Consider the following 51,516-nt stretch of genomic DNA (forward strand, 5'->3'; position numbering starts at 1 on the left):
TGGGGGTGTGGGGGGGCCTCCCACTGGCACAATTAAAACTGTTGCGGGGTGGGGGGCACAGCTGTGGGTGGTTACCCGGGGGCGGGTTACCGCACCCTTCGCCGTCGGATTCCGGGCGGGGGATCAGACCTGGCCGGCCTTCTCCAGGGCCGTGCAGCAGGTGTCGACGAGCAGCCGCGTCACGACGTACGGGTCGACGTTGGCGTTCGGGCGGCGGTCCTCGATGTAGCCCTTCTGCTCCACCTCGACCTGCCACGGGATGCGGACCGAGGCGCCGCGGTCGGAGACGCCGTACTTGTACTCGTCCCAGGGGGCGGTCTCGTGCAGGCCGGTCAGGCGGTCGTCGATGCCCGCGCCGTAGTTCTTGACGTGGTCCAGCGGCTTCGAGCCCTCGCCGAGCGCCTCGCAGGCGGTGAGGATCGGGGCGTAGCCCTCGCGCATCGCCCTGGTGGAGAAGTTGGTGTGCGCGCCCGCGCCGTTCCAGTCGCCCTTGACCGGCTTGGGGTCGAGCGTGGCGGAGACCTTGAAGTCCTCGGCGGTGCGGTAGAGCAGCCAGCGGGCGATCCACAGCTGGTCGGAGACCTCCAGCGGGGCCAGCGGGCCGACCTGGAACTCCCACTGCCCGGGCATGACCTCGGCGTTGATGCCGGAGATGCCGAGACCCGCCTTGAGGCAGTTCTCCAGGTGCGCCTCGACGACGTCACGGCCGAAGATCTCGTCCGAGCCGACGCCGCAGTAGTAGCCGCCTTGCGCGGCGGGGAAGCCACCGACGGGGAAGCCGAGCGGCCGGTCGCCCTCGAAGAAGGTGTACTCCTGCTCGATGCCGAAGATCGGCTCCTGCGCGGCGAAGCGGGCGGCCACCTCGGCCAGTTCGGCGCGGGTGTTGGACTCGTGTGGCGTCATGTCCGTGTTGAGGACCTCGCACAGGACGAGTACGTCCGCACCGCCGCGGATCGGGTCCGGGCAGGTGAAGACCGGCTTGAGCACGCGGTCGGAGGCGTGACCCTTGGCCTGGTTCGTGCTGGATCCGTCGAAGCCCCACAGCGGCAGCTCGGCACCCTTCGCGTCGTCCGCGAGGATCTTCGTCTTGGAACGGAGCTTGGCGGTCGGGGCGGTGCCGTCGATCCAGATGTACTCGGCCTTGAAGGTCACGGGTGCCTCATCCTCTAAACGCTCGGTACGGCGCAGAACGTGCGGGTGCTGCGGTGCCGTGGTGATGTGCGGCAGCCTGGCAACCGGCGATTTCCCGGCCGTTGCTCCTGTGTGAACCCCGTGTTACCTGAATCGGGAGTGGCCGACGTCACTTGATGACCGCGTTGGCGGCCGCTGTCGCGAGCCCGATCGCCGCGTCGGCGCCGCCGATCAGGACGGCCGAGCGGCGCCGGTAGCCGGCCCGCAGCGCGGCGAAGGCGCCCCAGGCGAGGAGCAGGCCCGCGTTGAGGAGCAGGCCGCTGTAGGTGACCGGGGCCTCGGACCAGCCGAAGGTGCCCGCGAGCACGAGGAGGAGCACCGTCGGCCGGCAGGCGACGAGCCGAGGGTGCGTGCCGGGCGTCGGGGCGCGGGCGGGGCTGAGCGACGGGCTCTCAGCGCGACAGCGCGTCCCGCACCGCCTCCTCCGTGCGGCCCACCACCGCCGTGCCGTCGTCGGCCGTGATGATGGGGCGCTGGATCAGCTTCGGGTGGTCGGAGAGGGCCTTGATCCAGCGGTCGCGGGCCGAGGCGTCGCGGGGCCAGGCCTCGTGGTCCGCGAGGTTCAGCTCCTTGGCCTCCGGCTCCTTGGTCCTGGTGATGTCCCAGGGTTCGAGGCCGAGGCGGTCGAGCACGGCGCGGATCTCGTCCTCGGTCGGCACGTCGTCGAGGTAGCGGCGGACGGTGTAGTCGGCGCCCTCCGCGTCGAGCAGGGTGAGGGCGCTGCGGCACTTCGAGCAGGCGGGGTTGATCCAGATCTCCATGCCCGTACGCTACCCCGCGCCCCACCCGTTCCGGGCGTTCGGCGTCGCGTCTGTTCGAATAGCCCAAAGGCCTTCTGGCCAGCGGCGATTGTCAGTGCCTCGCAGTAGAATCACAGTAGTGTTCGAGGGCGCCCGACGGGGGGTCCTGACCGCGACAGGAGGATGCCTGTGCCCGCTGCCGCACTCACATCGAAGCGTGTGTCCAAGACCGTACCGAAGCCCGTACTGATCGACCTGCCGTACGTACCGTCGGCGAAGAAGGCGCTGCCCGCCGGGCGGCCCCGCGAGTGGTATGTCAACCACAACCGCCGCCTCAAGGCGATGCGCCTGGCCATCGCCCTGCTCGACTCCGGCGTCTACCTGCCGGACCACGCGAAGAACAGCACGATACGGCGCATGGCCGAGGACGTCGGCATCCATCCGCCGTCCGACATCACCTGCCACATGGTGCGGGCGCTGATGCGGTACAGCCGCTGACGCGGGGCAGTCGCTGACGCGGAGCGGCGGCTGATCGAGTTCGGGGCCCGGGACGGCAGTTGGCCGCTCCGGGCCCCGGTCCCCGTTTACGCGCGCCCCTGTGCGCTCACGTGTGCGATGGGACATGCTGGGCCCATGACCCAGCCGGACCCCGTCGGCGACCTGCCGCTCCTGATGACCGCGGAACTCCCCGACGGCACCCGTCTCCCCGTACGGGGCCTGCGCGCCCCCGCACCGGAACGCTTCCTTCCGTCCGGCTCGGGTCCGGCGCCGGGCCCGCCCCCGGCCCCCGCGGTGCTCATCCTGCCCGCGATGGGCACCGCGGCGCGTCACTACCGCCGCTTCGCCCGCCAACTGCACGACGAGGGCCTGACGGTGCTCGCGGTCGACCTGCGCGGCCAGGGCGAGGCGGTGGCTCCCGGCCGCACGGGCCCCGGGCGGCTCGGCCACGGCTATCGGGCGATCGTCGAGGAGGACCTCCCCGCGGTCGTGGCCACGATCCGCGACGACCTCGGTCCGGAACCGCCCCTGTACCTCCTGGGCCACAGCCTCGGGGGCCAACTGGGGCTGATCTACGCGGCCGTGGCGGGGCGTGGCCCTGGTGGCCCCGGCGATTCCCGCGCCCCCGGCCGCTCCGGCAGCCTGGGCGACTCCCGGGTGGACGGCGTCGCTGTCGTCGCGACCGGCTCCGTCTGGTTCCGTGCGTTCGGGCCGGTCCGCGGTCCCGGCCTGCTCCTGTTCCAGCTTCTGATCACCGTCACGGCGAGCGTGCTCGGCCGCTGGCCCGGTGCCCGGCTCGGCTTCGGCGGGGATCAGCCCAAGGGCGTCATGCGCGACTGGGCGCGGCAGGTGCGGACCGGCCGCTACAGCGCCAAGGGCTCGTCCCTCGACTACGAAGCGGCGCTCGCGGGCCTCGACCTGCCCGTGCTCGCGATCTCCGTCGACCAGGACACCTACGCCCCCGCCGCCGCCCTCGACCACCTGCTCGGCAAGGTCCCGCGGGCCAGGCTCACCCGCCGTCACTGCACGACGCAGGAGGCGGGCCGCCGCCTCGACCACTTCGCCTGGACCCGCGCGGGCGGCTCGCTCGCCAAGCGGGTGGCGGCGTGGACGACCGACGAGGAGACGTCCGGCGCGACGGCGACGGCGGCGGCCACCGACCGCTGACCCGAGCGCCGTGCGACCCGGCCGGACCGCGTCACCCGACCAGCGCGTCCACCAGCCGTCGCCGGTCCTCCGGACGGTCCCTGAGCCACGCGCCCAACGCGTGGTCCGCGCCCGGCAGTTCGAGTCGCGTGTACCGCGCCCGCGTGCTGAGCGCCGCGCCGACGGCCGCCGTCACCTCGGGCGGTATCACCGCGTCGGTGCCGGGCACCACGAGCACCGCCCGGCCGGGAAAGTCCCGGTAGACGTCGAGTGCGGCGGACTCGCGCCAGCGGCCCGGCGTACGGAGGATCTCCGTAAAGGGGCCGTCGCCGTCGCCGAAGGGGAGCGGCCAGGCCGCCGTCGCGTACACGGCGGGTGCGCACAGGCCGATGCCCGTGACCCGCGCGCCGAAGTGCGCCACCAGGTCCGCCACGGTCTGCCCGCTCATGCTGAACCCGACGAACACCAGCTCGTCGGAGCCGGGCACCCGCTCCTCGACCACCGCGGCCGCCTGTGCGAACCGCCGCCGCAGGCTCAACTCCCCCAGGCGGCCGGTGCTTTCGCCGTGGCCGGAGAAGTCGAGCACGAGCGCCCGGCAGCCGTGCGCCGCGAAGTCGTCCTGCAGACCGGACAGTCGCACCTTGCTGCCGGCGCCCGCGCCGTGCAGGAGGACGACGGTGACGGCGGGGTTCCGTGCGGCGCCGGGCACCACCTCCGAGCAGCTGAGTATCTCGCCGTCGCAGGCGAAGGAGAAGTCGGACGAGGGGAAGCCGGACGGGGAGAAGCCGGACGAGGGGAAGTCGGACGGGGAGAAGCCGGACGAGGGGAAGTCGGACACGGGAGGGGCGGGCGTGGGCTCTGTGGACGGTGTGGGTTCGGTGGCGGGCGTGGCGAGGGAGTCATGAGTCATGCCGCCTATCCTCGGGCCAACCCCCGAGTTGTGGGGCGCGTAACGGAAAGATGAGGCATATGGCGACGACCTTGTCCGTATTCACCCTCGGCGGCACCATCTCCGCACAGGGCGGCGGCGGTTCGTCCCGGCTGTCCGGTGCCGAGGTCATCGCGGCCACCGGCGCGGTTCCGCCCGGCGTCGAGGTGACCGTCCATGACGTGCGCAGGCTGCCCAGCTCCTCCCTGACCGTGGCGGACGTGGCCGCCCTCGCCGAGCGGGTCGACGAGGCGACGGCCGCGGGGCACGGCGTCGTCGTGGTCCAGGGCACCGACACCCTGGAGGAGACCGCCTTCCTCCTCGACCTCGCCTGCGCGCCCCGCACCCCCGTCGTGGTCACCGGTGCGATGCGCCGTCCGGACCTGCCGGGCGCCGACGGCCCGGCGAACCTGGCCGCCGCGGTCGCCGTCGCCGCGGACCCCGCCTGCGCGGGGCTCGGCGTCGTCGCGGTCCTCGCGGACGAGATCCACGCGGCGCGGCACGTCCGCAAGACCCACACCACGTCCGTCGCGACCTTCGCGTCACCGGGCGCGGGCCCGCTCGGCAGGGTCGTCGAGGGCAGGCCCCGCGTCCTGCTCCGCCCGGCAGGGCCCACCGTCGCCCGCCCCCTGAGCCTGCGCGGCAACGCCAACGTCGCCCTGGTCACGCTCGCCCTCGGCGACCGCGGCGAACTCCTCGAAGCCGTCGACGCCCGCTTCGACGGCCTGGTCGTGGCGGCCTTCGGCGCAGGCCACGTCCCCACCTGGCTCGTCGAACCCCTGACCGCGCTCGCCGCCCGCATCCCGGTCGTCCTCGCCTCCCGCACGGGCGCGGGCCCGCTGCTCAGCGAGACGTACAAGGGCCCGGGCTCCGAGTACGACATGCTCGGGCGCGGCCTGCTCCCCGCGGGCCCGCTGGACGCCCCGAAGGCCAGGCTCCTGCTGCACGCCCTGTTGGCGGACGGCGCCGGCCGGGCGCAAGTGGCCGACGCCTTCCGCGAGTTGACTGCCTAGCCGATCTGGTCCGGGGTGACCGTCAGCCACCGCTTGTCGGCGGTCACCTTCTGGCCGAGCTCGCGCTGCCGCGCGGCGTTCTTCTTCTTCATCCCGTCGAGCTGCTTCATGTACGAGTCCTTGCGGTTGACCCAGACCCGCACGCCGCCGTGGTCCACGTCGGCGGAGTGGAACAGCATCGGGCCGTCGCTCACCGGGGTGTCACCGGCGGCGAGGATCGGCTTCTTCCACTCGTCGATGTAGGTGTTGATCGCGGCGGGCTTGCCCTCGTACCAGGTCAGCGGCGCCCACAGGTGCGGCGTCAGCTCGCGCTTCGCGAGCTTCGCGCGGTCCTTCCCGCCGAAGCGGCCCTCGGCGATCTCCTTGCGGGAGCTGGTGACGTCACCGGTCCTGCGGTCCTTGAGCTGCTGGGCGACGCCGATGACGTTCTGCGGCTTCACGCCGTAGCCGTACTTGGGGTCGGCGAGGACCATGCGCACCAGGTCCTCACTGGCCGCGCTCACCACGTACACGTCGATGCCGTGGTGGCGCAGCGTCCTGTAGAGCTGCCGCATGCCCCGCGAGAACTCCGGCGGCTTCACCTCGGTCTTCGTCGGTTTCCCGTCCTCGAAGTACTCGGCGGGGATCGGCTTCTTGTACGCCAGGAGCTCGTCGACGTACCCCTTGAGCTCCTTCAGCGTGAAGCCGGAGAAGATCTGCGCGGCCCACGGGTAGCAGACCTGGTCGTCCACCTCGCACAGCCGGTTGTAGTAGCTGTAGAGGCTCTCCTTGTGCGTGGCCGTGTCCTTGAAGGGGATGGTCTTCAGGGACGGGTCCATGGTCTCGCGGGTCAGGACGCCCTTCATCTCCAGGAAGGGGAGGAGGGACTCCTCCAGGTCGTTGCGGTACGTGGTGTTGTCCGCGTCGAAGACCGCGTACGCGCCCTTGTGGCCGTTCTCCGCGATGACCTCGCCGAGCTGCTTCGCGACGGGCTTCGGCCAGTGCGACAGCTCGCGGGCGGTGGCCGCGGAGGTGCCGGCGGCGCTCGCCTCGTCCGTCGGCCACAGCGCGCCGCCCGCGAGGACGGCGGCGGCCAGCGCGCCCGTGGTGCCGATGAGGGCCAGCTTGCTCTTTGCCCGTACTGCCATGGTGTGACGTCCCTGCCGTTCCTGGAAGCGATGCGCGGCCCCGTCCGGAGCGGCGCGCAATGCTATGGGGCACGGCGGTCATTGCCCATGATCGAAGTCACCGTGAAGCGGGGGCATGGGGAAGGTGAACGGGGGGTAGTGGGAGGGGGCGCCGTGACCGCACGGCGCCCGGAGCTGCCGGAACCTTCAGGAGCTGCCGCGACCCGCCCGGTCCACCGCGCATACTGGTTCCCATGGGCTCCCGTGAGTTCGTCCGGGCCGTGCCGAGGCTCGACGGCCCGCTCGACGGCATGGTCGTCTCCGCGGTCGGCTACCGCACCGCGGGACAGCGCCCCGCCCTGCACCGCGGCCTGCCCTCGCCGTATCTGACGGTGATCTTCTCCCTCGACGGGCCCATCACCACCGGCGACTCCCCAGGCCGGGCGACGGGACCGGACGCGGCGCGCACCGACATCGTGGTGGGCGGCCTGCACCAGAGCCCCGCGTACGTCGTCCAGCCCGAGCACGAGGCGGGTATCCAGCTCGCCGTGCATCCCCTCGCGGCCCGCGCGCTCCTCGGCCTGCCCGCCGCCGAACTCACCGGTCAGCTGGTCATCGGCGGCACCGACGTGCTCGGCGACCACGCGGCCGACGTCCGCGAGCGGCTGTGTGAGCTGGACGACTGGACGGACCGTTTCGCCCACCTGTCCGCGTACCTGCGGCGGCTCGCCTGCGTCGACCGCCCCATGGGAGCCGTACGCCCGGAGGTCGCCGAGGCCTGGGCGTGGCTGGCCCGGCACCGCGGCGCGGGGACTCTGGGCGGCCTGTCCCGGCACGTCGCGCTGAGCGAACGCAGGCTGACCGCGCTGTTCCGCGCCGAGACGGGCCTGAGCCCGAAGCAGGCCGCACGCCTGATGCGCTTCCAGCACGCCAAGGCCGTCGTGACCCGCGCCGTCGCGGCGGGCGGACCCCCGGACCTCGCCCGGGTCGCGGCCGGCACCGGCTACTACGACCACTCCCACCTCGTCCGTGACTTCCGGCAGTACACCGGAGTGAGTCCCACCCGCTGGCTGGCCGAAGAGTGCCGGAATATCCAAGCCGGGGCGCACGGTACGGGCGAAGACTCGAAGCCATGAACACCACACCGAACCCGAGCTCGAACCCGAACGTCACGCCGGCCCCGAAGCCGGACCTCACACCGGCCCCGAACCCCGCGCCGAACCCCGCGCCGGGTGCCGCCGAGGGTGACCGCCTCACCACACCCCCTCCCGCCGTCTGGCCGGGCGTGCAGGCCCAGGACGCCCCCGCGCTGATCGACTTCCTCGTCGACACCGTCGGCTTCCTGCGCACCGCCGTGTACGAGGACGGGGGCCGCGTCGCCCACGCCCAGCTCGACTGGCCCGAGGGCGGCGGCATCATGCTCGGCTCGTACGACCCGGAGGCCGCGGCCACCTGCGGCAAACCCGGCACCGGGGGCGCCTACGTCGTCACGGCCCGGGTGGACGACCTGTACCGGCGCCTCACCGGGGCGGGCGTGAAGATCACCGCCGAGATCGAGGACAAGCCCTACGGCAGCCGCGAGTTCGGCATCGAGGACCCGGAGGGAAACCGCTGGTCGTTCGGCACCTACCGAGGCGAGCCGAGGCCCGCACCGACCACGTGAGGGCGGGTGACAGGTGCGTGATAACTTGCGCAAGCCAGTCAAACCCACACCTGGGCCAGGGAATCCGGTGCAAATCCGGAACTGACGCGCAGCGGTGAGGGGGACGGGCGGGGCCACGGCCACTGGGTGTCTCCGGACGCCCGGGAAGGCGCCCCGCCCGGTCGATCCCGAGTCCGAAGACCTGCTGGCGCCTCCGCTCGCACACCGGGCGACGGAGGTCGTGACGCAGGCCAGGCTCCGCGTATGAGCCGCGAGACCCAAGGGATCACGTGTCCTCGACAGCCCGTACCGCCGCTCTCCGTACAGCCGCCCTCCTCTGTGCCGGTCTGCTCACGCTCACCGCGTGCGGCGACGGCTCCGCACGCAACGCCGCGCACTCCGGGGGCGGGAGCGCCGACGGCTATCCGGTCACGGTCACCTCCTGCGGCAAGGAGGCGAAGGTCGAGGCGCCGCCCCGGCGGGCCGTCTCCCTCGACCAGGGGTCCACGGAGATCCTGCTCTCCCTCGGCCTCGCCGACCGGATGGCCGGCACCGGCACCTGGACCGACCCGGTCCTGAAGAACCTGGCGAAGGACAACGCGAAGGTGGAGCGGCTCGCCGACCGCTACCCGTCGCTGGAGAAGGTCCTCGCCAAGGAGCCGGACTTCGTCAGCGCCTCCTTCCTCTACACGGTCGGCAAGGGCGGCGTCGCCGACCGTACGAAGTTCACCGAGCTGGGCGTGCCCGTCTACGTCTCGCCCACCGACTGCGCGGGCAAGGACAACGACGACGGCGACGGTGACGGCAAGCGCGTCAAGACCCTCACCATGGACAGCGTCTACGGCGAGATCCGCGACCTCGCGAAGGTCTTCGACGTCGAGAAGCGCGGCGAGAAGCTGATCGCCGGACTGAAGCGGCGGGTCGCGAAGGCCACCGGGCACGTCGACAAGGCCGCCGCCTCGGACACCCGCCTCATGTACTGGTTCGCCAACTCCGACGCGCCGTACATGGCGGGCTGCTGCGGCGCCCCCGGCATCATCACCCGCGAACTCGGCGCCAAGAACGTCTTCGACGACACCCGTGAGGAGTGGCCCCAGATCAACTGGGAGACCGTCGCCGACCGGGACCCCGACGCCATCGTCCTCGGCGACCTCACGCGCAAGTCCCAGTCCGCGGAGAGCGCCGCGGCGAAGATCAGGTTCCTGGAGACGAACCCGGCGACGAAGAACCTGACCGCCGTGAAGAAGAAGCGGTACGTGCTACTCAGCGGCCAGGCCATGAACCCCACGATCCGCACGGTCGACGGCATCGAACAGGTCGCGGCCGCGCTGCGGAAGTTCGGACTCCGCAAGTGACGCAGGCGGCGGAGGGCGGGGGCGGGAGTACGGCCGCGGGAACGGGGATCGGTACCGGCACGGGCACGGACATCAGTACGGACACGGGCACCGGCACGGAGGGGCCCGCACCCGGCGCCGTACACCCGGAACCCCTGCACGGCCCGCGCCCGGGCCCGCACCCGGGCCTGCGCGTGGGACTGCGCGGGGGCTTGCGCCTGGCCCTGCTCTGCCTGGCCGGTCTCGCCGCGCTCGTCCTCTCCGTGTCCGTGGCCGTCACCATCGGCCCCGCCGACATCTCCGTGCCCGACGTATGGTCGACCGTCGCCGCCCACCTCGGCTGGGGCGAGACCCCGCTCACCCCGATCAGGGACGGCATCGTCTGGAACCTGCGGATGCCGCGCACGCTGCTCGCCGCGGTCTGCGGCGCGGGCCTCGCGGTCTGCGGCGCCGTGATGCAGTCGCTGCTCCGCAACCCGCTCGCCGACCCCTTCGTGCTCGGGGTGTCGTCCGGCGCGTCCACCGGAGCAGTCGCGGTCGTCGTGCTCGGCGTCGGCGGGGGAGCGGTGTCGGTGTCGGCGGGCGCGTTCGCCGGGGCGCTCTGCTCGTTCGCGCTGGTGCTGCTCCTGAGTCACACCCTGGGCGACACCACGGACCGGGTCGTGCTGTCCGGCGTCGCTGCCATGCAGCTCTTCTCCGCGCTGACCTCGTTCGTCGTCCTCACGGCGGGCGACGCCGAGACCACCCGCGGCGTGCTGTTCTGGCTCCTCGGCTCGCTCAGCGGAATCGGCTGGACGGACGTGTGGCTGTGCGCCGGGGTGCTCGCGGTGGCGCTGCTCGTCTGCCTCGGCCACGCCCGCACGCTCGACGCGTTCGCGTTCGGCCAGGAGGCAGCGGCGGCGCTGGGCGTCCGGGTGGCCCGCACCCGGCTCGTCCTGCTCTGCACGACGGCGCTCCTGACCGCGGCCCTGGTCAGCTCGGCGGGCGCCATCGGCTTCGTCGGGCTGGTCCTGCCGCACGCGGCCCGCGCCTTCGTCGGCTCGGGCCACGCCCGGCTGCTGCCCGTCACCGCGCTCGCCGGCGCGGTCTTCCTGGTCTGGGTGGACACCCTCGCCCGCACGGCCCTGGACCCGCAGGAGGTCCCGGTCGGCGTGGTGACCTCGCTCATCGGCGTACCGGCGTTCGTGGCGGTGCTGTACCGGACGCGGCGGGTGACATGACGTACGGCCTGATCCCACCGGACGCCCCGGGGCTGCCCGCGGACCACGCCGCGCCGGGACTGCGCGCGGACCGGGTGAGCCGGGAGGCGGGGGGCCGCCTCGTCGTCGACGGCGTCAGCCTCGCCCCGCCCACCGGCGCCACCGTCGGCCTCCTCGGCCCCAACGGCTCCGGCAAGTCCACGCTCCTGCGCATCCTCGCGGGCGTCCTCGCCCCGGCCTGCGGCGTCGTCACCCTGGACGGCCGCACGCTGGCCGACACGGGCCGCAGGGAGGTGGCGCGCCGGGTCGCCGTGGTCCAGCAACACGCCTCGACGCAGGTCGAGTTGACCGTACGCGATGTCGTACGCCTCGGCCGCATCCCGCACCGTCGCGCGTGGTCGGCGCCCACGCCGCACGACGAGCGGGCCGTGCGCGACGCGCTGGCGCGCACCGGACTCACCGAACGCGCCGCCCAGGCCTGGCACACCCTCTCCGGCGGCGAGCGCCAGCGCGTCCAGATCGCCCGCGCCCTCGCCCAGGAGCCCCGCGAACTCCTCCTCGACGAGCCCACCAACCACCTCGACATCCAGCACCAGCTCGACCTGCTCGCCCTGGTGGCGGAGCTCCCGGTCACCAGCGTGATCGCGCTGCACGACCTCAACCTGGCGGCGATGTTCTGCGACCACCTGCTCGTCCTGCGGGAGGGCACGGCGTACGCGGCCGGACCGCCGGCCGAGGTGATCACCGAGGAGCTGATCGCCGAGGTGTACGGGGTGCGGGCGGTGGTGACGCCGGGGGAGCCGGACGGCGGCGCGGAAGGGCGGCCTTCGGTGCGCTTCCTTCGCAGGTGAGGCGGGGCACGCCCGGGGGTGGGACGGGGTGCGGGCCTCGCCAGGACGTTCCGGGCATAAGGGGTGAGAATAACCAAACGGACAGGGGGTACCGCAGGGAGCGACGAACCACCCGACCTGTCCCCGAAAGGACAACCGCCATGCTGATGGCCGAGCCCGTGCTGCGAAACCTGGTCGAGAACCACGAGATGCTCACCGTGCGCCTCTCCGCGGAACCCGACAACCACGAAGTGCGCCGCCGCATAGAGAACGTCACGTACACCCTGTGCGTCTCCACCGGAACGCGCGACATCCAGAGCGCGCTCGCCGTGGCCAGGGAGAAGCTCCGCGACTACCGCCCGACGCGGACGAAGGTGCAGCTTCAGGCCTGAGGGCGACGGGGCGGAGGGCCCGGCACGCGGGATGCGGGATGCGGGATGCGGGATGCGGGCCGCCGGACGCAGGTGGCGGCGCGATCAACTCCGGTTGCCCGTCCTGGACTACGTTGGATGTCATGCGTTTCGCGGACCGGCACGGTGCGGCACCGTACGGCACGGTCGATCGTGCCGGTCCGCGGGGGCGTGGTGGGTGCGTCCGCGTAGGTGGGCGGGGGGACAGGCGGCGGGTACCCCGGGAAACCGGGGCATCCCCCGTCGCTGCCACGTCGTGCCACGTCGCGCCGCGGCGACTCGGCGCGCACGCGGCTCCCGGCCCCCTCCCGCCTACTCCCACACCACGGAAGAAGATCCCGCAGCGATGATCGTGATAGCCCACCTGAGCGACATCCACATCGACACCCGCGACGAGGACGGCGGACGCAGTGCCGCCCGCACCCGAGCCGTCATGACGTACCTGAACGACCTCCCGTACGACCTGGACGCGGTCATCGCCACCGGCGACATCGCCGACCACGCCACCCCGGCCGAGTACGAGGCCGCACGCAAGCTGCTGGCCTCACGCCACCCGCTGCTGGCCTGCCCCGGCAACCACGACGAGCGCGCCGCGTACCGAGAGCACCTGCTCGGCGAAGCCCCGAGCACGGCGCCGGTCAACCACTCCTACACGACGGACCGCTTCGTCCTGGCCCTCTGCGACACCTCGGTACCCGGCGAGGACCACGGCAGGATGACGGACGAGACGCTGACGTTCCTGGCCGGCCTCCTCGCCGACACCCCGCCCACGCGCCCGGTCCTGATCGCCTTCCACCACCCGCCGGTCCCGCTGAACACGCCGTACGTGGACGTCATCCGCCAGTTCGACGAGGACCGCCTGGCCGAGCTGACGTCACGCCACCCGAACGTGACGGCGTTCCTGGCGGGCCACGCCCACACCCCCGCGGCGACGACGTTCGCGGGCCGCCCCCTGCTCGTGGCCCCCGGCGTGGTCTCCACGCTCCGCCTCCCCTGGGAGCGTCAGACGGACCCCTCCCACCACGTCCACCGGGATCTGCCACCGGCCGTCGCCTTCCACGTCCTGGACGACGAGGGCCGCTTGACGACGCACTTCCGCCCGGTGCCGCTGCCGTCGGCGTGAGCGGAACGGCACCTCCTCCTGGTTACCGGAACTTCGCGACCCAGGGCTTTTTGTCGGAGGCGGGCGGCGTCAGCTCCATCTCGCCGCCCGCGCCGTCATAAAGCCCGGTCCCGCCCGTGACGACCCCCGTGACAGACGGCTTTCTGCCATCGGGCCGATCGGGCCGATCGGGCCTACTGGCCACGGCCCTGGACGCCTGAAAGGCGATCTTCCCCTTGCCCGAGATCTCGATGATCCCGGAGCAGTAGGCGGTGAGTTCACGCGCGCCGACCACTTCCTTGGCACAGGACTCGAAGGCACCGCCGACCGTGGCGCCCGCGCGGTCCCGCACGGTGAACCGGTTGGCGACCGGAGTACGGGACTCGCCGGACGCGCCCGAGGCATGCCCCCGCTCCTGCTGGAGGTAGAGCGTAGGAATCGGCGGCTCGCCCTCCCCTTGCGTGGCCGCGGCGGGCCCCATGGCGACATACCCACACGCGCCCCCCAGGAGAACGAGCCCCCCGGCGGCAGCCCACACCCGAACCACAGCCCCTCCAAGAAATCCAATGCAATGCAAAATGCAATGCTGACTGGAGGGCAAAATATCAGCCGCATATCAGCCGCGAATCCGGACCAGAAACAACAAATAATCCGAATATCCCATATCCCATATCCAATATCCGAACGACGATTATCGGAAAATGACTGAACGGCGGCGGGTCCGGATCAAGGGGCGGCCGTGGCGCGAATCGCGGAGATGTCGAACTGCAGCCGAACCTTCTCGCTGACCATCGTGCCGCCCGCCGCCAGCCGCTGGTTGTAGACGAGCCCCCAGTCGGTGCGGTCGATGGTGGTGGTGCCGTCGAAGCCGACCCGCTCGAACCCGAAAGGGTCCACGACCGAGCCCAGGTAGTCGAGTTGCAGCTCGACGGGCCGGGTGACGTCGCGAATTGTCAGATCCCCGGCCATCCGGAAGCTCTCCCCGCCCTCATGGACGGTGGCGGTGCTGCGGAAGACCATCTCCGGGTAGCGGCGCGCGTCGAAGAAGTCGGTACCGATGAGATGCGCGTCGCGTTGTTCCACGCCGGTGTCGACGCTGGCGATCCGGATGACGATCTCGGCCCTCGACTCGGAGGGCCGGTCACCGTCGAAGTGGAGCGTGCTGTCGTAATCCGCGAAAGCGCCCCGGACGGTCGTGACCATCGCATGCCGCACGGAGAACCCTATGCGGCTGTGCGGCCGGTCGATCGTCCACTGCCCGTCCAGCGCCCGCAGCGCCGGATCAAGTGCGACAGCACCGGCCCCACCCTGCCGAACGAGCGTGCCGAGGCCACCGCCCTGCGACGGTTCGGCGGTGCCGGTCTGGCGGCGGCTGAAGATGCCCATGAGGCCGTACCTTCCCTCGGAAGCAATCACTCCGTGTCATCAATGTCATCACGACGGTCCCAGGCACCACGCATCGAGATGGGCACCCTCGTCCGGCTTCCATGACGCCGACGGCAAAGATGCACAGGATCGACATGATGTGAATGCACGGTGGGCGGCACGCCGATCACGGACGGTCACGCCGTCGCAGTCGGCCGGGCCGTTCTGTCGATTGCAGGGCCGCTGCCCAGTCCCGCACTACCGCCAGATGCTCGGGCAGCAGGCCGACGTACGGGTCGGGCTGAATCAGCAGGGTGGGGAACCCGCGAGCGGCGCGTGCGGTCGCCCAGGCGTGATCGAGATCGGGGAAGTCGTCGTCGATCCAGGCAGCCGGTGCGTCGGCGAGCCACGCGTCGACATGATCGCGCTTCAAGAGGTAGCTGTTGAACAAGGACGGCAAGGTCGTGGACCGTCAGGAAAGTGTGGCCGCCGCTGCCGCCCAGACGATCGCCGACGTGGTCCGCTACAACGAGTTGTTCACCACTGACCGGTTCGTCGGCGGGCTCCGGCCGTTCAACGGCCAGCCGGGATCACTCGTGGCAGGAAGGAAGCGGCCGGCCAACGGGGAGAACTCGACCCCTGTGGTTTCTCCGGAAGTCCTCCAGCCCTTGCTTCATCGTCGAGGATCACTGAGGCGGACCGCTGCCAGGGCGCTCGCCGACACTGCGACTACCGGTGACGGAGTGTTACCGGCGCACGGGGGCTCCCCGGCTTCACGGAAATCTTGCCAGGGCCACGTTCGGTTGTACGCCCCCTCCATGAGGAGGGGGGGCGGCTGCCATCTGGAGCCGGCCGCGGTGGGCGGCGAGTGCCCGGAGGCGGCCTGCCACGGCGTCCGGGCCCAGGGTGGCCAAGGCCCGCAGGGCACTGAGGCGGCGGCCGGAGGACCACATGCCGGTGGTGGGCGGCCGGAACGAGGCCACGGCGATGTTCTGAACCGTGAACGGGGCGGGGTCGAGATAGGTCGTGCCACCGGTCCCGCACAGATACGCGCGGGCGCCGGTCGCCGCGGAAAGGTCCGCGAGCCGGACGGAGCGGCCCGGCCGGGCCGACAGACGGCTGCTGGTGAGGACCTGGCCCTCCCAGCCCAACAGGTCCAGCAGGACGCGGGTGGAGGTCTCGGCAACCTTCGCGGTCTTGCCGGTGTCGAAGGCATCCAGCACCGGTTCCAGGGCCTCGGCGAGGGCGGGCCAGTGAGGGCTGGCCCCATAGTGCTGCCGCAGCATCCCCGCGGTCCTGCGGCGGGCCAGGTCCGGGTTGTCGATCACGGCGTCGCGGATGAGGGTGGGCCGTCCGCTCGGCAAGCGGGTGGGGGTGGTAAGCCACTGCTGACCGGCGGGGTCGTGGAGGTTCGCGAGGCGGGCTCGGTGCTGGTAGTCGCGGCGGGTGAACTGCGCGTCGTCCAGGACGATCCAGTAGTCCGCCGCGAACAGCTTGGCCAGCGTGGTCAGCCGGGGCAGGAAATTCGGCTGGTGGATGGCACACAACCCGCCTGGCTCGGGCAGGTCAGGGGTTGATGAGGCGGCTGGTGAAGCCGCCGCGGATGAGGGACTCGTACGCTGCATGCACGTCCTCAGGGACCTCCTGCTCGATGGCGAATCCGAGCTTTGGATACTCGATGACCCGCTGAAGGTCGCCGACGAGCATGTCCAAGACGAGTTTCTCGTCGCCGATGGACTTCAGATAGTCGTCGAACTCCAGCGGCTCCGACGCGCAGAGGATCTCGACGTCGGGCCACAGCTTGCGGGCGGTCGCGAACGACCGCCTTTCCATATAGGGCTTGGAGACCAGCAGCACCGACGCCGGGGTGATGCCTGCGGCGACGAGGACCTCACGCGAGAGGGTGATGTTCTGTCCGGTGTTGCCCGCGTTCGGTTCCAGCAGGATCGCCTCGACGGGGACGCCGAGGTCGATGGCGTGCTCGCGGAAGTGGACGGCCTCCCCGCGCGGGAAGACCTTGGCGGTGGTGGGACTGTTGCCGCCGGTGAACACCAGGGTCGGGAAGAGCCCGGAGCGGTACAGCTCGGCGGAGTGGGCCGCGACGCCGAGGTCGTGGCTGCCCAGCCCGATCGCCACGTCGACGGGCCGCAGCTCGTGCTGCATCTGGTGGTAGTTCCAGATCAGCTTGGCCTGGCGCCACTGGTCCTCGGTGATGCCCTGCTGGTCGTTGCTCACGCGTTTCTCCCTGGTCATCGTTGCCGAGGGCCGACCGGCCCCTCGCTCATGGCCTTGATGCCCTCGATACTGCGCAGTTGGTGCACAAGTCCGTACTGCGCGGCCACCTTGGCGGCCTGGTCGAGGACGAGGAGTCCATCATCCCGGGTCGCCGCATCGGAGAGCAGGATGTGGCCATGAGCGGTGTCCAGTCGCACGCGTTGCATCGGTGAGTCGGGCGTCCCGCTGCTGCGGGCGATGTCGATGAAGTGCAGGGCCCGGGTAAGGTCGCCGGCGCCGCGCCGGGCGAGGGCGAGTTTCTGGTGGGCCACCGACCAGTCGTCCGGTTCGGTGAGGTCCTCGAAGTCGCGGGTCGCCACCTGCATGACGCGGGTCGCATAGTCGTGCTGGCCGTCCTTGCTCAGCGCGGTCCCCACCCACAGCCTCGCGCGGGCCCGGTCGCGGCGGGAGAGCCGGTCATCGACGGCGAGCGTCTCGTAGTTGCGGGCGGCGATCTCCAGCTTCCCGGACATCTCGGTGACGACCGCGAGGGACAAGTCGAGCTGGGCGACGCGGCGGGGGATGTCGAGCTGGGTGAAGGCCGCGCGGGCGCCGGCATAGGAGTGCTGGGCGGACAGCGGGCCCAGGACAACGCCCTGGTCGCGCTTGAGGTCGCCGAGCAGGGCGGTGGAGCGGGCGAAGAGATACAGGCCCTTCTCGTCCAGCTCGGGGGCCTTGAACCGGCTCAGCCACCGGGTGAGGAGGCTGTCGGCGAAGGCGAAGTTCTGCCGGGACAGGGCGACCACGACGCGGTCGAGGTCGTCGGCCCAGGACTCGTACTCCCAGGCCCGCGGGCCGGAGGCGGTGACGCGGCGTCGGCCGGCGTTCTGCACCGGGCTGGTCATCTCGGACAGGAGCGTTTCGAACCGCAGGTGGACAGCGGCGTCCGCGCGGCCGAGGGCGGTGTCGAGGATGGCCTGGGTGTCGGGTCTGGGCTCGGTGTCAGCGAGCTTGCTCTCCCACTTGGAAACGGTCGCGGTGGCCAGGCCGAGCTGCTGGGCGAAGGCCCGCACGCTCAGTCGCAGGGCGAGCCGCAGGGTCCTGGCCTCCAGGCCGGTCCAGTGGTGCACGGTCGCCACGCGTCACTCCCTTCCACCGGTCATCGAAGCAGATCCGTGCAGTCGGCGGGACGGAAGTGGAACGGAAGTAGAACGGCCGGTGATTGGCCGCGAGTTGGGCGGACGCCACGATCAGAGCGTCATCACTTGTCGAGTCTTTTGGACGGTCCTGAGCATGGAACCCCTCACGGAGTATCGCCCGGTCAGCGGCCCGGTCGTTTACGGCTTCCTGCGGCTGGTGCGGGTCTCCCAAGCGCGGCAGGACGCCCTGGTCGCCTCGCTCGCCGAGTACTGCCGCAGCCACGAACTGCAATTGTCCGGCGTCTTCACCGACCGCGACGCGGTCGCCGGGCCCGCCTCAGCGGCGTTCGCCGGGCTACTGGACGTGCTCGCGCTGCCGGATGTCTACGGCGTCATCGCCCCGGCCATGTCGCACCTGGGGCCGAAGGCCATAGCCGCTGAACGCGGGCGGCGGATCGAGGCGGTCGGCTCGCGCCTGCTGCTGGTCCGCAAGCCCCGCACGGCCCACCACTCCATCTCCCGCAGCGGTTCCGTCCGCCGCCGTCACCCCGGCACCACCCGCGTCCTGGACGCCGAGTCATGAGGACCACCGTGATGACCAAGACGACCCAGCAGTTCTTCGACGCGCGGCCCGAGTCGGTCGGCCAGGCACGGTCCTTCACCTCTGAGGCCCTGGCTGACTGGGGTCTGCCGAACCGCGCCGAGGACATCAGGCTCTGCGTCTCCGAACTCGCCACCAACGCCCTGGTCCACGGCACTGCCCCCGGACACGGCTTCCTGGTCAAGCTCAACGCCGACGAGGATGTCGTACGCCTGGAAGTGCACGACAGCCGCCGCCAGCCCCCGGAAGCCCGACAGGCCGCTGGCACGGACACCTCCGGACGCGGGCTGATCCTGGTGAACGCGCTTGCCGACGGCTGGGGAGTCGAGGACCGCGCTCCGGTCGGGAAGATCGTCTGGTCCTGCTTCAAGGCCACGGGAGGCACGACAGCATGAGCGTCCTGCTCACGCCGCCCGGCCCTGAGCTGCGGCTGCTGGTGTCGCTCGCAGCCTGGACCTGGCCCGGCACCCGCCCGGACGGCCGCGAGATCGCGTACATCCTGATCACCCACACCCCGGCCCTGCCCGGCTCGGGCACCGCTGAGACGGCCGAGGCCCGGATGCGGCGGCTGTCCGCCGGCCTGGGCGGCCTGGCCGGCGCCCGGGAGGTCATCCCGGAACTGGAGCGCTGCCTGCAGATCGTCGACGACCAGGTGCTGGTGCACTTCCCCGGCGCCTCCCGGCGGCTGCGGCTGCCCACCCGTCGGTCCTGGACCGAACAGGTCGCCCGCAGCGGTGAGGCAATCCTCCTACTCGGGCTGGACCCCCTGCCGCAGTCCGCCGGCGCCGCCAAGGTCGACGCCTACCTGGATGCAGCGCTCGCAGCCGACCGGCTGCTGTTCGGACGCGCCCGCACTCGCTGAACCCGCATCTCCTCGCACGGCCCCCGGACGGAACGGATGAGAGGGAACTGCCATGGAAACCTTCGAACGCGCCCGGCTGGACGCCTACTTCGCCCGGATCGCCGCCCAGTTCGCCCCGGGTGAGCAGACGGCGTCGTTCCTCATCACGCACCTGCTGGCCGAGCGTCCCGCGTTCGTCCGCGCTGTCGCCACGATGACCCGGCTCACCGCGGTGCTGCCCAAGCCGAAGTCCGTCCACCCGGCCGCGAAGCGCGAGGTCGAGCAGACGCACATGGTCGACACCCTCACCCGCGAAATGTTCGCCCAGGCCGACTACGCTCTGGACTACTTCGAATCCCGTGCCGCCGACCAGACGGTCACCCTGCTGGACGTCGGCGGCTACTTCGCCCCCAGCCTCGCCGAGGTCCACAGCCGGTTTACCGGCCAGCTCGCCGGGGTGATCGAGGACACCGAGAACGGGCACCGCCGCTACGAGGACCTCGACAAACTGCCCTGCCCCGTCATCTCCGTCGCCCGCTCACCACTGAAGGACCCCGAAGACTTCCTCGTCGGCCAGTCCGTAGTCTTCTCCACCGAGGCCGTCATGCGCGATCGCGGTGACATCCTCCATGGCCGCCCCGCCCTGGTGATCGGCTTCGGCAAGCTCGGCAGCTCGATCGCCCGGCTCCTGCATGCCAAGGGCGTCCAGGTCACCGTCTTCGACATCGACCCCATCCGCCGTACCCAGGCCCTCTCCCAGGGCTTCGCCGTCGCACGCGACCGCGAAGCCGCCCTGACCGGCGCCGGCCTGGTCCTCTGCGCGACCGGCGCCGTCTCCCTGCATGGCGAGGACTTCTCCCACCTGCGCAACGGCGCCTACGTCGCCACCGTCACCAGCAGCGAGGACGAACTCGACCTCGCCGGACTCCCTGACGTCTACACCCGCACCCAGGTCGGCGACCACGTCACCCGCTACCAGACCACCGGCCACTACTTCTATCTGGCGAACGGCGGCAACGCCGTCAACTTCATCCACGGTGCCAGCGTTGGGCCGTTCATCTTCCTGGTCCAGGCCGAGATCCTCGCCGCGATCAGGATGCTCACCCGCGGCGACCTCGCCCCCGGCATCCATGAGGTCCCCGCACCCGACCGCGAAGCCATCGCGGCGACCTGGCTCTCCTACTTCAACAGGTGATCACCATGACCATCACGGCCCACCACATCCGCACCACCATCGCCGCCTACCTCGACGAACACCCCGAGGACAAGCGCGAACTCGGCGTCGTCCTCGGCCTCCTGGACGACGGCGACGACTTCACCAACCGTAAGACCCTGCCCGGCCACGTCACCGCAGGGGCCATCCTCGTTGGCCCCGACGGCCGCATCCTGCACATTCTCCACAATGTGACCCAGAAATGGCTTTTGCCCGGCGGTCATCTGGAGCCCTCGGACGAGACGCTCCTGCAGGCCGCCGGCCGCGAACTCGCCGAGGAGACCGGCATCCCGCCCCACGTCGTCACCCCGCACGGCGAGACTCCGCTCCACATCGACATCCACCCCATTGACGCCAACCCCGCCAAGGGCGAGCCCGCCCACCAGCACTTCGACTTCCGCTTCCTCTTCCGCACCACCGCCGACATCGGCGAACTCCAGGCCGAAGAAGTCTCCGACGCTGCCTGGCGAACGGTCGGCGCCCTCCACGACGAGAGGTTGAGGCAGCGCGTCGCTCAAGCACTGAGCTGACCCCAAGACCGGCCGCCCCTGCGCCCGCGACCCCCAACGCGCGCGGGGGCGGCCGCCTTAGCCCGCCCAGCAACAGATCATCAGGAGTGACCTTCGTCACCTGATACGGTAATTCCTGTCATGGAAAGGGACACGACGGACCGTCTCAATGAGACGCGGGCCGGAGTAACCGCCGCCTCCTAAAGCGACACGACCTGCATGGGACACAGTCTCTGCGGCGACAACAGGTTTTGGAAGCACCACGACCTCGGCCGGGAAGGCGCCGCCCAGCGCTACTACCAGGTCGGTTACCAACTCGCCTGCGAGGCGAACCCGAACGGTCACGCCGCCTGGATGATGCGCGCCCTGGCCCACCAGGCCCTCAGCCTCAAGCAGCCCCACTACTGCGTCGACCTTGCGGAAGCCGCGCTCACCGGCGGCCTCGGACACGTCGACGGCCAGACCGAGGCCCTGCTCCACATCACCCACGCTCGCGCTTACGCGGCCATCGGTGAGAGACCTTCCGCCGCCCGCGCCCTACTCGCCGCGGAAGACGCCCTGCTCCGTGAGGACGGGCCACAGCCCAGCTACTCCCACGTCAGCGGCCCGGCCGCCGGCACCGTCGCCAGCCACACCGCCCGCACTCTGACCGACCTCGCCGACCACATCGGGACCGAACAGCAGCACCGCGACGCACTCACCCGCTGGGACCCGGAGAAGTACAAGCGCGTCCACGCCCTCACGTACGCCGACCTCGGCGACAGCCTGGCCGCGCAAGCCCGTGCCGACGAGGCCGTTGCCGCCTGGAGCCAGGCCGTGACACTGATGGAGGGCATGACCTCGGACCGCACCCGCAAAGCGATCACCTCGCTCCGGTCCACCCTCGTGACCTACCAGCGGCGCAAGGTACCTGGAGCCGCCGAACTCGCCCGCCGCGCACGGGAAGCACTCGCCTAACATGCCCAACAACCCGGCCGACGAAGGGACCACCGTGGCTCAGCAGCAGACCGAGGACCAGCCCCAAGCCCTCAAGCCCGCCCTCGAATCCATGACCCTGCTGGTCGCCGCCGTCATCGTCCACGACAAGGTCACCAATCGTGTCGTCCTCCTCCAACGCAGCCAGAACGCCAAGTTCGCCCAGGGCATGTGGGACCTCCCCGTCGGCAAGAACGAACCCGGCGAGCCCATCACCGAGACGGCAGTGCGCGAGCTCCACGAAGAGACCGGCCTGACCGTGAAACCGGAAACCCTCAAGGTCGCCCACATCATCCACGGCGCCTGGGGAGTCGAGGCACCCAACGGCTTCCTCACCGTCGTCTTCGCAGCCAACGAATGGTCCGGCGAACCCGAAAACCGCGAACCGCGCAAGCACGCCCAGGTCCGCTGGGTGGACGCCAATGCCATCCCCGAGGAGTTTGTCGACACCACCGCCAGCGCCCTCCATCGGTACCTCACAAACGGCCCGGAGGTCTCACTCAACGGCTGGCGCCAGTGACCACGATGGATCACGAGCTCCTCGCCCGCTGCGAGACCTGCGATGCGCTCATCGCCGACGGCGATGGGTCACTCTGGGTGGACATGGCCGACGTCGACCGCACTGCCACCAACACGCAGGCGTGGGAGATGTTGGAGACTGAGCAAGAGGCTGGGGCTCTGAGCTTCTCCGCCGGCAGCCTCATGTCGTATCCCGACCCTGCCCGCTGGCAGGTCCACCACGACGCCTGCAATCCGTCTCCCAGAGCCAGGTCATACGGCGTCGAAGTCCACCGCTGCCGCAGTTGAGCCGACCTCGTGTGGCGGACAGCTCATCTCATGGGCAAGACCTGGATCCAAGACACGGACTGGGAGAACCTCCTCCAAGAGACCGCTGAGGTGACCGGGACGAGGATCGTCCCAGCCACACCACCGAAGTCCCATCGCTGACGCCCGCAACACCGTGTCTCACTGGAGAATGACTGTGACGCCGGAGGCTTTGAGGAGTTGCACGATCTCCTCGAAGTAGCTGAGGCCCTTCTCGGTGTCCCAGATGTCGTCTGCCAGTGCCTGGCGAGCGACATCGGCGTGGTGCCAGATCAAGGTGAAGGGTGCGGCCACGCCGAAGCCGCCGTGCAGGCAGTCCTTGAAGGCGTTCCATTCCCGGCCGTAATAGCCGCCGGGTCCCGCCAGCGCCTCGGCCATGGCGCAGTGCAGGCCAGGCGCGTCTGTGACGTACGTACCGTCGAGGTGGTGGACGCCGCCCGTACGGTTGATGCCCTGTTCGCTCATGCCGGTGGCGGTCAGGTCGAGCCACTGGTACCTGCCCTCGGCGGGAAGCGGCGCCCACTGATTGCGGGTGTCCGGGGCACCTCTGTACCAGGTCTCCCAAATAGGGCGGGCCAGCAGCGGTGGCCTGTCCTTGCCGCCGTCGGTGAGCTTGATGTCTAGGAGGCTGCCGCCCAGCACCGACGGCCGGGCCGTCTCGATGCGCAGGTACACGTTGTGGCGGTACATCACCCGGCCGGTGCGGTCCAGGGCCCACAGCCCCGCCCAGTCCCGGTCGAACTTGCGCGGCCTGCGCAGGACGGCGAGCAGGGGTTCGGCGGGCTCGCAGCCAACGAGTCTCAGCGGCGCGGGCGCCGGGGCGCCTCGCGTCACGAACAGCCCGTCCACGGCCAGGCAGTGGCCGGCCGAGCCGAGCGTCCTGGTGGGCCCCACGAACAGCTTGAACCGCGGTGGTGTCGGCAGGGTGTGCGACCAGGCGTGCTCTTCCTCGACGCCTGCTCCCACCACGATGTCCACCAGGGCGGGATCGTCACGGTTCGGCTGATGGGTGATGACGACGCAGTCGAGCAAGGACCACCACTGCAACGGCTGCTCTTCGTCCCAGACCTCGACGCATACCTCACCCAGCAGGGCGGTCGACTCCCCGCTCGGCATCAATGCATCGCGCAACAGCCCTTCGGGAGCGCACCCCCGCAGCGTCAGCACCTCGCGTGGTGGCGGCAGCTTGTCCACGAACATGCCCTCGACACCTGCGCACCGCCCCCAGAACTCTTCCTGGTCCTCCTCGTCCTGGTGGACCAGCAGGTACTTCACCGGGAAGTCCCGCTCCCAAGCGGCATGATCTTCGACCTGCACTCAACCCCCGAACACCCGGACCATCCTTCTCGCCCACGATATGGCGCCGATTGAGGGCGGCTCCAACTGATTTTGGCCGATGGACCTTGGCCGACGACAGACGAACATTGAGTAACTAGCGCAGCCCCGGTGAGAAGTACCGTTTCCGGGCGGCGCATGATGCCCGTCATGGAGAGCACGGTCGAGAAGATCAAGGTCTGGTTCCGGTTCGTTCCTCGCGAGGGTTGGTTCCCGCAGGACACAGAGGGCCTGTGGGCAACGAAGCTCGGCGATGACACGGCCATCGTGCAGAACATCCCCTTCCTTCAGGACGGGGTCGCTGAAGGCGACGTGGTTCGGTATCAGACCGATGCCGACGGCCTCCACTGGGCCGCTGGGCGAGTCAGCACCGCCGGCAACTGCACGATTCGCGTCGTGCCCATCCCTACCGGCCCCTTGGGACGCAGTCCCCAGGCGGTGCACCAGCGTCTTTCGGCGTTCGGGCTCGGAGGCGAGGTCTTCAGCGAGGACTTCCCCATGGTGGCCTTCACTGCACCGGCCAACGCGGACTTCACCGGGATCAAGGCGCTTCTGGATCAAGGGGAAGAGGAAGGGTGGTGGCACTACGAAGTTGGCTGTGGCACCGAGAAGTGGCGGAATGCATGACCGACTTCCCTCATGTACTTGCCGCCTGGTGCAGCGACCAAGGAGCCGGCCTCCGAGCAGCGGCAATCGACTGTGAGCTCGGTACCTCTCCGGCTGACGGCCGCAGCAAGGCGAGCGCCTGGGTGACCCTGAGTACCAATGCGCGACTCGCCACCATCACCATCTGGGACACCGGCGAAGCAGAACTCGACCACGCAGACGTCGAGAGCGGTCAGGTCCGCCCTGAGCACCGCCTTCTCCAGACAGAGGAGGATCTCGTCAACGCGCTGTCAGGACTCGTGCAGTGGATGCGGTCTCCAGCGCATTGAGCGGACCGCAGCGTGGTTCAAGGCCCCTGACCCTCGACCGATCTCCTGCGGGAGAGGCCGTCGCGAAACCCGGACGACAGGCCCCATCTCTGCCCGCCAGAATCCGAGCATGTCCACCGGCATGAGCGGAATGATCGAGTGCAGGCCAGGAGCCCGGATCTGGGGCGAAGACGACGAGGACGCCGTCTGGACGGCCGCCATCGACCTGTTCCTCCTCAACACCGGCAATGCCTACGACGCGCTCGCCTGCCTCTTCGGGGTGCGCAACTCCTACGGGTTCCAGCCTCTGGCCGAAGATCGCGGCCTACCTGAGGACACATCCGACGGGGTGCGCGCTGCCTTCACCGCCTACGGCGGCCCCGAGTACGCCCATGGTGCCACCTGGATCACCTGGGCCGAGCTGAGCGTTGCCGACTGGGGCGAGACCGACGGCTCTGGCGCACTCAGCCGACGTACGGTCGCGGGGGACGCCACCCACTGGGGACCGGTCTGGGAGACGATGCGCACACTGAGCGGGCTGCATGGCCCGGAGAACGTACGGCTCGTCGTCTGGTTCGACTGACCATCGAGCTACCGAAGGACGAGGGCGATGGGTCAGGATGAGTCGGTGACGCGATGGTTCCGCAGCTACTGGTACGAAGAAGACACTTGGTTCTACTTCGAGGTCGGCGATGACGCGTGGGTGCGCCGGCAGGTCGAACTCGAAGGGCCTGCGCTGCGCCCGATCGCAGCCGCGTCGGCCGAGGACGACGATGCCCGGTACGGGTTCATTGCCGAGCCGCCCGTCACCGATTGGGAGGGGCACGTCGAGGAGCCGCTGACTTTCGAGGACTTCGAAGACGTCTGGACCGCAGCCCGGCGACACCTCGGGGCCCCCGAAACCTGACATGTCAGCCGACGACCTTCAGGTCGGCGGAGTCGCAGCTTGTCGTTCCAGCAGGGTGCGGCGGCGATCATGCGCGTCACGCATCTCGGTCGGCGGTTCCCTCCATGGCCAGGCCGAGGCTGATGGGATACCGCCATGGCGACTGCCTCTCCGGCCGTGGCTGTCTCGCCGAGGATTTCGGCGTGAGGATGCCTTATCACGCGGTACGGACTGCCGTTCTGTGACGGGCGATGCCCACCTCGATACGGAACGGAAATCCGGTGCAGGAGCTGAAGCCAAGCGTCCAGTGGCAAAGCCGATCACATCAGGAGACCACGGGTCTTGATCGTGCTGGATCAGCCTTCGACTTCTGCGATCCACGGCAGGCAAGGTACGTGCCTGCGCAGGGTCCGATCGGCAGGCACGAAGCCGTGGGTGAGGTCCCTGGGGGCAGCGTTTTCCAGACGGTGGCACTCTCCGGCGAGAACTTCGGCAAAGGCCAGCAACTTGCGTCGGGCTTGATTCTCAAGAAGCTCGGCTGCGGCCTTGGCTCCGCTGCTGATCAGCCTAGTGGTGTTGATCAATTCCTTCTTGGCGGCTGGATCCCCGTGTGCAAGAGCACGCGACAAGCGGTCGCGCTCTCCAACTACATGGGCTGCAGCCAGAAAGAGAATCGATGAGGCTGCGATTTCCGCTGGTTCTCCTGCATTGGTCATGGCGTTTGCCAGCAGGGGGAGTTCGGCGAACGGGAGCGGATCGGCGTTATCCCATAGTGATTCCGAGAGCCGGAGCCCGACGCGTGTTCCCGTGATGTCCACGCACAGTGGCGGCAGGCCCCGTGAGGGTTGCCGCAACTCCCAACGCTCGACACCGGGGTCTGCTATGGAGCCCCTCAGAATTGCGCGGAATGCCTCTCTCAAGTCCTTGATGGAGAGATCGGGAACGTCCAAGCGTACGAGGCTGCCATGGCGTCGAATGTCCAGTACCGAGAATCTCACCTCTCCAGCAGCTTGAAGTATGGCGAGGTCTCGGCTGACGTAGGTCGTTTCCATCGCGCCCCAATTGATCAAGGACGCGTTCTGCCCGTAGGCCACGGCGACTCCGTGCTCGAACCCGTGGCAGATGGTACGGGCTCGGATGACAGCGTCCAGTACCGCCTGCAGGTCAGTCGGCTGGCCGCCCAAGAGGAGCGTGCCGTCGACGGGGTCCCAGCGGAAGTCCTCGTGTGCGTTCGCGTTGCGCCAATCAGATCGGATCGTGGAAGCGAGCATTCTGCACAGCGGCTGTGTCCCCTCAGCCACGAGCAGGTCTCGTATGGTCGAGAGAGAGGCTCCTTGCGGGATCATCCGGCCCAGCAGTTCCAAGAGCACAGTGGCGGTGCGCTTGACGTCGCCTTCCAGCGCGGCCCGATGCATGTCCAAGGCCGCACGCGCCTTCTCTTCCTGGTGTTCCGACCGGTTGTAGGCATCGTGGTAGGCGATCTGTCCGCGGTGGGAGGACAGCAACTCCCGTTCTTGACTGCTGTGCCGTGCAATCACCGCACACGTAAGTTCTGGTTCCAATTTCAGATGGGAAGTCACCAGATCACGCGACAGGAGTGTGGCGCGGTGTGCCTCCAAGGGACGGTCGGACAGTGCGAGAGCGGCTAGGTGATTGAGCAGTTTCACTGTCAACGGTATGGAGTCGTCGATCAGATGACTCATGCTCCGGCGTAGCCGACGATCGAGTTCCTTTGGATTCTTCGCCCAGGCAGCCAGCAAACGAGCTCGTACCGCTACACCCGAGCCGTGACCCACTTCCTCGGCCGACAGTCCGAGTGTTCGTCGGTATATGTCCTCGTCAGGAGCACTGGCCTGATGATGATTGCTGGTTGCAGTCTCCAGAGCCCGCGCAATTGCTTGGGCCGCTTGAGCATGCCTTTGTACCGGAGCCCAGGCGGCCTCTAGCCATCCCTGCTTGAGGCAGGCGAACAGCGCCTGGACCTCGCGTTGATTTGCTTGCGCCAGGTCAGCAGCCAACCGTCGCTCAGCCGCGCTGGTGCGGGAAGGGCTGAACCGGGATACCTCAGCTGCCACGGAGCTCAGGGCGACAACCGACGTGCCGAGACGCTGCAACAACTCTGGAAGTCGCTTCCCGACCGTCGCGCCGGAGGCGGTCCGCAGGAGCAGGATTTCCCTGGCCGTCTCATCGGTTTCCTGCTGAAGCCTGGGTAGATCGGCGTCCTTCAGCACGGACTTCCACTGCGCGCGGGTCACCGGTATGAAGGCAACGTCCTGTTGCTCCGGAGGCTGCGCACGAGGTGCGGTGAGCTTCAGACGTCCGATCAGTGCCTGCGCAGCGGCACTGGATCCTGGTTCGACCGTGCCCAGTTGGCCGGGGAAGACTATGCCCACCAACACAGAATCTCATTGGCGCCTGGGCTGAAGCTCGCCCTTTTCCTAGATGGTCCGCACATGGCGAGGATCGGTACGGGACGCACCCTACAGAGCAAGGCCGCCACCCCGATGGGAGTGGCGGCCTCACTGTTACTGACGCTACGTCAGGGAATCAGCCGGGCGGTGCACACGCGGTGCACAAGAGGGCGGAAACCAAGCGGCAACAGCGAGCACTGCTGTGCAGTGTTTTCGCAGGTCAACGCATGCCTTCAAGAATCCCGCCCGGTCGCCCGGAGCTGATCTTTAGATGTCGAAGTACAGCTCGAACTCGTGCGGGTGCGGGCGCAGTTGGATCGGGGCGATTTCGTTCGTGCGCTTGTAGTCGATCCACGTCTCGATCAGGTCGGACGTGAAGACGCCGCCCGCCTGCAGGTACTCGTTGTCCGCCTCGAGGGCGTCGAGGACTGCGGGGAGGGAGGTCGGGACCTGGGCGACGCCCGCGTGCTCCTCGGGGGCCAGCTCGTAGAGGTCCTTGTCGATCGGCTCCGGGGGCTCGATCTTGTTCTTGACACCGTCCAGGCCGGCCATCAGGAGCGCCGAGAACGCCAGGTACGGGTTCGAGGACGGGTCCGGCGCGCGGAACTCCACGCGCTTGGCCTTCGGGTTGGAGCCCGTGATCGGGATACGCATCGCGGCCGAGCGGTTGCGCTGCGAGTAGACCATGTTGACCGGGGCCTCGAAGCCGGGGACCAGGCGGTGGTACGAGTTCACCGTGGGGTTGGTGAAGGCGAGCAGCGACGGGGCGTGCTTGAGGATGCCGCCGATGTAGTAGCGGGCGGTGTCCGAGAGGCCCGCGTAGCCCTGCTCGTCGTAGAAGAGCGGCTGGCCGCCCGACCATAGCGACTGGTGGACGTGCATGCCCGAGCCGTTGTCGCCGAAGATCGGCTTCGGCATGAAGGTCGCGGTCTTCTCGTTGCGCCAGGCGACGTTCTTCACGATGTACTTGAAGAGCATCAGGTCGTCGGCCGCGGCCAGCAGCGTGTTGAACTTGTAGTTGATCTCCGCCTGGCCGGCCGTGCCGACCTCGTGGTGCTGGCGCTCGACCTGGAGGCCGTTCTTGTCCAGTTCGAGGGAGATCTCCGCGCGCAGGTCGGCGAAGTGGTCGACCGGCGGGGCCGGGAAGTAGCCGCCCTTGTAGCGGACCTTGTAGCCGCGGTTGTTCTCGACCGCACCGGTGTTCCAGGCGCCGGCCTCGGAGTCGATGTGGTAGAAGCTCTCGTTCGCCGACGTCTGGAAGCGGACGTTGTCGAAGACGTAGAACTCGGCCTCGGGACCGAAGTACGCGGTGTCCGCGATGCCGGTCGACGCGAGGTAGGCCTCGGCCTTCTTGGCGATGTTGCGCGGGTCACGGCTGTACTGCTCGCCCGTGATCGGGTCGTGGATGAAGAAGTTGATGTTGACGGTCTTGTCGCGGCGGAACGGGTCGACCCGGGCGGTCGACAGGTCCGCGCGCAGCGCCATGTCGGACTCGTGGATGGCCTGGAAGCCGCGGATCGACGAACCGTCGAAGGCAAGCTCCTCGTCCGGGTCGAACGCCGCCGCCGGGATCGTGAAGTGCTGCATGACACCGGGCAGGTCGCAGAATCGGACGTCGACGAACTTGACGTCCTCGTCCGCGATGTACTTCTTCGCGTCGTCGGCGTTCTGGAACAACATCCAACTCCTCCTACTCCCGCCCGGGGTCGGACGGGGTTGCAGCTCGTGGTGCAGCCAGTGCGGTGGCACACGCTGGGACCCGACCATAGGGACGGGGCATTTCTCAAGCGTGACCCATTTGTTTCACCGAAGTTAACCGACGCGGCCGGGTGACGGGCATCACGGGGGTGGTCCGGCACCCCGCCCGCCCGCGTGCGACAAGGGGCGCAGTACCTTTGACGGGTGGACAAGAGGCAAGCAATCGGATCGTGGCTGTCCGGCCCGCGCGCGGCTGCCGAGGACGCCGGCGTCGACTTCGGGTACCGGGGTCAGCAATTGGGCCTGCCGGAGGAGGGGCCGGGAGCGATCGCGCGCCCCGGCCGCCGCATCGGCGCACTCGCCGTCGACTGGGCCCTGTGCATGCTGATCGCATACGGTCTGTTCGCGGGCGGTGACCAGCAGGCGATGGGCAACTGGGCCCTCGGGATCTTCTTCGTCATGAGCGTGCTGACCGTCGGCACGGTCGGCTGCACGCCGGGCAAGGCCCTCCTGCGGCTGCGCGTCATCGCCGAGGGCGGCGGCCGGCTCGCCCCCGGGTGGGTCCTGGTCCGCAGCATCCTGCTCTGCCTCGTCATCCCCGCCCTGATCTGGGACCGCGACGGCCGCGGCCTGCACGACCGGCTGTCCCGGGCGGTGCAGGTCCGGATCTGAGACGCTGCCGCTTCTCGCCTCGCGTTACGACGATCTCGCCTCGCGTTACGACAATCTCGCCCCGCGCTACGACGATCTCGCCTCGCGTTACGACAATGAGGGCCCGGAACCACTCGGTTCCGGGCCCTCGTCGTCGCGCGGCGGCCGCAGTTCGGACCCGCGGCCCAGGAGCTGGGTGTGGCGGCGCTCTTCGTATGGCCGTGCGCATGGGGTCCCGGCGGAAAACAATTGTGGGCGCCCACCAAGGGCGCCCACAAAGCACGGCTTCGGCGGTCTCCACCGCATCCGCCGTATTACATCTTCGGGCCGCCGCGAGGCATGCGCATACCCTTCGGCATCGGCCCCTTCGGCAACGGCATGTTCGACATGAGGTCACCCATCGCCCGCAAACGGTCGTTGGTCGCGGTGACCTGCGGGCCCGTGAGTACGCGGGGGAGCTTCAGGAGCGTCGTGCGGAGCTTCTTCAGGGAGACCGTGTCGTCGGTCGTGCCGACGATGACGTCGTGCACCGGGACGTCCGCCACGATGCGCGCCATCTTCCGCTTCTCGGCGGCCAGCAGACCCTTCACGCGGTTCGGGTTGCCCTCGGCGACCAGGACGATGCCCGCCTTGCCGACGGTGCGGTGCACCACGTCCTGGCTGCGGTTCATCGCGACCGCGGGGGTCGTCGTCCAGCCGCGGCCGATCTTGTCGAGCACCGCGGCCGCCGCACCGGGCTGGCCCTCCATCTGCCCGAAGGCGGCGCGCTCGGCCCTGCGTCCGAAGACGATCGCCATCGCGAGGAAGGCGAGCAGGAAGCCAAGAATGCCCAGGTAGACCGGGTGGCCGATCAAGAAGCCGATCGCGAGGAAGACACCGAAGGTGACAATTCCCACCGCCGCGATGATCAGGCCGATCTTGGAGTCGGCCCGCCGGGTCATCTTGTAGGTCAGAGCGATCTGCTTGAGTCGCCCTGGCTCCGCGGCCGCATCCGCCGCGGTGGATTCCTTCCTCGCCATGCCGTGAAGTCTACGTGCCCCCGGAGCCGACTACGACGTGCGGGTGGTCACGGCCTCTTCGAGGACGCGCAGCGCCTCGACCCGGTCCTTGGCGCGGCGCCGGTCCTCGAGGACGGAAGTCCAGGCGTTGCGCCGTGCCGTGCGCTGGCCGCCGCTCATCAGCAGCGACTCGACGGCGCGCAGGGCGACGGTGACGGACGGGATGGCGGTGGCGCGAACGGGCGCGGCCTGCATGATGGTGCCCTCCTGGGGAGCGGCTCGGGGGAGCGGCTATGGGTAAGGCTGCACGTGCGGTGATACCAGGGTCACTGATTGGTGTTACCAGGGCGTGACCAGGCGGTCAAACCCCGATGAAACCCTGACGCCGGGCCCCGAAATGCTGACGCGGCCCGTACGCCCCCGTCACCTGCGGGATCGTGCGGACCGCGTCGTTGCGGCTTCTACCAGTGGGTAGTGTCTTGTGCGCCGATTCACACGGGGCGTGCGTGCCCGGCATGTGCCGCCGTCACGAAAGGAGCGGCGAAGGGAGCAGCGAAGGGAGCGGCAGCGCCCGTCACAGCGCCTGCGAAGCCACGTACGCGCCCCGCTTCTCGATCGCCATCTGGTACAGGCGGCCCGCGCGGTACGAGGAGCGGACCAGCGGGCCCGACATGACGCCCGAGAAGCCGATCTGCTCGGCCTCCTCCTTCAGCTCCACGAACTCCGCGGGCTTCACCCAGCGCTCGACGGGGTGGTGGCGCGGCGTGGGGCGCAGGTACTGGGTGATCGTGACCAGTTCCGTGCCCGCCTCGTGCAGCTGGCGCAGCGCCTCGCTGACCTCTTCGCGGGTCTCGCCCATGCCCAGGATCAGGTTGGACTTGGTGACCAGGCCGGCCTCGCGGGCCTTCGTGATGACCTCGAGGGAGCGCTCGTAACGGAAGCCGGGGCGGATCCGCTTGAAGATGCGCGGCACCGTCTCGACGTTGTGACCGAGGACCTCGGGGCGGGACGAGAAGACCTCGGCCAGCTGGTCGGGGTCGGCGTTGAAGTCGGGGATGAGCAGCTCGACCTTGGTGTAGCCCTCGGCACGCTCCGCCGTCATCGCGTGGATCTGGCGCACCGTCTCGGCGTACAGCCAGGCGCCGCCGTCGGCCAGGTCGTCGCGGGCGACGCCGGTGATCGTGGCGTAGTTCAGGTCCATCGTGACGACGGACTCGCCGACGCGGCGCGGCTCGTCGCGGTCGAGGGCCTGCGGCTTGCCGGTGTCGATCTGGCAGAAGTCACAGCGCCGCGTGCACTGGTCGCCGCCGATGAGGAACGTCGCCTCGCGGTCTTCCCAGCACTCGTAGATGTTCGGACAGCCCGCCTCCTGGCAGACCGTGTGCAGCCCCTCGCTCTTCACGAGTTTCTGCAGGGCGTTGTACTCGGGGCCCATCTTCGCCCGGGTCTTGATCCACTCGGGCTTGCGCTCGATGGGGGTCTGGGCGTTCCGGACCTCCAGGCGCAGCATCTTGCGTCCGTCGGGTGCGACTGCGGACACATCGGCTCCTGTAGCTTCGATTCTTCGGCGCACACCAGGGTACGCCCGTCATGTCGGTGGGCTTACTTCTGGCCAACCTCTGGCCAAGGGGGTCCATTCCCCCTCCAGCCCCGGTGTCGCTACGCGGAGGCCTTCTCGGGCGCGGGCGCCGCCTCGGGCGCTGCCTCAGGCTCCGCCCGCTTCTCGACCACCCGCGGCTTGAGCTCCGCGTTCTCCAGTACGTCGCGCAGGTGCCGCTCGGCGACGGGCAGCACGTCGGCGATGGTGATGTCGCGGCCGAGCTCGTACGCGAGCGACGTGACGCCCGCGTCGCGGATGCCGCACGGGATGATCCGGTCGAACCAGGTGTTGTCCGGGTTCACGTTCAGCGCGAAGCCGTGCATCGTCACGCCCTTGGCGACGCGGATGCCGATCGCGGCGATCTTCCGGTCCTCGCGGCGCTGGCCCGCGTTGGACGGCGCGTACTCCGGACCGTTGAACCGGGCGTCGAACTCGTCGTCCTGGAGCCGCGGGTCGAAGTCGAGGGAGAGGCCGCCGAGCGCCGGACGCTGCTCCACGGGGTCACCGAGGACCCAGACACCGCTGCGGCCCTCGACACGGGTGGTCTCCAGGCCGAACTCCGCACACGTACGGATAAGAGCCTCTTCCAGACGGCGTACGTGTGCTACGACATCGACCGGGCGGGGCAGCTTCTGGATCGGGTAGCCCACCAGCTGGCCGGGGCCGTGCCAGGTGATCTTGCCGCCGCGGTCCACGTCGACGACGGGGGTGCCGTCCAGCGGGCGCTCGCTGTCCGCGGTGCGGCGGCCCGCCGTGTAGACCGGCGGGTGCTCGAGCAGCAGACAGGTGTCCGGGACCTCGTCGGCGAAGCGGGCGGCGTGCACACGGCGCTGCTCGTCCCACGCCTCCCGGTACTCCACGGAGTCCGGGCCGAAGCCCAGCCGGACGAACCGAAACTCACTCACGGCAGGTGCCTCCCTGAACGTTCACCGTGCACATATCGCGCCCCTGCCACTGTACGGGCCCGCTCCTTCGGCAACCTCGGCCCGGGTTCCTCACACGATCGGATGAATGCCGGGGGAAGGTGCGTCCGAGCGCTGTGATGGCCGTTACATTCACGCCGTTCATGAGGCCATAAGGGCTGCTCAAGGCAGACCCGAAAGGCAGGAGACCGCACAGCCGATGACGGAACGACCCCCGCAGCGCACCCCAAACCGCCAGCTAGCCGCGCTCATCTCGGAAGCCGGGTTCTCCAATGCGGGCCTCGCGCGCCGCGTCGACCAGCTCGGTCTTGAGCACGGCCTCGACCTGCGGTACGACAAGACATCGGTGACCCGGTGGCTGCGCGGCCAGCAGCCCAGAGGCACCACACCCGCGCTGATCGCGGAGGTCTTCACCAGACGGCTCGGGCGGCGCCTGTCCGCCCAGGACCTCGGGCTCGACGCGTGCGCACCGGTCTACGCGGGCCTCGAGTTCGCGGCCAGCCCCGAGGAGGCCGTCGACATCGTCGGCGGCCTGTGGCGCAAGGACTCCGGCAGCCACGCCGAGCTGCGGAAGATCGCGTTCACCCCGGCCGGCCTCGTGGTGCCGAGCAGGGACTGGCTGATCGGCCGCGCCGACGAACGCGTGGGGCGCGGGGACATCGACCCGTCCCACGCGCGCGTGCCGCTCCAGGGGCGCCCCGCGGTGCCCCGGCAGCGGCAGGGCCCCGAACGCGGCCCCGGGCAGCGGGTCAGCAGCGGCGACATCGCGGCGCTGCGCTCCGTCGGTGAGCTGTTCCGCGCACTCGACCACGCGTACGGCGGCGGGCACGCGCGGCAGGCGCTGGTCCGCTATCTGGAGCACGAGGCCGAGCCGATGCTGCGCGGGGTCTACGGCGAGCAGGCCGGGCGGCGGCTCTTCGGCGCCGTCGCCGACCTGACCCGCCTCGCGGGCTGGACCTCGTACGACATCGCCGCACACGGCCTCGCCCAGCGGTACTACGTCCAGGCCCTGCGCCTCGCCCAGGCGGCGGGCGACCGGGCGTACGGCTCGTACGTCCTGGTCACGATGAGCCGCCAGGCCGTCTACCTCGGCCATGGACGCGAGGCCGTGCAGCTCGCGCGGGTCGCCCAGCAGGGCGTCGGCTCCGCGGCGCCGCACATCGTGCAGTCCCTGCTGTACGCGGCCGAGGCGCGCGGGCACGGGGTGCTGGGCGAGGTGCGGGCCTGCACGGCGGCCCTGGCGCGGGCCGAGCGCTCACTGGAGGCGGCGCGGCCCGGCGACGAAGTGCCGCACTGGGCGCGGTTCTTCGACGAGGCGCAGCTGGCCGACGAGTTCGGGCACAGCTACCGCGACCTGCAGCAGTACCGGGCCGCCGCCCAGTACGCCGAGCGGTCGCTCCAGCTGCGCGCCCCCGCCTTCGCGCGCTCCCGGCTCTTCTGCCGGGTGGTCCTCGCCACCGCGCGGCTCGGTCTCGGCGAGCTGGAACACGCGTGCCAGCTGGGTGCGGAGGCCGCGCAGGCGGCGGGGGAGATGCGGTCCGCGCGGGCCCACGAGTACGTACGCGACTTCGAGCGCCGCCTTGAGCCGTACCGGGACGCGGGGCCGGTGCGGGGGTACCGCGACAAGGTCGCGGCGCTCGGATGACGTGCCGTCGCGGCGGGAGGGGACCGGCCCCCCCGGGGGTCGGGGAGTGCGGTCGCGGGCGGCCTGGCAGGGGGAAGCCCCCGCGTGGGGGCACGGGGGCTTCCGGGGGAGTTGGTCGACAGGTCGCAGGGGTCGGGCCGGTCAAGCCGCCGTGGGCAGTGCTTCCTGGGCGTACGAGGGGGTGATGCCGAAGTCCGTGAGGGCGGCGTGGGCGGCGCGGCGCCCCGAGTGCAGGGCGCCCTGGACGGTGCTGGTGTCCCGGTGGTCGCCGCAGACGTAGAGCCCCGAGAGCAGGCGCACGGGGCGCCGCGCGTCGTGCGGGGGTGGCATCGCGGGGACGGCCTCGCGGGTGTGGTGGACGGCGAGCGGCTCCCAGCGGTGGGTCGGGGTGCCGTACAGCGCGGCGAGGTGCGTGCGGACGGCGCGCTCGTCCGGCGGCGGTCCGAGGACCGTCGAGGAGACCAGGACGCGGTCGGCGGGCGCACGCGAGGGGTCGACGTGGCTGACGACCGAGGTGTGGGCGACCGGACCCGCACGGTCGGCGTCCAGGAGCAGCGCGGGCCCGTCGAGCGGCGGCTCGGGCGCGGTGTGGTGGAAGACCGTCACCTCGTGGAACGGCGGCACGCGCAGGCCGGGCAGGAGCTCCGCCGCGGCGCGCGCGTCGGTGGCGAGGAGGACGGCGCGGCACGGGAACTCCCCGTGCTCGGCGGTCCCGACGCGGCTCGTCGAGACGGAGGTGACGCGGACACCGGTACGTACGGTGCCCGGCGGCAGGGCGGCGGCGAGGAGGTCGGGCAGGACGTCGGCGCCGCCCTCGGGCAGGCAGAGGCGGCCGCGCGCGAAGGCGTGCAGGGCGAGGTCCGCGCACCGGCTCGACGTGGTCAGGCCGGGGTCGCAGAGCAGCGCGGAGAGCAGCGGGCGCAGGAATCCGTCGATGGTGCGGGCGGGCAGTCCGCGGGCGAAGAGGGCGTCCCTGGCCGGGAGTTCGGGCCGGGTCAGGAGGCGCTCGACGGGTGTCGCGGCGATCCGGGCCAGGGCGGCGCCGAGCCGGGCCTGGTCGAGCGGGCCGCCGAGGGGGGCCGGGCGGGGCGTCGTGCCGGGGGTGGCCCTCGCGGGGGTCAGGGCGGCCCGCGCCGGTCCGAGGGGGGCGCTCGCGAGGGCGCGCGCCGTGGTGAGTGCGCCCCACGCGCTCCGTCCGGGCTTGGGCTCGGCGGCGCGGTGGTGGCGTCCTTCGCTGTGGACCAGGAGGCCGGGGGCGAACGGGCGCAGCACGAGGGAGTCGAGCCCCGGGGTGCGGCGCAGTTCCGGGTACGACGTGGTGAGGAGCTGGCCGATCCGGTCGAGCCGGAACCCGTCGACCTTCTCGGTCGACATCCGGCCGCCGACGTAAGGGGCGGCCTCCAGGACCACGGTCGTTACACCGGCACTGGTCAGCCGATGCGCTGCCGAGAGCCCCGCGGCCCCGGCTCCCACGATGACGACATCCGCATGGTGCGCAGGCTCTGGCACGTGCCCCTCCCGAGGTCGCGCGGCTTGTGAGGGGCTGATGCCCCCGACAGCGCTCTGGAATACCCGAGTTCGGCACGAGGGTAGGAGCGGTTCCGGTCCGCGGCAGTCGCGCACGCACCGGGCACGGTCGCACGCGGGTCGCACACGAGGCGGGCAGGGGGCGGGCAGGGGGGCGTGCGGCGCGGTACGGAGCCCTGCCCCGGTCACCTCACCCCCACCCCGGTCACCGCAGCGCCGCCCGGATCGCCTCCTCGATGCCGGGATACCGGAAGGCGAAGCCGGACTCCAGGAGACGGGTCGGGAGCACCCGCTGGCTGCCGAGGACGTCCCCGGCCATCTCCCCGAGCACCACGCGCAGCGCGGGCGCGGGCGCGGGGAAGAGCGTGGGCCTGCGCAGCACCCGCCCCATCGCGGCCGTCACCTCGCGGTTGGTGAGCGGATCGGGGGCCGTGAGGTTGACCGGGCCCGACAGCGTCCGGGTGTCGATGAGGTGTCGCAGCGCGGCCACCTCGTCGTGCAGGGCGATATAGCTCCAGAACTGCCGGCCGTTGCCCAGGCGGCCCCCGAGCCCCGCCTTGAACAGCGGGAAGAGGCGGCCCCAGGCCCCGCCCTCGCGGCCGATCACGAGGCCGTTGCGGGCGATGACCGTACGGATGCCCGCGTCCCGCGCGGGCGCCGTCGCCTCCTCCCACTCCACGCACAGCGACGGCAGGAACCCGGTCCCCGCGGGGGCGCTCTCGTCCACCGCGCGCCGGCCGGTGTCTCCGTAGTAGCCGATCGCGCTCGCGTTCACGAAGACTCGCGGCGGCTCGTCGAGGGAGGCCGCGGCGGTGGCGAGCGCGGCGGTGCCGAGGACCCTGCTGTCCCGCAGCTCCCGCTTGTACGCGGCCGTCCAGCGGTGGTCGCCGATGCCCGCGCCCGCGAGGTTGACGACGGCGGAGCAGCCGGCGAGCCCGGCCGTGTCCACGTACCCCTCCTTGGGACTCCAGCGCACCTCGTCCCGGCCGCGGGGCGCCCCGCGCACCAGGCGCACCACGGTGTGCCCGTCGGCGGCGAGGGAGCGGGTGAGCGCCGTCCCGATGAGCCCGGAGGAGCCGGCCACGGCGACGCGTGACTGTGTGGTTTCCATGAGTCCCATCCTGCCCCGGCGGGCCCGGACGGCGCCCGCCCCGTGCACCCGACGTGGCGCGTCCCCGCCGCCGTACAGTGGCGCCATGCCGGACATGCACATACGCATCGCACGCCCCGAGGACGACGACGAGCTCGCCCGTCTCGACCGCGCCACCTGGTCCACCCTGCACGCGGTCCAGCCCCGCCCCGAGCCGCCGTACGAGCCGTTCTTCAACGACCGCTTCGGACCCCGCGACCACCTGATCGCCGAGGTGGCGGGACGGATCGTCGGCTACGTGAAGATCGGCTTCCCCACGCCGCTGCTGGTCAACGCGCACGTGCGCCAGATCCAGGGCTTCGTCGTCGCCGAGGAGGTGCGCGGCCGCGGCATCGGAACGCGGCTGATCCGGGCGGCCATGGACGAGGCCCGCCGCCAGGGCGCACGCCGCATCACCCTGCGCGTCCTCGGGCACAACACCCCCGCCCGCAAGCTCTACGAGGCCGAGGGGTTCGTCATCGAGGGCGTGCTGCCCGGCGAGTTCCTGCTGGCAGGCGAGTATGTCGACGACATCCTCATGGGCCGCCCCCTCTGAGCGGGGTGTTCCGCACCCGACGGACCGGCCCGGCGTGCGGGCGCGCCGAGCGCGTAGGAGCGTGAAGAGATGATCAGGGCGGAGGCCAGACGGCGCGAGGCGGAGCAGCGCGACTGGTTGCTGCGCGGGACGCCGCCCCCTCCCTGGGTGCGCTGGCCCCCGCCGCTGCTGCTGCTCGCGATCCTGCTGGTCCAGCTGGTCACCCCCAAGACGATCGACCTGAGCTTCCTGGTCGCGGCCGTCCCGCCGCTGGCCGCCCTCTCGTACGGCCCCGCCGCCACCGCCCTGCTCGGCGGCGTCGTCATCCTGCTGCTCTCCCTCCCGGACCTGGGCCTTGGCCATCCCGGCAACAGTGACCAGCTCACGATCACCTTCATCGCCCTGCTCAGCGTGGCCTTCGCCTGGGTGCGCAGCCGCCGTGAGGCCCAGCTCGTGACGGTCCGCACGGTCGCGGAGGCGGCCCAGTTCGCCGTCCTTCCGCCGCTGCGGGAGTGGGTCGGCAGGGTCCGGTGCGCGGGCCTGTACGAGGCCGCGCAGCACGAGTCGCTGGTCGGCGGCGACTTCTTCGACGTACGCAGGGGACCCCACGGAGTGCGCGCCCTGATCGGCGACGTGCAGGGCCACGGGCTCGCCGCGGTCGGCACGGTCGCCGCGCTGCTCGGCGCGTTCCGCGAGGCGGTCCTCGACAAGCCGGACCTGGTGGGTGTCGCCACCCAGCTCGACCGCAGGCTCGTGGTGGACTCGGCCGGGCAGGAGCACGCGGAGCTGTTCGCGACGGCGGTGCTCCTGGAGTTCCCCGACGACGACTCCGTGGTGCGCGTGGTCTCGTGCGGGCATCCGCCGCCCCTGCTGCTGCGCGGCTCGGAGGTCACCGAGCTCGAGGTGCGTGCCGGCCCGCCGCTCGGCCTCGGCATCGCGGGCCTCGCCCCGCCCGCGGAGCTGACGGTGCCGCTGCTCGCCGGGGACCGGCTGCTCGGTCTGACCGACGGCGTGAGCGAGGCGCGGGACATGGGTGGCGTGTTCTACCCGCTGGTCGACAGGATCGCCGCGATGCTCAAGGCGGACGCGGCGCTCCTTAACGACCCGGGAGGGCTCGTGGAGCGGGTCTGGGCCGACGTGGTCGGCCACGCGGGGCGCGTACGGGACGATGTGACGCTGATGATCTTCGCGCCGGGACCGTGCGCGGGGGCGGAGGGGGAGCAGGAGGGGGAGGGGAAGCGGGAGTCGCGGGCGGGCCGGGAGTCGCGGGCGGAGGGCACCGGGGGCCCGGACGCCGCGTAAGCCTGCCACCGGCCCAGCCCGGTCCACCTCAGCCCGGCCCGACGCACGCGTGGGAGGCCACTCCTCACGCCCTCGCCCGCCTCAGCACTCCCCTCCCGCCCATCAGCTCATCCAGGCACCGTAGTAGGCGTGATTGGTCGATATGGCACAACGTGCCACACAGGCATAACGTGTAACGCGAAAGTGAAGCGCTCGCGCGCGACCGTTGTGAAAGTGGGAGAACACCATGCAGAGCCCCGGACAGCCCCCCATACAGAGCCCCGTGCAGACCCTGAACCGTTACGAGGGGCGCCACGCCCTGGTGACCGGTGGCGGCTCCGGCATCGGCCAGGCGACCGTGCTGCGCATGCTGGCCGAGGGCGGCGCGGTGGTCGCCGCCGACGTCAGCGAGGACGGCCTGAAGGACACCGTGGTGAAGGCGGGCGACGGCGCGGCACGTCTGACCACCCTCGTCGTGAACATCGCCGACGAGGCCTCGGTCCGCGCGGGCGTCGCGGCGGCCACCGCCGCGCTCGGCGGCCTTGACGTCCTGGTGAACGCGGCGGGCATCCTGCGCTCCTCGCACACCCACGAGACGACCCTTGACGCCTTCAACCAGGTCATCGCCGTCAACCTCACCGGCACGTTCCTGATGATCCGCGAGGCGATCCCGGCGCTCCTCGAAGGCGAAGGACCCGCCGTCGTCAACTTCAGCTCCACCTCGGCGATGTTCGCCCACCCGTACATGGCGGCGTACGCGGCCAGCAAGGGCGGCATCCAGTCCATGACGCACGCGCTGGCCGGCGAGTACGGCAAGCAGGGCATCCGTTTCACCGCCGTGCAGCCCGGCTCCATCTCGTCCGGCATGACCGACGGCTCCGGCGCCAGCAGGCAGAGCGTCGGCCCCGGCCTGCCCGAGGACGCCGACATGAGCCTCTTCGTGAAGCTCGCGCCCGCGCTCGGCCAGGGCTTCGCGGGTCCCGAGACCGTCGCCTCGGTCGTCGCGATGCTCGCCTCGCAGGACGGCCGCTTCATCACCGGCACGGAGGTACGCGTCGACGGCGGCACCCACTTCTGAGAGCCCGGCCGCCCCAAAGAATCAGTCCTGGAATCAGTCCGCCATGAAGCGGTCCCACAGCTTCGGGTAGCGCTGCGCGAGCGCCGCCTCGTCCTCGAAGTCGACCGGCGTGCCCTCCGGCTCCGGCGGGGCCGGCGCGATCCCGAGCTCGGGGGCGACGTCCCCGGTGAGCTGCTCGTACGCCTCGTCCGCCGCGTAGCCGAGCTCCTCGCCGTCCCCGTCGAACTCCTCGTCGAAGTCGTCGAGGAGTTCGGCGAGCGCGTCCGGATCGTGCACCGCGCCCTCGAAGACCTCCCGGCCCTGGCCGATCAGCCAGCAGCGGAAGTAGTCGAAGGCGTCGTCGCTCGCGCCGCCGAGCAGCACCGATGCCGCGCCCCAGAGGTCCCAGCGGTAGGCGCGGTTGTAGCGGGCCTCGAAGTGACGGGCGAAGTCGAGGACGGCGTCCGGGTCGGACCCCACCAGTCTTTCGACGAGCAGCTCGGCGTGGTCCTCGGGGTCGCCGTCGGCGGCCTCGCGGGTGCTGTCCACGATCTCCCAGAACTCCGTCTCGTCCATCACGGGTCCAGCATCGGTCCTGGAGAGTGGGGGCGCACGCGGAGTGCGCCGGAATGCGGCTGTCTCGTTATCCGCGCACATGCCCGTGGAAAAGGCGACAGGCGTTGTCGGGTTTTGGTGGAAGCCTCAAGGACATGGAGACCACGCAGAACCTGAACGGAAAGATCGCCCTCGTCGCGGGCGCCACCCGCGGCGCGGGCCGCGCCATGGCCGTGGAGCTCGGCCGCGCGGGAGCCACCGTGTACGTGACGGGCCGCACCACGCGCGAGCACATCAGCGAGACCGGCCGCGCCACCGAGACCATCGAGGAGACCGCCGAACTGGTCGACGCCGCCGGCGGCAAGGGCATCGCCGTGCCCACCGACCACCTGGAGCCCGAGCAGGTCCGGGCCCTCGTCGAGCGCATCGACCGCGAGCAGGGCCGCCTGGACATCCTCGTCAACGACATCTGGGGCGGCGACGCCCACGTCGAGTGGGACAAGAAGATGTGGGAGCACGACCTCGACAAGGGGCTGCGCATCCTGCGCCTCGGCATCGAGACCCACATCGTCACCAGCCACCACGCGCTGCCGCTGCTCACCAGGAACCCCGGCGGCCTCGTCGTCGAGGTCACCGACGGCACCGCCGAGTACAACGGCGCCAACTACCGCAAGCCCTTCTACTACGACCTCGCCAAGGCGGCCCCGTTGCGGATGGCGCGCGGCCTCGCCGAGGAGCTCGCGGAGTACGGCTGCACGGCGCTCTGCCTGACCCCCGGCTGGCTGCGCTCCGAGGCCATGCTCGACACCCACTTCAAGGTGACCGAGGAGAACTGGCTCGCGGGCACCGCGCAGAACCCGCACTTCGCGATCTCCGAGACGCCCGCGTTCGTGGGCCGCGCACTCGTCGCCCTCGCGAGCGACCCCGACGTGGCGCGCCACAACGGCGCCTCCCTCTCCAGCGGCGGACTCGCCAAGGAGTACGGCTTCACCGACGTCGACGGTTCGGCGCCGGACGCCTGGCGGTACCTGACGGAGGTCGACCAGGAGAGCGGGACCGCGGACGTCACCGGCTACCGGTAGAGCGCGGCCGCCCTGGCGGTGGCCTCCGCGAAGCGTGCGCGCAGACTCGGCGGCCCCAGGACCTCCGCCTCCGGGCCGAGGGCCAGGAGCTGCGCGTACGCCACGTCCTCGTTCTCGACGGGCAGCGTGACCGTCACCCGGCCCGCCGCGTCCGGCTCGCCCGCCGTCCCCATCGCCTCCCGTGCGACGGCGCGGTCGGTGGCGTACGGCAGCTGACGCACGCCCGCCTCCGAGAGCCGCACCACGGCCTCGGACCGCAGGATCGCCCGCGCGAACTGCTCGGCCCGCTCCTCCCAGAACCCCGGCAGGTCGAACTCCTCGTCCCGCGCGAACCGCTCGTCGCCCGCATCGACCGCGGTGAACCGGTCGACGCGGTACACGCGGAACACCCCCGATTCGGGCACCCGCGCGCACAGATACCAGACCCCGGCCTTCAGCACGAGCCCGTACGGTTCCAGCTCCCGCTCCACCTCGGCCTCCTGGCGGCGGTAGCGGGCGCTCAGCCGCCGGTCGTCCCAGACCGCGTCCGCCACGGCGGGCAGCAGCTCGGGGGCGGGCGTCTCCCTGAACCAGCCCGGCGCGTCCAGATGGAACCGTTGCGACGCGTTCTGCGAGGCGTCCCGCAGCGACGGCATGAGCGCCGCCGACACCTTCAGGCGGGCCGCCGACGCCGCGTCCGCGAGCCCCATCTCCCGCAGCGCGCCCGGCACCCCGGACAGGAACAGCGCCTCCGCCTCGCTGCGGCCGAGCCCCGTGAGGCGGGTGCGGTAACCGCCGACCAGCCGGTATCCGCCGGTGCGGCCCCGGTCGGCGTATACGGGAACGCCCGCCTCGGACAGCGCCTGCGCGTCGCGCGTGATCGTCCGCTCGGACACCTCAAGCTCCTCTGCCAGTTCGGCGGCGGTCATGGAGGGCCGGGCCTGGAGCAGCAGGACCATCTTGATGAGGCGGGCGGCGCGCATGGCTCCATGATGCCGCCGCCGACATACGGATGCGGCCCCCGCCGTCAGGCAGGGGCCGCACCCATACGTCGAGCCGAGGGGCTACAGGCCGTACTTGGCCCGCGCCTCCTTCACCGCGGAGGCCGGCACCTCGCCACGCCGGGCGAGCTGCGCAAGGGCCGCGACGAGGATCGACTCCGCGTCGATGCCGAAGTGGCGGCGCGCGGCGTCACGCGTGTCGGACAGACCGAAGCCGTCCGCGCCGAGCGAGGAGTAGTCCTGCTCGACCCACTGCGCGATCTGGTCGGGAACCTGGCGCATGTAGTCGGAGACCGCGAGCACCGGACCCTGCGCACCCTCAAGTGCCGTACGGATGAACGGAGTCCGCTCCTCGCCGCGCAGGATGGCCTCGTCCGCCTCCAGCGCGTCGCGGCGCAGCTCGGTCCAGGACGTCGCGGACCACACGTCGGCGGCCACGCCCCACTCCTCGGCGAGCAGCTGCTGCGCCCTGAGCGTCCAGTGGATGGCCGTGCCCGAGCCGAGCAGCTGGATGCGCGCGGCGTTGGCCGCCGGGGAGAGTCCCGCCGACTCGGCCGTGTTGAAGCGGTACAGGCCGCGCACGATGCCCTCGTCGACGCCCGCGGGCTTCGCGGGCTGCGGCATCGGCTCGTTGTAGACGGTGAGGTAGTAGAAGACGTTCTGGTCCTCACCGGGGGCCGCCTCGCCGTACATGCGGCGCAGACCGTCCTTGACGATCGCGGCGATCTCGTACGCGAACGCCGGGTCGTAGGAGAGCGCGGCCGGGTTCGTCGCGGCGATCACCGGCGAGTGACCGTCGGCGTGCTGGAGGCCCTCACCCGTCAGCGTCGTACGACCGGCGGTGGCGCCGACGAGGAAGCCGCGGCCGAGCTGGTCGCCGAGCTGCCACATCTGGTCGGCGGTGCGCTGCCAGCCGAACATCGAGTAGAAGATGTAGAAGGGGATCATCGCTTCGCCGTGCGTGGCGTACGCGGTGGACGCGGCGATGAAGTCCGCCATGGAGCCGGCCTCGGTGATCCCCTCGTTGAGGATCTGGCCGTCCTTGGCTTCCTTGTAGTACATCAGCTGGTCGCGGTCGACCGGCTCGTACGTCTGGCCCTTCGGCGAGTAGATGCCGAGGGAGGGGAAGAGCGACTCCATGCCGAAGGTGCGTGCCTCGTCGGGGACGATCGGCACCCAGCGCTTGCCGGTCTGCTTGTCGCGTACGAGGTCCTTGACCAGGCGTACGAACGCCATGGTCGTCGCCACCGACTGCGAGCCCGAGCCCTTGTCGAAGGAGGCGAAGGTTTTGTCCGCGGCGGCGGGCAGCGGCGCGAGCGGCTGCGTGCGGCGGGCCGGGGCCGGGCCGCCGAGGGCCGCGCGGCGCTCCTGGAGGTAGCGGACCTCGGGGGAGTCGGCGCCGGGGTGGCCGTAGGGCACCTGGCCGTCGACGAACGCGCTGTCAGGGATCGGCAGACCGAGCAGGTCGCGCATGTCCTTGAACTCGTCCACCGTCAGCTTCTTCATCTGGTGGTTGGCGTTCTTGGACTCGAAGCCCTTGCCGAGCGTGAAGCCCTTGACCGTCTGCGCGAGGATCACGGTCGGCGCGCCCTTGTGGGTGAGCGCCGCACGGTAGGCCGCGTAGACCTTGCGGGCCTCGTGGCCGCCGCGCGAGAGGTGGAAGCACTCGCTGATCTTGTCGTCGCTCAGCAGCTTGCCCAGCTCGACGAGGGCGGGCTCGGAGCCGAAGAAGTGCTCGCGGATGTAGGCGGCGTCGCGCGTCGCGTACGTCTGGAACTGCGCGTCCGGCACCTCGCGCAGGCGACGGACCAGGGCGCCGGTGGTGTCGAGCTGGAACAGCTCGTCCCAGGCGTTGCCCCACAGGACCTTGATGACGTTCCAGCCGGCGCCGCGGAACTGGGCCTCCAGCTCCTGCACCACGCGGAAGTTGGCGCGGACCGGGCCGTCGAGGCGCTGCAGGTTGCAGTTGATGACGTACGTGAGGTTGTCGAGCCCCTCACGCGCGGCCAGTGCGAGGGCCGCCGTCGACTCGGGCTCGTCCATCTCGCCGTCACCGAGGAACGCCCACACGTGCGAGGCGGAGACGTCCTTGATGCCGCGGTTGGTGAGGTACCGGTTGAAGCGCGCCTGGTAGATGGCGGAGAGCGGGCCCAGACCCATCGAGACGGTCGGGAACTCCCACAGCCAGGGCAGGCGGCGCGGGTGCGGGTAGGAGGGCAGGCCGTTGCCGCCCGCTTCCTGGCGGAAGTTGTCGAGCTGCGCCTCGTTCAGGCGGCCGTCGAGGAAGGCGCGGGCGTAGATGCCGGGGGAGGCGTGGCCCTGGATGTAGAGCTGGTCACCGGAGCCGGGAGCCTCCTGGGATTCCTTGCCCTTGAAGAAGTGGTTGAAGCCCGTCTCGTACAGCCAGGCCGCGGACGCGAAGGTCGCGATGTGGCCGCCGACGCCGTGCTTGGAACCCCGGGTGACCATCGCAGCCGCGTTCCAGCGGTTCCACGCGGTGATCTTCCGCTCCATCTCCTCGTCGCCGTCGATGGCCGGCTCGGCGGAGGTGGGGATCGTGTTGACGTAATCAGTCTCGAGCAGCTTGGGCAGCGCCAGGCCCGCGCCCTCGGCGCGCTCCAGCGTGCGGCGCATCAGGTATGCGGCACGGTGCGGCCCGGCCGCCTGAGTAACGGCGTCCAGGGAGGCCTGCCATTCGGCGGTCTCCTCGGGGTCGCGGTCCGGGAGCTGGTCGAGCTCGCTCGGCTGGATTGCGGAGGGGTCGGTCATGTCGCCGCCTTCCTGAGTCGGAGGGGGTCCCCTGTTCGGTAAGGGGTGGGGGTGCCCGGTGTCTTGGCAGGACAGGGCGTGCGGCTCTGGTGCGGAATCGTTTGTGTGACTGCGCCACAGGGCCGTCGACGACTGTAAGCCCGTGATCGATGATCGATCAAAGCGTTGAGGGAAAAACTTCTCCAGATCGCGCAAGTCGGCATCCGGTGCCATCAAAACGGGCACGCGGTGCCTTCGATTTGAAGGGTTTATGCAGGTGAGGGCAGGTCCGAGGGCACGTCTGCGGACCGTACGGCACGGATGAGCGCCCCTTCAGGCGCGCGGCGCGCAGCCGAGGACGTGCGCCTTGACCAGCTCCGCGATGGCGGGGTCGCGGCGGCGGAAGGCGGAGACGAGGGCCTCGTGCTCCTCCGCGTACGACTGCTGGACCGTGCCCAGCCAGCGGATGGAGAGCGCCGTGAAGACCTCGATGCCGAGCCCCTCCCAGGTGTGCAGGAGGACGGAATTGTCCGCGGCCCGCACCAGCTCCCGGTGGAAGGCGACGGTGTGCCGCACCTGCGCGGTGCCGTCCGCGGCCCGGTCCGCCTCGTAGAGGGCCGCCACATGGGGCTCAAGGGCCGTGCAGTCCTCGGCGAGACGCGCGGACGCCAGCTCGGCGGCGATCGCCTCGAGACCGGCCCGCACGGGGTAGCTCTCCTCCAGATCGGCGGCCGAGAGATTGCGAACGCGTACGCCCTTGTTGGGCGCCGACTCGATCAGCCGCAGCGTCTCGAGCTCCCGCAGCGCCTCCCGCACCGGGGTCTGCGAGACCTCCAGCTCCACGGCGATCCGGCGCTCCACGATGCGCTCGCCCGGCTTCCAGCGCCCGCTGACGATCCCCTCCACGATGTGCTCGCGGATCTGTTCGCGCAACGAGTGAACAACGGGCGCGGTCATGTGAGCTCCTCCGGCAGGGGCTGGCAGGTCCCCAGGGCGTAGTGACCCCTAGACAATACGGCGACGCCCCCGTCCGGAAACCTCCGGACGGGGGCGTACGCGCTGATGAGACGAGTGTTACAGACGCCAGGGGGCGGCCGTCACTACAGGCCGAGCTCGACCTCGAACTCGCCCGCCTCCAGGATCGCCTTGACCGCGGTCAGGTAACGGGCGGCGTCCGCGCCGTCCACCAGACGGTGGTCGTAGGAGAGCGACAGGTACGTCATGTCCCGCACCGCGATGGTCTCGCCGAGGTCGGGGTGGTTGATGACGACCGGGCGCTTGACCGTGGCACCGATGCCGAGGATCGCGGCCTGGTTCGGCGGCACGATGACCGTGTCGAACAGGGCGCCGCGCGAACCGGTGTTGGAGATCGTGAAGGTGGCGCCGGACATGTCGTCCGGGGTGAGGCCACCGCCACGGGCCTTGCCGGCCAGCTCGGCGGTCTTCTTCGAGATGCCCGCGATGTTCAGGTCGCCCGCGCCCTTGATGACCGGCGTCATCAGACCCTTCTCGGCGTCCACGGCGATGCCGATGTTCTCCGAGTCGAAGTACGTGATGGTGCCTTCGTCGTCGTTGATCCGGGCGTTGATGACCGGGTGGGCCTTCAGCGCCTGGGCGGCGGCCTTGACGAAGAACGGCATCGGCGAGAGCTTGACGCCCTCGCGGGCCGCGAAGGAGTCCTTCGCCTTGGCGCGCAGCTTCATCAGCTTGGTGATGTCGACCTCGACGACCGAGGTCAGCTGGGCCTGCGAGTGCAGGGCCTTCATCATGTTGTCGCCGATGACCTTGCGCATGCGGGTCATCTTGACCGTCTGGCCGCGCAGCGGGGAGGCCTCCAGGGCCGGAGCCTTGGACGCGGCGGCCGGAGCTGCGGCGGCCGGGGCCGGGGCGGACTTCTTGGCCTCGGCGGCGGCGATGACGTCCTGCTTGCGGATACGACCGCCGACGCCGGAACCCTTGACCTCGGAGAGGTTCACACCGTTCTCGGACGCGAGCTTACGGACCAGCGGGGTCACATAGGCGCCGTCGTCGGCCGGGGTGGCCTGCGCCGGGGCGGCCGGGGCGGCCGGGGCGGCGGGAGCCGGCTGGGCCGGGGCCGCGGGCTGCGCCGGAGCCGGGGCGGCAGCGGCGGGCTTGGCCGGGGCGGCGGGAGCGGCGGCCGGAGCGGCGGGCTGCGCGGGGGCCGGGGCGGCCTCCTGCTTCGGCGCCTCCTGCTTGGGGGCCTCCTGCGCGGGGGCGGCCGGGGCCTCCTCCTTGGCCGGGGCCGGAGCGGCACCGGGCGCACCGATGACGGCGAGCTTGGCGCCGACCTCGGCGGTCTCGTCCTCGCCCACGACGATCTCGAGCAGCACGCCCGCGGCCGGGGAGGGGATCTCGGTGTCGACCTTGTCCGTCGAGACCTCCAGGAGGGGCTCGTCGGCCGCGACCTCCTCGCCGACCTCCTTCAGCCAGCGGGTGACGGTGCCCTCGGTGACGGACTCACCGAGCGCGGGCAGGGTGACGTCGGTGCCCTCGGCGGAACCGCCGGAGGACGGGGCGGGGGCGGCGGGCGCCTCGGCCTGGGCGGGGGCCTCCTGCTGCGGGGCCTCCTCCTGGGCGGGGGCGGCCGGGGCCTCCTCCTGGGCCGGGGCGGCCGAGCCGCCCGCGTCGCCCGAGCCGTCGTCGATGACGGCGAGCTCGGCGCCGACCTCGACGGTCTCGTCCTCGGCGACCTTGATGGAGGCCAGGATGCCGGCGGCCGGGGAGGGGATCTCGGTGTCGACCTTGTCGGTCGAGACCTCGAGCAGCGGCTCGTCGGCCTCGACGCGCTCGCCCTCGGCCTTCAGCCAACGGGTGACAGTGCCCTCGGTGACGCTCTCGCCGAGCGCCGGAAGGGATACGGAAACCGCCATGGTTTCAGTTGCTCCTTACGAAAATGGGGTCTCCCCTGCTCGAGCGAAGCCGAGAGCTTGGGGAAGGAAGTCTGGGTCGCGACAGGGTCAGTCGTGGGAGTGCAGCGGCTTGCCCGCAAGGGCCAGGTGGGCCTCGCCGAGCGCTTCGTTCTGCGTCGGGTGGGCGTGGATGAGCTGGGCGACCTCGGCCGGCAGCGCTTCCCAGTTGTAGATCAGCTGGGCCTCGCCGACCTGCTCGCCCATGCGGTCGCCCACCATGTGGACGCCCACGACGGCGCCGTCCTTGACCTGGACGAGCTTGATCTCGCCCGCGGTCTTCAGGATCTTGCTCTTGCCGTTGCCCGCGAGGTTGTACTTCAGGGCGACGACCTTGTCCGCGCCGTAGATCTCCTTGGCCTTGGCCTCGGTGATGCCCACGGAGGCGACCTCGGGGTGGCAGTACGTCACCCGGGGCACGCCGTCGTAGTCGACCGGGACGGGCTTCTGACCGGCCAGGCGCTCCGCCACCAGCATGCCCTCGGCGAAGCCGACGTGCGCGAGCTGGAGGGTCGGCACCAGGTCGCCCACGGCCGAGATCGTCGGGACGTTGGTCTGCATGTACTCGTCGACGAGGACGTAGCCGCGGTCCATCGCGACGCCCTGCTCCTCGTAGCCGAGGCCCTGCGAGACCGGGCCGCGGCCGATGGCGACCAGGAGGACCTCGGCCTCGAAGGTCTTGCCGTCGGCGAGCGTCACGCGGACGCCGTCCTGCGTGTACTCGGCCTTGTCGAAGAACGTGCCGAGGTTGAACTTGATGCCGCGCTTGCGGAACGCGCGCTCAAGGAGCTTGGAGCTGTTCTCGTCCTCCACGGGCACGAGGTGCTTCAGGCCCTCGATGACCGTGACGTCGGCCCCGAAGGACTTCCACGCCGAGGCGAACTCGACGCCGATGACGCCGCCGCCCAGGATGATCGCGGACTTCGGTACGCGGTCCAGGGTCAGGCCGTGGTCCGAGGAGATGATGCGGTTGCCGTCGATCTCCAGGCCCGGCAGCGACTTCGGCACGGAGCCGGTCGCGAGGAGCACGTGGCGGCCCTGGACACGCTGACCGTTCACGTCCACCGAGGTCGGCGACGAGAGCTTGCCCTCACCCTCGATGTACGTCACCTTGCGGGAGGCCACGAGGCCCTGCAGGCCCTTGTAGAGGCCCGAGATCACGTCGTCCTTGTACTTGTGGACGGCCGCCATGTCGATGCCCTCGAAGGTGGCCTTCACGCCGAACTGGTCGGCCTCGCGCGCCTGGTCGGCGATCTCGCCGGCGTGCAGCAGCGCCTTCGTGGGGATGCAGCCGTTGTGCAGGCAGGTGCCGCCGAGCTTGTTCTTCTCGATCAGGGCGACGTCCAGGCCCAGCTGCGCTCCGCGCAGCGCCGCGGCGTAACCGCCGCTACCGCCGCCGAGGATCACTAGGTCGAAAACGGTGCTGGCGTCGTTCGCCACGTCACGTCCTCCATGCATGTGCGCCGTACGCCGGACCCCTTTTCGCGGGGGACGACCGGTCGGTCGGCTGGTATTCGGCCGCTCTTGTTTCGGCCCTGTGGTGGGGGCCCTGTCCTGCCGAGAACCCATCTTCGCACTTGTCGGCGGGAGACGGGACGCCGGGCCGGGCTGTGAGACGTCTGATACGCCGTCCCGACGGGTTACCGCCGCGTTCACGCGTACGGATTTCGTCGAGGGCGAAACCGGGCGGGGGGGGGGGGCGCCCGCCCCGCCCGCGGCCCCCCCGCCCCCCCGCCGGGAGCCCCAGCCGCCCCCCCCCGCGGGGGGGGGGGGGGGGGGCCCAGGGGGGGGGGCCGGGCCCGGGGGCGCCCCG

At 70.6% G+C, this 51,516-nt stretch carries 52 protein-coding genes, 2 pseudogenes and 1 riboswitch; of the genes and pseudogenes, 28 read left to right on the plus strand and 26 right to left on the minus strand.

Annotated features, from left to right (window positions below; genetic code table 11):
• Nucleotides 1-123 precede the first annotated feature (123 nt).
• The 3 genes from glnII to ACFVYR_RS13240 all read right to left on the minus strand — a co-directional run bounded on the left by glnII (nt 124) and on the right by ACFVYR_RS13240 (nt 1,952).
• A complete protein-coding gene (gene glnII, locus ACFVYR_RS13230) occupies nt 124-1,152 on the minus strand; it encodes a glutamine synthetase (protein WP_384257102.1) in 1,029 nt (342 codons plus the stop codon).
• A gap of 148 nt (nt 1,153-1,300) precedes the next feature.
• The gene (locus ACFVYR_RS13235; protein ID WP_389611778.1) at nt 1,301-1,510 is read right to left on the minus strand and encodes a hypothetical protein; all 210 of its coding nucleotides are present in this window, start codon (nt 1,508-1,510) and stop codon (nt 1,301-1,303) included.
• A gap of 73 nt (nt 1,511-1,583) precedes the next feature.
• Nucleotides 1,584-1,952, minus strand: a complete 369-nt coding sequence (locus ACFVYR_RS13240; RefSeq protein ID WP_384257107.1) for an arsenate reductase family protein — start codon at nt 1,950-1,952, stop codon at nt 1,584-1,586.
• Nucleotides 1,953-2,120: 168 nt separating this feature from the next.
• Here ACFVYR_RS13240 and ACFVYR_RS13245 point away from each other — a divergent pair, with 168 nt between their 5' ends.
• Entirely contained in the window at nt 2,121-2,429 is a 309-nt protein-coding gene (locus ACFVYR_RS13245; RefSeq protein ID WP_384257109.1) for a hypothetical protein, read from the plus strand.
• Between the two features lie 135 nt (nt 2,430-2,564).
• Nucleotides 2,565-3,596, plus strand: coding sequence for an alpha/beta fold hydrolase (locus ACFVYR_RS13250; RefSeq protein WP_384257111.1), 1,032 nt, complete (start codon nt 2,565-2,567; stop codon nt 3,594-3,596).
• A 31-nt stretch (nt 3,597-3,627) separates the two neighbouring features.
• On the opposite strand, the gene ACFVYR_RS13255 is transcribed toward ACFVYR_RS13250, so the two are convergent.
• A complete protein-coding gene (locus ACFVYR_RS13255) occupies nt 3,628-4,485 on the minus strand; it encodes an alpha/beta hydrolase (RefSeq protein WP_384257114.1) in 858 nt (285 codons plus the stop codon).
• 59 nt (nt 4,486-4,544) lie between these two features.
• Between ACFVYR_RS13255 and ACFVYR_RS13260 the strand changes: the two genes are divergently transcribed.
• The gene (locus tag ACFVYR_RS13260) at nt 4,545-5,516 is read left to right on the plus strand and encodes an asparaginase (RefSeq protein WP_384257116.1); all 972 of its coding nucleotides are present in this window, start codon (nt 4,545-4,547) and stop codon (nt 5,514-5,516) included.
• On the opposite strand, the gene ACFVYR_RS13265 is transcribed toward ACFVYR_RS13260, so the two are convergent.
• Nucleotides 5,513-6,643, minus strand: a complete 1,131-nt coding sequence (locus tag ACFVYR_RS13265; protein ID WP_384257119.1) for a haloacid dehalogenase-like hydrolase — start codon at nt 6,641-6,643, stop codon at nt 5,513-5,515. The two genes, ACFVYR_RS13260 and ACFVYR_RS13265, sit on opposite strands and share 4 nt — an antisense overlap.
• A gap of 233 nt (nt 6,644-6,876) precedes the next feature.
• On the opposite strand from ACFVYR_RS13265, the gene ACFVYR_RS13270 reads away from it, so the two are divergent.
• The 7 genes from ACFVYR_RS13270 to ACFVYR_RS13300 all read left to right on the plus strand — a co-directional run bounded on the left by ACFVYR_RS13270 (nt 6,877) and on the right by ACFVYR_RS13300 (nt 13,160).
• Nucleotides 6,877-7,758, plus strand: coding sequence for a helix-turn-helix domain-containing protein (locus ACFVYR_RS13270; RefSeq protein WP_384257121.1), 882 nt, complete (start codon nt 6,877-6,879; stop codon nt 7,756-7,758).
• 149 nt (nt 7,759-7,907) lie between these two features.
• Nucleotides 7,908-8,285, plus strand: a complete 378-nt coding sequence (locus ACFVYR_RS13275) for a VOC family protein (protein ID WP_384257218.1) — start codon at nt 7,908-7,910, stop codon at nt 8,283-8,285.
• Between the two features lie 18 nt (nt 8,286-8,303).
• Nucleotides 8,304-8,489: riboswitch (cobalamin riboswitch) on the plus strand.
• Nucleotides 8,490-8,554: 65 nt separating this feature from the next.
• A complete protein-coding gene (locus ACFVYR_RS13280) occupies nt 8,555-9,619 on the plus strand; it encodes an ABC transporter substrate-binding protein (RefSeq protein ID WP_384257123.1) in 1,065 nt (354 codons plus the stop codon).
• 47 nt (nt 9,620-9,666) lie between these two features.
• Nucleotides 9,667-10,818, plus strand: a complete 1,152-nt coding sequence (locus tag ACFVYR_RS13285) for a FecCD family ABC transporter permease (protein ID WP_384257221.1) — start codon at nt 9,667-9,669, stop codon at nt 10,816-10,818.
• Complete coding sequence (locus ACFVYR_RS13290; protein ID WP_384257125.1) at nt 10,815-11,648, plus strand: ABC transporter ATP-binding protein; 834 nt, start codon at nt 10,815-10,817, stop codon at nt 11,646-11,648. Before ACFVYR_RS13285 ends, ACFVYR_RS13290 begins: the two co-directional genes overlap by 4 nt.
• A 140-nt stretch (nt 11,649-11,788) precedes the next feature.
• The gene (locus ACFVYR_RS13295) at nt 11,789-12,019 is read left to right on the plus strand and encodes a DUF5133 domain-containing protein (protein WP_384257128.1); all 231 of its coding nucleotides are present in this window, start codon (nt 11,789-11,791) and stop codon (nt 12,017-12,019) included.
• A gap of 364 nt (nt 12,020-12,383) precedes the next feature.
• On the plus strand, nt 12,384-13,160 hold the full coding sequence (locus tag ACFVYR_RS13300) for a metallophosphoesterase (RefSeq protein WP_384257130.1): 777 nt from the start codon (nt 12,384-12,386) through the stop codon (nt 13,158-13,160).
• Nucleotides 13,161-13,182: 22 nt separating this feature from the next.
• Here the strand turns inward: ACFVYR_RS13300 and ACFVYR_RS13305 are convergent, their stop codons facing one another.
• From ACFVYR_RS13305 to ACFVYR_RS13330, 6 genes and pseudogenes are all read right to left on the minus strand, one after another.
• Nucleotides 13,183-13,620 (minus strand): hypothetical protein, encoded by a 438-nt coding sequence (locus ACFVYR_RS13305; protein ID WP_384257132.1) that lies wholly within the window; start codon nt 13,618-13,620, stop codon nt 13,183-13,185.
• Between the two features lie 245 nt (nt 13,621-13,865).
• The gene (locus ACFVYR_RS13310; RefSeq protein WP_384257135.1) at nt 13,866-14,525 is read right to left on the minus strand and encodes a YceI family protein; all 660 of its coding nucleotides are present in this window, start codon (nt 14,523-14,525) and stop codon (nt 13,866-13,868) included.
• 166 nt (nt 14,526-14,691) lie between these two features.
• Nucleotides 14,692-14,949 (minus strand): annotated as a pseudogene (locus ACFVYR_RS13315) (hypothetical protein); the annotation flags it as partial.
• 328 nt (nt 14,950-15,277) lie between these two features.
• Complete coding sequence (locus ACFVYR_RS13320) at nt 15,278-16,051, minus strand: WbqC family protein (RefSeq protein WP_384257137.1); 774 nt, start codon at nt 16,049-16,051, stop codon at nt 15,278-15,280.
• Nucleotides 16,052-16,070: 19 nt separating this feature from the next.
• Nucleotides 16,071-16,739 (minus strand): YdcF family protein, encoded by a 669-nt coding sequence (locus ACFVYR_RS13325; RefSeq protein WP_384257140.1) that lies wholly within the window; start codon nt 16,737-16,739, stop codon nt 16,071-16,073.
• Nucleotides 16,740-16,753: 14 nt separating this feature from the next.
• Nucleotides 16,754-17,857: a helix-turn-helix domain-containing protein gene (locus ACFVYR_RS13330; RefSeq protein ID WP_384257142.1), complete on the minus strand. Its 1,104-nt coding sequence runs from the start codon at nt 17,855-17,857 to the stop codon at nt 16,754-16,756.
• Nucleotides 17,858-18,011: 154 nt separating this feature from the next.
• Between ACFVYR_RS13330 and ACFVYR_RS13335 the strand changes: the two genes are divergently transcribed.
• The 8 genes and pseudogenes from ACFVYR_RS13335 to ACFVYR_RS13370 all read left to right on the plus strand — a co-directional run bounded on the left by ACFVYR_RS13335 (nt 18,012) and on the right by ACFVYR_RS13370 (nt 22,803).
• The gene (locus ACFVYR_RS13335; protein ID WP_384257145.1) at nt 18,012-18,440 is read left to right on the plus strand and encodes a hypothetical protein; all 429 of its coding nucleotides are present in this window, start codon (nt 18,012-18,014) and stop codon (nt 18,438-18,440) included.
• An 11-nt stretch (nt 18,441-18,451) separates the two neighbouring features.
• Nucleotides 18,452-18,853 carry an ATP-binding protein gene (locus ACFVYR_RS13340; RefSeq protein WP_384257147.1) on the plus strand — a complete coding sequence of 134 codons (402 nt, stop codon included), beginning with the start codon at nt 18,452-18,454 and terminating at the stop codon, nt 18,851-18,853.
• Nucleotides 18,850-19,320, plus strand: a complete 471-nt coding sequence (locus ACFVYR_RS13345) for a hypothetical protein (RefSeq protein ID WP_384257149.1) — start codon at nt 18,850-18,852, stop codon at nt 19,318-19,320. The genes ACFVYR_RS13340 and ACFVYR_RS13345 overlap by 4 nt, the downstream gene beginning before the upstream one ends.
• 52 nt (nt 19,321-19,372) lie before the next feature.
• Nucleotides 19,373-20,494, plus strand: a complete 1,122-nt coding sequence (locus ACFVYR_RS13350; RefSeq protein WP_384257151.1) for an adenosylhomocysteinase — start codon at nt 19,373-19,375, stop codon at nt 20,492-20,494.
• Nucleotides 20,495-20,499: 5 nt separating this feature from the next.
• The gene (locus ACFVYR_RS13355; RefSeq protein WP_384257153.1) at nt 20,500-21,042 is read left to right on the plus strand and encodes an NUDIX hydrolase; all 543 of its coding nucleotides are present in this window, start codon (nt 20,500-20,502) and stop codon (nt 21,040-21,042) included.
• Nucleotides 21,043-21,273: 231 nt separating this feature from the next.
• Nucleotides 21,274-21,978, plus strand: a pseudogene (locus ACFVYR_RS13360) (tetratricopeptide repeat protein); the annotation flags it as partial.
• A gap of 1 nt (nt 21,979) precedes the next feature.
• Nucleotides 21,980-22,516 (plus strand): NUDIX domain-containing protein, encoded by a 537-nt coding sequence (locus ACFVYR_RS13365; RefSeq protein WP_384257155.1) that lies wholly within the window; start codon nt 21,980-21,982, stop codon nt 22,514-22,516.
• A 5-nt stretch (nt 22,517-22,521) separates the two neighbouring features.
• A complete protein-coding gene (locus ACFVYR_RS13370) occupies nt 22,522-22,803 on the plus strand; it encodes a hypothetical protein (protein WP_384257158.1) in 282 nt (93 codons plus the stop codon).
• A gap of 159 nt (nt 22,804-22,962) precedes the next feature.
• Here ACFVYR_RS13370 and ACFVYR_RS13375 read toward each other — a convergent pair whose 3' ends face one another.
• Nucleotides 22,963-24,096 carry a barstar family protein gene (locus ACFVYR_RS13375; protein ID WP_384257160.1) on the minus strand — a complete coding sequence of 378 codons (1,134 nt, stop codon included), beginning with the start codon at nt 24,094-24,096 and terminating at the stop codon, nt 22,963-22,965.
• A 210-nt stretch (nt 24,097-24,306) separates the two neighbouring features.
• Between ACFVYR_RS13375 and ACFVYR_RS13380 the strand changes: the two genes are divergently transcribed.
• The 4 genes from ACFVYR_RS13380 to ACFVYR_RS13395 all read left to right on the plus strand — a co-directional run bounded on the left by ACFVYR_RS13380 (nt 24,307) and on the right by ACFVYR_RS13395 (nt 25,977).
• Nucleotides 24,307-24,783: a DUF4265 domain-containing protein gene (locus ACFVYR_RS13380; RefSeq protein WP_384257162.1), complete on the plus strand. Its 477-nt coding sequence runs from the start codon at nt 24,307-24,309 to the stop codon at nt 24,781-24,783.
• On the plus strand, nt 24,780-25,091 hold the full coding sequence (locus tag ACFVYR_RS13385) for a hypothetical protein (protein ID WP_384257165.1): 312 nt from the start codon (nt 24,780-24,782) through the stop codon (nt 25,089-25,091). The genes ACFVYR_RS13380 and ACFVYR_RS13385 overlap by 4 nt, the downstream gene beginning before the upstream one ends.
• Nucleotides 25,092-25,200: 109 nt before the next feature.
• Nucleotides 25,201-25,653: a hypothetical protein gene (locus ACFVYR_RS13390; protein ID WP_384257167.1), complete on the plus strand. Its 453-nt coding sequence runs from the start codon at nt 25,201-25,203 to the stop codon at nt 25,651-25,653.
• Nucleotides 25,654-25,680: 27 nt separating this feature from the next.
• Complete coding sequence (locus ACFVYR_RS13395) at nt 25,681-25,977, plus strand: hypothetical protein (RefSeq protein WP_384257170.1); 297 nt, start codon at nt 25,681-25,683, stop codon at nt 25,975-25,977.
• Between the two features lie 335 nt (nt 25,978-26,312).
• On the opposite strand, the gene ACFVYR_RS13400 is transcribed toward ACFVYR_RS13395, so the two are convergent.
• Nucleotides 26,313-28,349, minus strand: coding sequence for a hypothetical protein (locus ACFVYR_RS13400; RefSeq protein WP_384257172.1), 2,037 nt, complete (start codon nt 28,347-28,349; stop codon nt 26,313-26,315).
• Nucleotides 28,350-28,634: 285 nt separating this feature from the next.
• Nucleotides 28,635-30,044, minus strand: coding sequence for a type I glutamate--ammonia ligase (gene glnA, locus ACFVYR_RS13405; protein ID WP_384257224.1), 1,410 nt, complete (start codon nt 30,042-30,044; stop codon nt 28,635-28,637).
• Nucleotides 30,045-30,269: 225 nt separating this feature from the next.
• Between glnA and ACFVYR_RS13410 the strand changes: the two genes are divergently transcribed.
• Nucleotides 30,270-30,737, plus strand: a complete 468-nt coding sequence (locus tag ACFVYR_RS13410; protein ID WP_384257174.1) for an RDD family protein — start codon at nt 30,270-30,272, stop codon at nt 30,735-30,737.
• Nucleotides 30,738-31,030: 293 nt separating this feature from the next.
• Here the strand turns inward: ACFVYR_RS13410 and ACFVYR_RS13415 are convergent, their stop codons facing one another.
• The 4 genes from ACFVYR_RS13415 to lipB form a co-directional block, all read right to left on the minus strand.
• The gene (locus ACFVYR_RS13415) at nt 31,031-31,735 is read right to left on the minus strand and encodes a DUF4191 domain-containing protein (RefSeq protein WP_384257177.1); all 705 of its coding nucleotides are present in this window, start codon (nt 31,733-31,735) and stop codon (nt 31,031-31,033) included.
• A gap of 30 nt (nt 31,736-31,765) precedes the next feature.
• Entirely contained in the window at nt 31,766-31,969 is a 204-nt protein-coding gene (locus ACFVYR_RS13420) for a hypothetical protein (RefSeq protein ID WP_384257179.1), read from the minus strand.
• Between the two features lie 319 nt (nt 31,970-32,288).
• Nucleotides 32,289-33,254 (minus strand): lipoyl synthase, encoded by a 966-nt coding sequence (locus tag ACFVYR_RS13425; RefSeq protein ID WP_384257182.1) that lies wholly within the window; start codon nt 33,252-33,254, stop codon nt 32,289-32,291.
• 119 nt (nt 33,255-33,373) lie between these two features.
• Complete coding sequence (gene lipB, locus ACFVYR_RS13430) at nt 33,374-34,219, minus strand: lipoyl(octanoyl) transferase LipB (protein ID WP_384257184.1); 846 nt, start codon at nt 34,217-34,219, stop codon at nt 33,374-33,376.
• A gap of 217 nt (nt 34,220-34,436) precedes the next feature.
• Between lipB and ACFVYR_RS13435 the strand changes: the two genes are divergently transcribed.
• Complete coding sequence (locus tag ACFVYR_RS13435) at nt 34,437-35,882, plus strand: regulator (RefSeq protein WP_384257186.1); 1,446 nt, start codon at nt 34,437-34,439, stop codon at nt 35,880-35,882.
• Between the two features lie 141 nt (nt 35,883-36,023).
• Here ACFVYR_RS13435 and ACFVYR_RS13440 read toward each other — a convergent pair whose 3' ends face one another.
• Together ACFVYR_RS13440 and ACFVYR_RS13445 are read right to left on the minus strand one after the other, a co-directional pair.
• A complete protein-coding gene (locus ACFVYR_RS13440) occupies nt 36,024-37,391 on the minus strand; it encodes an NAD(P)/FAD-dependent oxidoreductase (RefSeq protein WP_384257188.1) in 1,368 nt (455 codons plus the stop codon).
• A 223-nt stretch (nt 37,392-37,614) separates the two neighbouring features.
• Entirely contained in the window at nt 37,615-38,520 is a 906-nt protein-coding gene (locus ACFVYR_RS13445; protein WP_384257189.1) for a TIGR01777 family oxidoreductase, read from the minus strand.
• Nucleotides 38,521-38,605: 85 nt separating this feature from the next.
• Here ACFVYR_RS13445 and ACFVYR_RS13450 point away from each other — a divergent pair, with 85 nt between their 5' ends.
• The 3 genes from ACFVYR_RS13450 to ACFVYR_RS13460 all read left to right on the plus strand — a co-directional run bounded on the left by ACFVYR_RS13450 (nt 38,606) and on the right by ACFVYR_RS13460 (nt 41,432).
• Complete coding sequence (locus tag ACFVYR_RS13450; RefSeq protein WP_384257191.1) at nt 38,606-39,094, plus strand: GNAT family N-acetyltransferase; 489 nt, start codon at nt 38,606-38,608, stop codon at nt 39,092-39,094.
• 69 nt (nt 39,095-39,163) lie between these two features.
• The gene (locus ACFVYR_RS13455) at nt 39,164-40,375 is read left to right on the plus strand and encodes a PP2C family protein-serine/threonine phosphatase (RefSeq protein ID WP_384257194.1); all 1,212 of its coding nucleotides are present in this window, start codon (nt 39,164-39,166) and stop codon (nt 40,373-40,375) included.
• Between the two features lie 271 nt (nt 40,376-40,646).
• The gene (locus tag ACFVYR_RS13460) at nt 40,647-41,432 is read left to right on the plus strand and encodes an SDR family NAD(P)-dependent oxidoreductase (RefSeq protein ID WP_384257228.1); all 786 of its coding nucleotides are present in this window, start codon (nt 40,647-40,649) and stop codon (nt 41,430-41,432) included.
• Between the two features lie 33 nt (nt 41,433-41,465).
• On the opposite strand, the gene ACFVYR_RS13465 is transcribed toward ACFVYR_RS13460, so the two are convergent.
• Nucleotides 41,466-41,987: a DUF4240 domain-containing protein gene (locus ACFVYR_RS13465; protein WP_384257230.1), complete on the minus strand. Its 522-nt coding sequence runs from the start codon at nt 41,985-41,987 to the stop codon at nt 41,466-41,468.
• Between the two features lie 134 nt (nt 41,988-42,121).
• On the opposite strand from ACFVYR_RS13465, the gene ACFVYR_RS13470 reads away from it, so the two are divergent.
• On the plus strand, nt 42,122-43,048 hold the full coding sequence (locus ACFVYR_RS13470; protein WP_384257196.1) for an SDR family oxidoreductase: 927 nt from the start codon (nt 42,122-42,124) through the stop codon (nt 43,046-43,048).
• On the opposite strand, the gene ACFVYR_RS13475 is transcribed toward ACFVYR_RS13470, so the two are convergent.
• The 5 genes from ACFVYR_RS13475 to lpdA form a co-directional block, all read right to left on the minus strand.
• A complete protein-coding gene (locus tag ACFVYR_RS13475; protein WP_384257199.1) occupies nt 43,039-44,010 on the minus strand; it encodes a helix-turn-helix transcriptional regulator in 972 nt (323 codons plus the stop codon). The genes ACFVYR_RS13470 and ACFVYR_RS13475 overlap by 10 nt on opposite strands.
• An 81-nt stretch (nt 44,011-44,091) precedes the next feature.
• Nucleotides 44,092-46,797 carry a pyruvate dehydrogenase (acetyl-transferring), homodimeric type gene (gene aceE, locus ACFVYR_RS13480; RefSeq protein WP_384257201.1) on the minus strand — a complete coding sequence of 902 codons (2,706 nt, stop codon included), beginning with the start codon at nt 46,795-46,797 and terminating at the stop codon, nt 44,092-44,094.
• A gap of 312 nt (nt 46,798-47,109) precedes the next feature.
• Complete coding sequence (locus ACFVYR_RS13485) at nt 47,110-47,733, minus strand: GntR family transcriptional regulator (RefSeq protein ID WP_384257204.1); 624 nt, start codon at nt 47,731-47,733, stop codon at nt 47,110-47,112.
• Between the two features lie 143 nt (nt 47,734-47,876).
• A complete protein-coding gene (gene sucB / locus ACFVYR_RS13490) occupies nt 47,877-49,667 on the minus strand; it encodes a 2-oxoglutarate dehydrogenase, E2 component, dihydrolipoamide succinyltransferase (RefSeq protein ID WP_389611792.1) in 1,791 nt (596 codons plus the stop codon).
• An 87-nt stretch (nt 49,668-49,754) separates the two neighbouring features.
• The gene (lpdA, locus tag ACFVYR_RS13495; protein ID WP_384263939.1) at nt 49,755-51,143 is read right to left on the minus strand and encodes a dihydrolipoyl dehydrogenase; all 1,389 of its coding nucleotides are present in this window, start codon (nt 51,141-51,143) and stop codon (nt 49,755-49,757) included.
• Between the last annotated feature and the right edge of the window lie 373 nt (nt 51,144-51,516).

Source organism: Streptomyces sp. NPDC058284 (assembly GCF_042881135.1).
Classification (GTDB): Bacteria; Actinomycetota; Actinomycetes; order Streptomycetales; family Streptomycetaceae; genus Streptomyces.

Coding starts and splice junctions, on each gene's coding strand:
- ACFVYR_RS13365 (WP_384257155.1), top strand. CDS start 21,980: ATGCCCAACAACCCGGCCGACGAAGGGACCACCGTGGCTCAGCAGCAG.
- ACFVYR_RS13345 (WP_384257149.1), top strand. CDS start 18,850: ATGAGCGTCCTGCTCACGCCGCCCGGCCCTGAGCTGCGGCTGCTGGTG.
- ACFVYR_RS13300 (WP_384257130.1), top strand. CDS start 12,384: ATGATCGTGATAGCCCACCTGAGCGACATCCACATCGACACCCGCGAC.
- ACFVYR_RS13380 (WP_384257162.1), top strand. CDS start 24,307: ATGGAGAGCACGGTCGAGAAGATCAAGGTCTGGTTCCGGTTCGTTCCT.
- ACFVYR_RS13350 (WP_384257151.1), top strand. CDS start 19,373: ATGGAAACCTTCGAACGCGCCCGGCTGGACGCCTACTTCGCCCGGATC.
- ACFVYR_RS13265 (WP_384257119.1), bottom strand. CDS start 6,643: ATGGCAGTACGGGCAAAGAGCAAGCTGGCCCTCATCGGCACCACGGGC.
- ACFVYR_RS13390 (WP_384257167.1), top strand. CDS start 25,201: ATGTCCACCGGCATGAGCGGAATGATCGAGTGCAGGCCAGGAGCCCGG.
- ACFVYR_RS13435 (WP_384257186.1), top strand. CDS start 34,437: ATGACGGAACGACCCCCGCAGCGCACCCCAAACCGCCAGCTAGCCGCG.
- ACFVYR_RS13475 (WP_384257199.1), bottom strand. CDS start 44,010: ATGCGCGCCGCCCGCCTCATCAAGATGGTCCTGCTGCTCCAGGCCCGG.
- ACFVYR_RS13450 (WP_384257191.1), top strand. CDS start 38,606: ATGCCGGACATGCACATACGCATCGCACGCCCCGAGGACGACGACGAG.
- ACFVYR_RS13250 (WP_384257111.1), top strand. CDS start 2,565: ATGACCCAGCCGGACCCCGTCGGCGACCTGCCGCTCCTGATGACCGCG.
- ACFVYR_RS13240 (WP_384257107.1), bottom strand. CDS start 1,952: ATGGAGATCTGGATCAACCCCGCCTGCTCGAAGTGCCGCAGCGCCCTC.
- ACFVYR_RS13260 (WP_384257116.1), top strand. CDS start 4,545: ATGGCGACGACCTTGTCCGTATTCACCCTCGGCGGCACCATCTCCGCA.
- ACFVYR_RS13415 (WP_384257177.1), bottom strand. CDS start 31,735: ATGGCGAGGAAGGAATCCACCGCGGCGGATGCGGCCGCGGAGCCAGGG.
- ACFVYR_RS13355 (WP_384257153.1), top strand. CDS start 20,500: ATGACCATCACGGCCCACCACATCCGCACCACCATCGCCGCCTACCTC.
- ACFVYR_RS13340 (WP_384257147.1), top strand. CDS start 18,452: ATGACCAAGACGACCCAGCAGTTCTTCGACGCGCGGCCCGAGTCGGTC.
- ACFVYR_RS13295 (WP_384257128.1), top strand. CDS start 11,789: ATGCTGATGGCCGAGCCCGTGCTGCGAAACCTGGTCGAGAACCACGAG.
- ACFVYR_RS13270 (WP_384257121.1), top strand. CDS start 6,877: ATGGGCTCCCGTGAGTTCGTCCGGGCCGTGCCGAGGCTCGACGGCCCG.
- ACFVYR_RS13485 (WP_384257204.1), bottom strand. CDS start 47,733: ATGACCGCGCCCGTTGTTCACTCGTTGCGCGAACAGATCCGCGAGCAC.
- ACFVYR_RS13305 (WP_384257132.1), bottom strand. CDS start 13,620: ATGGGGCCCGCCGCGGCCACGCAAGGGGAGGGCGAGCCGCCGATTCCT.
- ACFVYR_RS13385 (WP_384257165.1), top strand. CDS start 24,780: ATGACCGACTTCCCTCATGTACTTGCCGCCTGGTGCAGCGACCAAGGA.
- ACFVYR_RS13290 (WP_384257125.1), top strand. CDS start 10,815: ATGACGTACGGCCTGATCCCACCGGACGCCCCGGGGCTGCCCGCGGAC.
- ACFVYR_RS13420 (WP_384257179.1), bottom strand. CDS start 31,969: ATGCAGGCCGCGCCCGTTCGCGCCACCGCCATCCCGTCCGTCACCGTC.
- ACFVYR_RS13470 (WP_384257196.1), top strand. CDS start 42,122: ATGGAGACCACGCAGAACCTGAACGGAAAGATCGCCCTCGTCGCGGGC.
- aceE (WP_384257201.1), bottom strand. CDS start 46,797: ATGACCGACCCCTCCGCAATCCAGCCGAGCGAGCTCGACCAGCTCCCG.
- ACFVYR_RS13370 (WP_384257158.1), top strand. CDS start 22,522: ATGGATCACGAGCTCCTCGCCCGCTGCGAGACCTGCGATGCGCTCATC.
- ACFVYR_RS13465 (WP_384257230.1), bottom strand. CDS start 41,987: ATGGACGAGACGGAGTTCTGGGAGATCGTGGACAGCACCCGCGAGGCC.
- ACFVYR_RS13445 (WP_384257189.1), bottom strand. CDS start 38,520: ATGGAAACCACACAGTCACGCGTCGCCGTGGCCGGCTCCTCCGGGCTC.
- ACFVYR_RS13335 (WP_384257145.1), top strand. CDS start 18,012: ATGGAACCCCTCACGGAGTATCGCCCGGTCAGCGGCCCGGTCGTTTAC.
- ACFVYR_RS13395 (WP_384257170.1), top strand. CDS start 25,681: ATGGGTCAGGATGAGTCGGTGACGCGATGGTTCCGCAGCTACTGGTAC.
- ACFVYR_RS13455 (WP_384257194.1), top strand. CDS start 39,164: ATGATCAGGGCGGAGGCCAGACGGCGCGAGGCGGAGCAGCGCGACTGG.
- ACFVYR_RS13310 (WP_384257135.1), bottom strand. CDS start 14,525: ATGGGCATCTTCAGCCGCCGCCAGACCGGCACCGCCGAACCGTCGCAG.
- ACFVYR_RS13255 (WP_384257114.1), bottom strand. CDS start 4,485: ATGACTCATGACTCCCTCGCCACGCCCGCCACCGAACCCACACCGTCC.
- sucB (WP_389611792.1), bottom strand. CDS start 49,667: ATGGCGGTTTCCGTATCCCTTCCGGCGCTCGGCGAGAGCGTCACCGAG.